The sequence below is a fragment of the Flavobacterium glycines genome, from assembly GCF_900100165.1.
Classification (GTDB): Bacteria; Bacteroidota; Bacteroidia; order Flavobacteriales; family Flavobacteriaceae; genus Flavobacterium; species Flavobacterium glycines.
Window position 1 is genome coordinate 57,672 of sequence record NZ_FNEO01000011.1, and the last position, 45,977, is coordinate 103,648.

Annotated in this window: 42 protein-coding genes (1 of these 42 only partly in view); 18 read left to right on the plus strand and 24 right to left on the minus strand. The window is 33.1% G+C overall.

All coding sequences use genetic code 11. From position 1 onward, the window contains the following. From BLR17_RS16110 to BLR17_RS16130, 5 genes are all read right to left on the minus strand, one after another. Positions 1-187 carry the 5' portion of a DUF2200 domain-containing protein gene (locus BLR17_RS16110; protein WP_066325226.1) on the minus strand. The gene continues 164 nt to the left of window position 1, outside the view, so only the first 187 of its 351 coding nucleotides appear in the window; it begins with the start codon at positions 185-187; the stop codon falls past the left edge of the window. A gap of 87 nt (positions 188-274) precedes the next feature. Beyond that, entirely contained in the window at positions 275-604 is a 330-nt protein-coding gene (locus BLR17_RS16115; protein ID WP_066325353.1) for a low molecular weight protein tyrosine phosphatase family protein, read from the minus strand. An 89-nt stretch (positions 605-693) separates the two neighbouring features. Next, on the minus strand, positions 694-1,266 hold the full coding sequence (locus BLR17_RS16120; RefSeq protein WP_066325224.1) for a hypothetical protein: 573 nt from the start codon (positions 1,264-1,266) through the stop codon (positions 694-696). Between the two features lie 170 nt (positions 1,267-1,436). Next, positions 1,437-2,270, minus strand: a complete 834-nt coding sequence (locus BLR17_RS16125) for a hypothetical protein (RefSeq protein WP_066325222.1) — start codon at positions 2,268-2,270, stop codon at positions 1,437-1,439. A 2-nt stretch (positions 2,271-2,272) separates the two neighbouring features. Then, the gene (locus tag BLR17_RS16130) at positions 2,273-2,812 is read right to left on the minus strand and encodes a hypothetical protein (RefSeq protein WP_066325219.1); all 540 of its coding nucleotides are present in this window, start codon (positions 2,810-2,812) and stop codon (positions 2,273-2,275) included. A gap of 319 nt (positions 2,813-3,131) precedes the next feature. Here BLR17_RS16130 and BLR17_RS16135 point away from each other — a divergent pair, with 319 nt between their 5' ends. Then, positions 3,132-4,394: a cysteate-C-fatty acyltransferase gene (locus tag BLR17_RS16135; RefSeq protein ID WP_066325216.1), complete on the plus strand. Its 1,263-nt coding sequence runs from the start codon at positions 3,132-3,134 to the stop codon at positions 4,392-4,394. Positions 4,395-4,543: 149 nt separating this feature from the next. On the opposite strand, the gene BLR17_RS16140 is transcribed toward BLR17_RS16135, so the two are convergent. Together BLR17_RS16140 and BLR17_RS16145 are read right to left on the minus strand one after the other, a co-directional pair. Continuing rightward, complete coding sequence (locus BLR17_RS16140; RefSeq protein WP_066325213.1) at positions 4,544-5,662, minus strand: GTP cyclohydrolase; 1,119 nt, start codon at positions 5,660-5,662, stop codon at positions 4,544-4,546. Between the two features lie 20 nt (positions 5,663-5,682). Next, positions 5,683-6,639, minus strand: coding sequence for a transporter (locus tag BLR17_RS16145; protein ID WP_066325211.1), 957 nt, complete (start codon positions 6,637-6,639; stop codon positions 5,683-5,685). A 121-nt stretch (positions 6,640-6,760) separates the two neighbouring features. On the opposite strand from BLR17_RS16145, the gene BLR17_RS16150 reads away from it, so the two are divergent. The 5 genes from BLR17_RS16150 (at position 6,761) to BLR17_RS16170 (ending at position 12,786) form a co-directional block, all read left to right on the plus strand. After that, a complete protein-coding gene (locus BLR17_RS16150; RefSeq protein ID WP_066325208.1) occupies positions 6,761-7,042 on the plus strand; it encodes a DUF4834 family protein in 282 nt (93 codons plus the stop codon). A 43-nt stretch (positions 7,043-7,085) separates the two neighbouring features. Then, on the plus strand, positions 7,086-9,539 hold the full coding sequence (locus BLR17_RS16155; RefSeq protein WP_066325206.1) for a YfhO family protein: 2,454 nt from the start codon (positions 7,086-7,088) through the stop codon (positions 9,537-9,539). Positions 9,540-9,585: 46 nt separating this feature from the next. Next, positions 9,586-10,878 carry a glycosyltransferase family 4 protein gene (locus BLR17_RS16160; RefSeq protein WP_066325204.1) on the plus strand — a complete coding sequence of 431 codons (1,293 nt, stop codon included), beginning with the start codon at positions 9,586-9,588 and terminating at the stop codon, positions 10,876-10,878. Positions 10,879-10,892: 14 nt separating this feature from the next. Further along, positions 10,893-12,359: a lipopolysaccharide biosynthesis protein gene (locus tag BLR17_RS16165; RefSeq protein WP_066325203.1), complete on the plus strand. Its 1,467-nt coding sequence runs from the start codon at positions 10,893-10,895 to the stop codon at positions 12,357-12,359. A gap of 130 nt (positions 12,360-12,489) precedes the next feature. Beyond that, on the plus strand, positions 12,490-12,786 hold the full coding sequence (locus tag BLR17_RS16170) for a hypothetical protein (protein ID WP_066325201.1): 297 nt from the start codon (positions 12,490-12,492) through the stop codon (positions 12,784-12,786). A gap of 61 nt (positions 12,787-12,847) precedes the next feature. Here the strand turns inward: BLR17_RS16170 and uvrA are convergent, their stop codons facing one another. Beyond that, complete coding sequence (gene uvrA, locus BLR17_RS16175) at positions 12,848-15,634, minus strand: excinuclease ABC subunit UvrA (protein ID WP_066325194.1); 2,787 nt, start codon at positions 15,632-15,634, stop codon at positions 12,848-12,850. 295 nt (positions 15,635-15,929) lie between these two features. Between uvrA and BLR17_RS16180 the strand changes: the two genes are divergently transcribed. Together BLR17_RS16180 and BLR17_RS16530 are read left to right on the plus strand one after the other, a co-directional pair. Next, positions 15,930-16,517 carry an RNA polymerase sigma factor gene (locus BLR17_RS16180; RefSeq protein ID WP_371859336.1) on the plus strand — a complete coding sequence of 196 codons (588 nt, stop codon included), beginning with the start codon at positions 15,930-15,932 and terminating at the stop codon, positions 16,515-16,517. Positions 16,518-16,572: 55 nt separating this feature from the next. Beyond that, complete coding sequence (locus tag BLR17_RS16530) at positions 16,573-16,716, plus strand: hypothetical protein (protein ID WP_169817141.1); 144 nt, start codon at positions 16,573-16,575, stop codon at positions 16,714-16,716. Positions 16,717-16,772: 56 nt separating this feature from the next. Here the strand turns inward: BLR17_RS16530 and BLR17_RS16185 are convergent, their stop codons facing one another. Continuing rightward, entirely contained in the window at positions 16,773-17,420 is a 648-nt protein-coding gene (locus tag BLR17_RS16185) for an endonuclease III domain-containing protein (RefSeq protein WP_066325192.1), read from the minus strand. Between the two features lie 152 nt (positions 17,421-17,572). On the opposite strand from BLR17_RS16185, the gene bcp reads away from it, so the two are divergent. Then, positions 17,573-18,025: a thioredoxin-dependent thiol peroxidase gene (gene bcp / locus BLR17_RS16190; RefSeq protein WP_066325190.1), complete on the plus strand. Its 453-nt coding sequence runs from the start codon at positions 17,573-17,575 to the stop codon at positions 18,023-18,025. Positions 18,026-18,069: 44 nt separating this feature from the next. On the opposite strand, the gene BLR17_RS16195 is transcribed toward bcp, so the two are convergent. The 3 genes from BLR17_RS16195 to BLR17_RS16205 all read right to left on the minus strand — a co-directional run bounded on the left by BLR17_RS16195 (position 18,070) and on the right by BLR17_RS16205 (position 22,302). Continuing rightward, a complete protein-coding gene (locus tag BLR17_RS16195) occupies positions 18,070-18,834 on the minus strand; it encodes a LytR/AlgR family response regulator transcription factor (RefSeq protein WP_066325188.1) in 765 nt (254 codons plus the stop codon). Between the two features lies 1 nt (position 18,835). Continuing rightward, positions 18,836-20,689 (minus strand): sensor histidine kinase, encoded by a 1,854-nt coding sequence (locus tag BLR17_RS16200; protein WP_066325183.1) that lies wholly within the window; start codon positions 20,687-20,689, stop codon positions 18,836-18,838. A 158-nt stretch (positions 20,690-20,847) separates the two neighbouring features. Continuing rightward, complete coding sequence (locus BLR17_RS16205) at positions 20,848-22,302, minus strand: TonB-dependent receptor (RefSeq protein ID WP_066325179.1); 1,455 nt, start codon at positions 22,300-22,302, stop codon at positions 20,848-20,850. Positions 22,303-22,404: 102 nt separating this feature from the next. On the opposite strand from BLR17_RS16205, the gene BLR17_RS16210 reads away from it, so the two are divergent. After that, on the plus strand, positions 22,405-23,169 hold the full coding sequence (locus BLR17_RS16210; RefSeq protein WP_066325176.1) for an MBL fold metallo-hydrolase: 765 nt from the start codon (positions 22,405-22,407) through the stop codon (positions 23,167-23,169). A 10-nt stretch (positions 23,170-23,179) separates the two neighbouring features. After that, the gene (locus BLR17_RS16215; RefSeq protein ID WP_066325172.1) at positions 23,180-23,680 is read left to right on the plus strand and encodes a hypothetical protein; all 501 of its coding nucleotides are present in this window, start codon (positions 23,180-23,182) and stop codon (positions 23,678-23,680) included. 153 nt (positions 23,681-23,833) lie between these two features. Here the strand turns inward: BLR17_RS16215 and BLR17_RS16220 are convergent, their stop codons facing one another. The 5 genes from BLR17_RS16220 to BLR17_RS16240 all read right to left on the minus strand — a co-directional run bounded on the left by BLR17_RS16220 (position 23,834) and on the right by BLR17_RS16240 (position 29,368). Further along, positions 23,834-24,787: a transketolase family protein gene (locus BLR17_RS16220; RefSeq protein ID WP_066325169.1), complete on the minus strand. Its 954-nt coding sequence runs from the start codon at positions 24,785-24,787 to the stop codon at positions 23,834-23,836. A gap of 43 nt (positions 24,788-24,830) precedes the next feature. After that, the gene (locus BLR17_RS16225; RefSeq protein ID WP_066325166.1) at positions 24,831-25,685 is read right to left on the minus strand and encodes a transketolase; all 855 of its coding nucleotides are present in this window, start codon (positions 25,683-25,685) and stop codon (positions 24,831-24,833) included. A gap of 423 nt (positions 25,686-26,108) precedes the next feature. After that, positions 26,109-26,666, minus strand: a complete 558-nt coding sequence (locus tag BLR17_RS16230) for an RBBP9/YdeN family alpha/beta hydrolase (RefSeq protein ID WP_066325163.1) — start codon at positions 26,664-26,666, stop codon at positions 26,109-26,111. A gap of 542 nt (positions 26,667-27,208) precedes the next feature. Next, complete coding sequence (locus BLR17_RS16235) at positions 27,209-27,688, minus strand: hypothetical protein (protein WP_066325162.1); 480 nt, start codon at positions 27,686-27,688, stop codon at positions 27,209-27,211. A 117-nt stretch (positions 27,689-27,805) separates the two neighbouring features. Further along, positions 27,806-29,368: a protein adenylyltransferase SelO gene (locus tag BLR17_RS16240; protein ID WP_066325160.1), complete on the minus strand. Its 1,563-nt coding sequence runs from the start codon at positions 29,366-29,368 to the stop codon at positions 27,806-27,808. Positions 29,369-29,672: 304 nt separating this feature from the next. Here BLR17_RS16240 and tgt point away from each other — a divergent pair, with 304 nt between their 5' ends. From tgt to BLR17_RS16275, 7 genes are all read left to right on the plus strand, one after another. Next, positions 29,673-30,803 (plus strand): tRNA guanosine(34) transglycosylase Tgt, encoded by a 1,131-nt coding sequence (tgt, locus tag BLR17_RS16245; RefSeq protein ID WP_066325157.1) that lies wholly within the window; start codon positions 29,673-29,675, stop codon positions 30,801-30,803. Between the two features lie 67 nt (positions 30,804-30,870). Then, positions 30,871-31,959, plus strand: a complete 1,089-nt coding sequence (locus BLR17_RS16250) for an LptF/LptG family permease (RefSeq protein ID WP_066325154.1) — start codon at positions 30,871-30,873, stop codon at positions 31,957-31,959. Then, positions 31,946-32,842, plus strand: a complete 897-nt coding sequence (locus BLR17_RS16255; protein ID WP_066325151.1) for a DMT family transporter — start codon at positions 31,946-31,948, stop codon at positions 32,840-32,842. The genes BLR17_RS16250 and BLR17_RS16255 overlap by 14 nt, the downstream gene beginning before the upstream one ends. A 75-nt stretch (positions 32,843-32,917) precedes the next feature. Then, positions 32,918-34,852: an LTA synthase family protein gene (locus BLR17_RS16260; RefSeq protein WP_066325148.1), complete on the plus strand. Its 1,935-nt coding sequence runs from the start codon at positions 32,918-32,920 to the stop codon at positions 34,850-34,852. 178 nt (positions 34,853-35,030) lie between these two features. Further along, the gene (locus tag BLR17_RS16265) at positions 35,031-35,984 is read left to right on the plus strand and encodes an acetyl-CoA carboxylase carboxyltransferase subunit alpha (RefSeq protein WP_066325145.1); all 954 of its coding nucleotides are present in this window, start codon (positions 35,031-35,033) and stop codon (positions 35,982-35,984) included. A gap of 145 nt (positions 35,985-36,129) precedes the next feature. Beyond that, entirely contained in the window at positions 36,130-37,677 is a 1,548-nt protein-coding gene (dnaB, locus tag BLR17_RS16270) for a replicative DNA helicase (protein ID WP_066325143.1), read from the plus strand. 34 nt (positions 37,678-37,711) lie between these two features. Then, complete coding sequence (locus BLR17_RS16275) at positions 37,712-38,977, plus strand: asparagine synthetase B (RefSeq protein WP_066325141.1); 1,266 nt, start codon at positions 37,712-37,714, stop codon at positions 38,975-38,977. Between the two features lie 6 nt (positions 38,978-38,983). Here the strand turns inward: BLR17_RS16275 and BLR17_RS16280 are convergent, their stop codons facing one another. From BLR17_RS16280 to thrS, 7 genes are all read right to left on the minus strand, one after another. Next, positions 38,984-39,388, minus strand: coding sequence for a hypothetical protein (locus tag BLR17_RS16280; RefSeq protein ID WP_066325140.1), 405 nt, complete (start codon positions 39,386-39,388; stop codon positions 38,984-38,986). A gap of 148 nt (positions 39,389-39,536) precedes the next feature. Continuing rightward, positions 39,537-40,208, minus strand: a complete 672-nt coding sequence (locus BLR17_RS16285; protein WP_066325137.1) for a response regulator — start codon at positions 40,206-40,208, stop codon at positions 39,537-39,539. A 10-nt stretch (positions 40,209-40,218) separates the two neighbouring features. Next, complete coding sequence (locus BLR17_RS16290) at positions 40,219-41,958, minus strand: sensor histidine kinase (protein ID WP_083189190.1); 1,740 nt, start codon at positions 41,956-41,958, stop codon at positions 40,219-40,221. A 166-nt stretch (positions 41,959-42,124) separates the two neighbouring features. Beyond that, a complete protein-coding gene (gene rplT / locus BLR17_RS16295) occupies positions 42,125-42,469 on the minus strand; it encodes a 50S ribosomal protein L20 (RefSeq protein WP_026714940.1) in 345 nt (114 codons plus the stop codon). Between the two features lie 126 nt (positions 42,470-42,595). Continuing rightward, a complete protein-coding gene (rpmI, locus tag BLR17_RS16300; protein WP_007810722.1) occupies positions 42,596-42,793 on the minus strand; it encodes a 50S ribosomal protein L35 in 198 nt (65 codons plus the stop codon). A 93-nt stretch (positions 42,794-42,886) separates the two neighbouring features. Beyond that, positions 42,887-43,441 (minus strand): translation initiation factor IF-3, encoded by a 555-nt coding sequence (infC, locus tag BLR17_RS16305; RefSeq protein WP_371859337.1) that lies wholly within the window; start codon positions 43,439-43,441, stop codon positions 42,887-42,889. Positions 43,442-43,457: 16 nt separating this feature from the next. After that, positions 43,458-45,404, minus strand: a complete 1,947-nt coding sequence (gene thrS, locus BLR17_RS16310; RefSeq protein WP_066325124.1) for a threonine--tRNA ligase — start codon at positions 45,402-45,404, stop codon at positions 43,458-43,460. Between the last annotated feature and the right edge of the window lie 573 nt (positions 45,405-45,977).

The window sequence follows — 45,977 nt, forward strand, 5'->3', positions numbered from 1 at the left end:
GCGTAAAGAAAGTTTCAAAATCAATTTTGTTGTCGAGTATTTGTTGTAAGCTTTGTTCGTTGTATCCTGTGAGCCAAAATATAATTTCATCTACTTCCTGTTTGCTGCGTGATTTTTTCTCCGCTTTAGTAATGTAATGCGGATAGACTGAAGCAAATGACATTTTGTAGACTTTGTGGTTGTTCATTTTTTAGTGTGTGAAAAGTTGTTGTTTCACAAAGATACGCAAAGGATACGCAAAGGTTCACGAAGATTTTTGAAAGGGACTTCACTACTATTTAAGTTGTAAATAGGATGAAACGGATGTTTTTATTTCTTCAATTAATTCTTTGTCCATGAATTTATAGTTATCCTGAATTTCCAAAACAATAATTTTTCTTTTTTTGGTTTCTGTTGGAAAATTTAACAGTAATTTTTCTTTATGGAGTTTCTCCATAACAAAAATAAAATCCGCCCAATTAATTAGTTTTGAGTTGATTTTTACACGTGCTGAGTTTTCAGTTCCTGCCGACTTGACAAAAAACTCAGAACTGTTTTTGTAAATAGTTTCAGCAGTTAAACTTCTCCATTTATTTCTACTACAAACAAATAATAAATTTTTCAAGTGATAATTTTTGTTTAGATTGTGGCTTACTTTTGTGGGCAAGGAATGCAATTCCATGCTATCCTTTAGATTTGTTCTTTGAATTATTCTTAATCTTCCGCCAAATGTTGAATCTCTTTATAAATATCATTAAATAGTTTCTTGTACGGTTCCAGTTTTGCTTCTACACTTAAGATGCTTTGACTGTAAAATTCATATAGTTCAGGATATTTCTCATATTTTTCAAAAATGTTATTAGCATCATCAAAAGGTTGGCTCATAATTTTTGACAAAATATTTTCGACTTTTTTAGATTCACGTGTATACATCAATAATTTATACACATTTTTGCAATAATCACCAAGCAACGAATTGTAGTCATTGGAAATATCTCCACAATATTTTAGCTCATTGTGATACCTTTCAGATTGCTTTTCTCTTTCTTTTTCGCTTACTTCAATGTTGGATAACTGATAACAGTATTCTGTAGTGATTATAGCTTTTTCTAAACGCCTCGCGTAAATGAATAATATATGAGCTAGTTTTCTCTCTTCAGAAAGACAATCTATTACTAATTTCTTTTTGTCTGTTTTATCTCTTAACAAATTGGCAATTATTTGGGAAAAAATCCCTGCGCTGCCACCTATACAAGCAGATAGTAAGCCTATTTCTGTAGTTGTCATTATGATCTTTTTTGTTAGAATGATAGTTGTGAGCGCTTGCTTATAACGTTCTGGCGCTTGGCGAGGTTGGGGAAATCGGAGAAGAGTATTTTCTGCTTTACGTAAACGTTCTTGATTACGGTAATTCCACTAAAACCCCAATCTCGTCCAAACGCCTGTTGTAGGCAGTTTTAATTTTGGAGTTTTGATATAGAGTTTGCTAACCTTCTTTCATTTCCGACAATTGTTGTATAGAAGCGTTGTTCAATACCAAAAATTAAATTTTTTAAATGTTCTTCAGTTCCAATGCTAAATGTATTGTGTTCATCAGAAAATTCTAATTCGGGGCAGTAATCCTTAATATAATTATGTATTTGTACCTTATGCTCTTCCTCAAGATTAGCTAATGTTTCAATAGCCATAGAAATTCTCTTCCTATTTGCTGTATTCACTTTAGTCTTATCAAAACCATCGTTTAAATTTATAAATTCACTATTTAAAAAGTTTTCTGTTTCTTCATCTGTCGCTTCTTTGTATAATTCTATTACTTCTGGAAAAATAGATTTTATATCGCTCAAATTTTTAAAATATAATGTGTCAGTCGACTTTCTGTAAATAGCATCAGGAATTGTTTTCAAAATCAAAATTGGTTCATTTACTTTAATCTCTGGTTCTCCGCTTAATGAAATCCATTTACTTGAAATTATATTACTATAAACAAATTTTTGAAAACAGTAATCATCATCATCTTGATAAGTGCAAAAAAACTTAACAGCATTATATTGATTGTTTCCAATTTGTTGATATTCAGCACTATTGAAATCTTGTGTTAATAGTTGAATACAATAATCTGTATTGCTGAAATTCTGTATTCCAAACCATTCGTCATCTTCTAGCTTATAATTTGTGTCATAAGCTTTGATATTTAATAGGTCATTGGGAAGTTCGTAAACTCTATCTTCTTGTGATAAAACTAAATAATAGGTATTGTTTGTCCTTTTCTTTTTTGCTATTAGATAATTCATAATTATTTGATTTTGTCAATGAAAGTGAAATTATTTATACGTTTCAATTGTGTAAATTCAATGTCATCAACTTTGTTAATTTCATTTTTAGTAATCACAAATAATTTCGCTTTATTATTTGTTGATATATTGTAAAAGTGGTAGCCAAATATTAAGAATAGGGGATTGAAATATAACGTTTGTGATAAAAATGTAAACACAAAAAGAATTGCGAATACAAAAATTAACGTTTCAGAGTTATTAACACTTAGAGCAACAAAAAAATAACCTAAATAACTTGGCAAAAATGCATTGTTAGCATTTTCTACTTCAATAATTGACCCTTTGGAAATATTTGAATTTCCTAGAAACTTTGAAATGTATAAACTAATATAAGTAAGGACAATTGGAACGAAAAAGTATATTAGATAAGAAACATAATTAGGTAAGCTATTTAGTTTTTCGTGTAAACTATTTAATGTAGTTTCTTCTTTTATCAAAAAGATTACCAATATCAATGATGTTGCATTGAATGTAAGTAATAGTCTATATATATAATTCATTGGTTTTTCTTTGATAGTCTTGTCTGGTAAAATTGCCTACAACTTGTTTCGCTTTATTTCTTTTCAAATATATTTATTTTTTCTTACAAAATTAATTTTAGAAGCCAAACGTTGTTTTCTAGCCCCGATAGCAGCGGCATCCTCTTGTGGCTCGTTTCTTTAACGAGGCACAAGAGATAGAGCGGATAGCGGGTGAAAATGTTAATTATAGCATCGGTGTGTAGTGGCTCCTGAAAATAATTTTACTTAGAAGACCTTTATAAAATTTAAATAATTATTTTTGCAAACTCTTAAAATTAAAATTATTACTGGATATATTATGGTAAAAGATTTATTCGAAAGGATTCAAAGCAACAAAGGACCATTAGGAAAATGGGCTTCACAGGCAGAAGGATATTATGTGTTTCCAAAATTGGAAGGAGAGTTAGGGCCCAGAATGAAGTTTGGTGGAAAAGATATTTTGAACTGGAGTTTGAATGATTATTTAGGTTTAGCTAATCACCCTGAAGTTCGTAAAGCCGATACTGATGCTGCAATTCAGTTTGGAGCTGCTTACCCAATGGGAGCTCGTATGATGAGTGGGCACACTACTTACCACGAGCAATTAGAAAATGAATTGGCTGCTTTTGTGATGAAAGAATCAGCTTATTTGTTGAATTTTGGATACCAGGGAATGGTTTCTATTATCGATGCTTTGGTGACTAAGAATGATATCATTGTTTATGATGTGGATTCTCATGCTTGTATTATTGACGGAGTTCGTTTGCACATGGGGAAACGTTTTACGTACAAACACAATGATTTAGAGAGCATGGAGAAAAACCTGCAACGTGCTACTAAAATGGCTAAAGAAACCGGAGGAGGAATTTTATTCATCACTGAAGGAGTTTTTGGAATGCGCGGTCAGCAAGGTAAATTGAAAGAAATTGTAGCTTTGAAAGAGAAATACAATTTCCGTCTTTTAGTGGATGATGCGCACGGTTTTGGTACACTTGGAAAAACAGGTGCAGGAGCAGGTGAGGAGCAAGGTTGTCAGGACGGAATTGATGTTTATTTCTCGACTTTTGCGAAATCAATGGCTAATATTGGAGCTTTCGTAGCTGCTGATAAAGATGTTATTGATTATTTGAAATACAACTTGCGTTCACAAATGTTTGCTAAAGCATTGCCAATGATTCAGACAATTGGTTCATTGAAACGTTTGGAATTATTACGTCAGTCTTCTGAAATTAAAGATAAACTTTGGGAAAATGTTAATGCGTTGCAAAACGGATTAAAAGAAAAAGGATTTAATATTGGGGATACTAATACTTGTATTACTCCGGTATACCTTGAAGGATCTATCCCTGAGGCGATGGTTATGGTGAACGATTTGAGAGAGAATTATGGTATTTTCTTGTCAATCGTGGTTTATCCGGTTATTCCAAAAGGAATTATTTTATTAAGAATGATTCCTACGGCTTCTCATACATTAGCTGATATCGAGGAAACATTGACTGCTTTTGAAGCAATCCGTGAGAAATTAGTTAATGGGACTTACAAAGCAATTGCTGAGAAAACAACAGTTGATATGGAAGCTTAAAAATCAGTTTCCAGTGTTCAGTTTTTAGTGTTCAGTCACTGTATAAATCATAAAACAAAAAAAATCCATTCAACGAATGGATTTTTTTATGGATTTAAATTAGCTAAATACTTAAACTGAACACTTATAACTGAACACTGAAGACTTTTCTAAAGGTCTTTTCGGAATGTTTTTCTGCGGCAGTGTACTTTTGGATCAAAATGCTTCCATATGTTATGAATAGCATGGTTGTCTGATAATTCAGGAGTTCTGAAGCAATATTCCACGCCTTTTTCTTTGAAAGTATTGTAATATTCGTTGAAAATAACTGCTGTTACGGCTTTGTTTTGGTATTCCGGATGGATTCCAATCAAATAAAAAATCATGTCCTTGCTGTTTTTTCTGGCGCTTAGCAAATGGAAAATTCCAAAAGGGAAGAGTTTTCCTTTTGCTTTTTGAAGGGCTTTTGAAAAAGAAGGCATCACAATACCAAAGGCTATAATGTTTTTGTCTTTGTCTTCGATAAATTTGATGTATTCCGGATTGATAAAACCAATGTATTTCTTTTTGAAATACGCTTTTTGTGTTTCTGAAATAGCTACAAACGAAGAAAGTTTAGCGTAACTTTCGTTGAATAAATCAAACATTTTGTCAGCATAAGGCATCACTTCTTTGGTGGAAGTAAAGTTAAGCGGTGTTAATTCGTATCTTTTTTTAATCACTTCACTGGCTTTCTGGAAAAATTCCGGTTTTACATTTGAAAAAGGGAATTTACTCTCGATATATTCTTTTTCAACTACATAACCCAGTTGTTCAAAATGTGTAGCATAATACGGATGATTGTACCAGGTAATCATGGTTCCTAATTGATCAAAACCTTCGGTAAGTACCCCAACTTTGTCCAGATTTGAAAATCCCATTGGACCTTCAACGTATTCTAAGTTGTTTTTTCGGCCTAGTTCATATACTTTTTCTAATAAAGCTTTGGTGACTTCGATGTCGTTTATAACGTCAAACCAACCAAAACGGACTTTTCTTTTTTGTTGGTCGTTTACTTCCGCCCAATTGATGATAGCGGTCACTCTACCGGCAATTTTTCCGTCTTTGTAAGCAATGTAAAAATAGGCTTCTGCATTTTCAAAAGCCGGATTTTTAGTTTTGTCAAAAGCTTCCAGTTCGTCGGCAATCAATGGTGGAACCCAGAATTCGTTGTCTTTATATAGCGTAAAAGGGAATTTAATGTATTCGGTTAGTTCTTTTTTTGTTTTGGCTTCTTGTATTGTAATCATGTTTTTATCTTTACTTTTCTTTATTCAATTGCGTCTCTTCTTTTTTGGTCTTTTCGGGCGGCTTTTCGTACTGATCTTGGTTTTGATGGACTGTCATCCAGGTCAACACGAACTTCTTTGTAATTAGTGTCGTATCGCCAGGAAAATCCAACTCCTCCGTAGAAAACAGAAGGAGTGTCTTTTAATATATTATGACTTATTGAGGCATCTATCTGCATGTTTTTGCCCAGTAAAAAAGCAGCTCCGCCACGTACAATGGCATCGCTGTAAAAACCACTTTTGTAGCCTTGATTTTCGATAAATCCAGACCATTTTTTGCTGATTCCTTTGGTTAAGGTGATAATATAACCATAGCTTGGGTAATCGGTCATGATATAATCGGCGATGATGTTTGTAACAAAAACCCAGGAACCATCTCCTAAGTGGTTTTGTGTAACTAACATCACCTTTGGCGAAATCATCGCATCAGCAGAAAAAGCATACAGATTATTTTTCATCGTGAAATTAGCGCCCGCATAAACGGATACGGCCGGGATTAATTGGTGCCAATTGAAAGCGTGATTGGCTTTCCAGCTATAAACATTTACTTTTTTTTCGTAATTTTTGTAAGGATCGTAGATGAGGTATTTAGCACCTAATACCGTTTGTTTTAAATCGGATTTTGAGTATTGGTTAAAAGCGTAAACAAAATCTTCTTTTTGATATTGGATGTTAGCAATTACTTCTAATTTTTCCATCAAAAAACCATAACGTAAATCCAGGTCTAATCCATATCCATTAGCGTCGTAACCCAATAAGCGATGATTCTCATTGATGCCATAAAGACCGGTTTCTACCTGAATTACCGATTTTCCCACAGCATAAGCCGACATCGACTCGCCGGGTCTGTTCGAATTAATTTCGTCTGTGTGCTGAGCGTAGTTGTAATTTGCTAAAAGACAAATGGCTGTAACTAATAAAATTTTGATTTTCGACATGATGTTTGGGATTTTAAAAGTATTAAGCTTTCCAAAAGTACTATATTTTATTATTTATTTAAGAATGATAATCCAATTTTGAATGTAGTATTTGTTAATTTTGCTAAAAAAATATTTGATTATGCAACTTGCGTCTTTTACAGGTTTTTTTAGAACATTATTTATCATTATATCTTTCTATTATATTTTTAGATTTTTGGCAAAATTGTTTTTGCCGGTAGTAATCAAAAAAGTAGTGGAAAAGGCAAGTGAGAACATGCAACAGCAGCAACAAGGTCAGTATTATAATAACTGGCAAAGACCAGCTGACGGAGAGACTAGTATTTATAACACTGATAATGCTAGAAAATCCCGCGAAACCAAAAAAGTGGGAGATTATGTGGATTACGAAGAAATAGATTAAATTTGCCGCAAACTAATTCGTAATTTTATAAAATCCCCGAAAATTGAAAATAATAAATAAGTTCTATCCGCACGCTATTGCCATTCTTGGTTTTGTTTTAGTTTCTCTCATTTATTTCTATCCTGTACTTCAGGGAAAACAAATTTTTCAATCGGATATTGCCCAATATACGGGGATGGCGAAGGAACAAAACGATTTTCGGGCGAGTGAACATATCGAACCTTTTTGGACCAATTCAGCTTTTGGCGGAATGCCTACATATCAGTTAGGAGCTAAATATCCATATGATTTTGTAGGAGCAGTAGACGATTTTTTACGTTTTTTACCTCGTCCTGCTGATTATTTATTTCTGTATTTCTTAGGTTTTTATGGCTTGCTTTTAGTTCTAAAAACCGATCCGTTGAAGGCCTTTTTCGGAGCTGTAGCTTTTGGTTTTTCGACTTATTTAATCATTATTTTAGGAGTTGGACACAATGCTAAGGCGCATGCTATTGCTTATATGCCATTGGTGGTGGCCGGTTTTATCTGGGTTTACAATAAGAGATACATAGCAGGTGGTTTGTTGACGATGATTGCTACGGCATTAGAAATCAATGCCAATCACTTCCAGATGACTTATTATTTGCTGATTTTGTTATTGATTCTCTCGGCTTATTATACGTTTAATTTCATAAAAGAAAAAGAATATAAGTCGTTTTTGACTTCAGTTGGCGTTTTGATTGTTGCAGGGATTTTGGCTATTGGAGCCAATGCAACTAATTTGATGGCTACAGCTGAGTATGCTAATTTTAGTACGCGTGGAAAAAGCGAATTGACTTATAAACCGGATGGAACCCGTAGTACTGATACGAGTGCTATGACTCGCGATTATATTACCGAGTATAGTTATGGTATTGCAGAGAGTTTCAATTTGATTGCGCCAAGACTTTTTGGAGGTTCTAATAGTGAGAGTTTGGGTAAAGAATCACAAATTGTTCAATTTCTACAGCAACAACAAATAGGGGAAGGGCAATATATAACAGAATCACAGGCTGTTGAATATGCTAAACAAGGGATGCCAACCTACTGGGGAGACCAGCCTATTGTGGCTGCTCCGGCCTATATTGGGATTGTGGTTTTCTTTTTGGCAATTCTGGGATTGATTGTAGATGAAAGAAAAATAAAATATGCTTTTGCTTCAGGAGCAGCTGTGGCTTTAGTACTTTCCTGGGGTAAAAATCTCCCAATTGTAACCGATTTTTTTATTGATTATGTACCTATGTACAATAAGTTTAGAGCGGTTTCATCCATCCAGGTGGTATTGGAATTATGTTTTCCTGTTTTAGCAGTTATGGGCTTGCAGTCTTTTTGTAAAGCCGATAAAGCAAAACAATGGGAAGGATTATGGCAGTCGGCGGCTATTGGTTTAGGTACTATTGTTATTTTGTTTTTAAGCAAAGGGATGTTTAGCTTTTCGGGTGCCGGTGATAGTTATATGGCTCAAAGTTATGGTCCCGGTTTTGTGGATGCAATTAAGAGTGACCGAAAAACCATGTACAGTGCCGATTTGTTGCGTTCAGGATTCTTTATTGTTTTGACAGCCGGAATTTTATGGATGGTAATCAAAGACAGAATAGCACAAAAAACAGCCATCATTTTGATTGGTTTGTTTATGGTTTCCGATTTGTTTTTTGTGGATAGAAAGTATGTTTCAGATAAAGATTTTGTAAGCAGTAGAGAAGTGGAAGTGCCTTTTCAGGAAACCCCTTCTGATGCTCAGATTTTAAGAGATACATCGCATTATCGTGTGTTTGAAATCAACGGAAATTTCTCGAGTGCAAGAGCCTCTTATTTTCATAAATCAATTGGAGGTTATCATGCTGCAAAACCACGTAGAATGCAACAATTATTTGATTACCAAATTGCCAAAAACAACTTGGAAATCTTGAATATGTTGAATGTGAAATATGTGATTCAAACCGATAAAGAAGGTAAAGAATTTCCAACTTCAAATCCTGATGCGAATGGAAATGCCTGGTTTGTTAACGAAGTCAAATTGGTAAACAATGCCAATGATGAAATGAAAGCTTTGGATCGTATTAATACCAAGAAAGTTGCTGTATTTAATATGCAACTGAACGGAGACAAATTTAAAAATGCACGTATCAAACGTAATTTAGATACTACCGGAACGATTCAGTTAAGAGTTTACAAGCCTAATTATATTAAGTATATTTCAGATAGCAAAAACGAAGGTTTGGCTGTTTTTTCTGAAATTTATTATCCGCACGGTTGGAATGCTTATGTAGACGGAGTTAAAGCCGAACATTTTCCTGTTGACTATGTTTTGAGAGGAATGATGTTGCCAAAAGGTGTTCATACTGTAGAATTTAAATTTGAACCCGAAGTAATTAAAACAGGAAGTACCATCACGCTTATTAGCGGAGTTGGAATGCTACTGTTGTTAATAGGAGGAGTTTATTATGAAAGAAAAAAAGGATCAAAGATTGTTGGTTAACGATTTTTGATTTGAATTAGTAAATTAAACTTAATTCCTTAAAGCTTTGGAACCAAAAAAAGTACTTGTAATCACTTATTACTGGCCGCCTGCAGGTGGGCCGGGGGTACAACGCTGGTTGAAATTTGTGAAATATTTACCGGATTTTGGTGTTCAGCCTATTGTGTATGTTCCTGAAAATCCAACTTATCCTATTGTTGATGAGAATTTGATCAGTGAAGTTTCGGATAAAGCGATTATTCTGAAACAAAAAATATTCGAACCTTATCAATTGGCTTCTTTTTTGTCCAAGAATAAAACCAAAAAGATGAACTCTGGGATTATCCCAAATCAAAAGAAACAATCCTTTTTAGATAAACTTTTTCTTTGGATTCGGGGCAATTTATTTATTCCGGATGCCCGTTTTTTTTGGGTAAAACCTTCGGTTGCTTATTTAGAAAAGTATATCGCTGAAAATAATATTGATACTATTGTAACTTCGGGTCCTCCTCATAGTTTGCATCTTATTGGATTGGACTTAAAAAAGAAGTTGCATCTGAAATGGTTTGCCGATTTCAGAGATCCCTGGACAACTATTGGTTATCATAAATCGTTGCGATTATCGAATTATGCTGCCCAAAAGCACAAGGATTTAGAATCGGAAGTTTTGAATACTGCCGATACTATTATAGTTACCAGTAAAACAACTAAAAAGGAGTTTGAAGCACTGACTACAAAACCTATTGCTGTTATAACAAACGGTTATGACGTGGAAAAAGTGGATAAACAACCGTTAGACACTAAATTTTCTTTGGCGCATATTGGTTCTTTTCTTTCGGCCAGAAATCCTAAAATTCTTTGGGAGTCTTTAGTAGAATTAATTGCCGAAATCCCTGAATTTAAAACGCATTTGGAAATCAAATTGATAGGAGCGGTAAGTCAGGAAGTTTTGGATAGTATTGCTGCTTTTGGCTTAAATGATTATTTGAATAATTTGGGATATGTTGCTCATGAGGAAGCGATAGCTCACCAAAGAAAATCTCAGGTTTTATTGCTTATCGAAATTGATTCAGAAGAAACCAAGAGTATCATTCCGGGTAAATTGTTCGAATACATGGTTTCTAACCGACCAATTATTGCTCTTGGACCAAAAGGTTCTGATTTTGCCGAAATAATAACAGGAACAAATACAGGAGTGTTTTTTGATTATTCTGAAAAAGAAAAACTCAAAAAGATAATTCTGGGATATTATACTCAGTTTCTTGAGGGAAAATTACAATCTCACGGAGTAGGTTTACAAAAATATTCAAGGAGAAATTTGACTGAGCAATTGGTACAACTTCTAACTTCTAACTTCTAACTTCATACTTATAAATGGGGCTTGTATTAAATCAGTCTTTAAAAAATACTATTGTAACTTATATTGGTTTTGCAATAGGAGGTATTAATACTATCTATTTTTATCCCTATTTTTTAGGAAGTACCTATTATGCTTTAACAACATATATCCTTTCTGCAGCGGCTATTATTATGCCCTTATTGGCTTTTGGGGTGCAAAATACTTTAGTGAAATTCTTTTCACAATGCAGGAATGATAAAGAAGAAGCGGAGTTTTTATCATTTGCGGTATTGTTTCCATTGGTTCTTTCGATTCCTTTACTGTTACTGTTTTTGTTTTTTTATGGCGATATATCGGATTATTTATCCCAGGTAAATCCTATCGTAAAAGACTTTTTATGGTTTATACCATTCATAGGGATTTGTATGGCTTATTTCGAAATATTTTATGCTTGGGCAAGAGTTCATATGCATTCGGTGTTTGGGAATTTCATTAAAGAAGTAGGTTTGCGATTGTTTTCATTGATTGCTTTAGTTGGAGTATATTACAAATGTATTAGTCCGCTTCAGTTTATTTATATCACAGCAATTACTTATTTTTTAGCTTGTTTGGGAACAATGTTTTATGCTTTTTATTTGAAAAAGCCTCATTTCCAACTTGCGATTCCTCATAATGTTAAAGAAATTTCAGTGTATACTTTTTATATCATTTTATCAGGAGGAGTGGCAACTTTGCTATTAGATATTGATAAACTGATGTTGAATCAATACATTAAAATTGAGAATATTGCGTATTATTCGGTTGCTACTTATATTGCTTTAGTGATTTCGGTTCCAAGTAAGGCGATGTACCAAATTACTTATCCGATTACAGCTAAATTAATGCATGAGGAAAAACATGAGGAATTAGACGATTTTTATAAAAAGACTTCCATCAATTTGCAAATAGTGGGTGGTTATGTCATGCTGTGCATTTTTGTTAATATTAATAAATTGTATGAGATGATACCGGAAGAGTACAGCGGAGGAGTAATGGTTGTTTTTTTGACAGGTTTATCGAAGTATATTGATTTGATTTTAGGGAATAATACCGCTATTATTTTTAATACCAAATATTACAGAGCGGTATTGATTTTAGGTGTTGTGGTAGTTTTGATGACCATAGGTTTGAATATGATTTTTATACCTCTTTATGGTATCTTAGGTTCGGCAATTGCTATATTATTATCTGTTACTTTATACAGTTTAGCCAAATTGATTTTTGTTCAAAGAAGATTGCATCTTTATCCTTTTACAAAGCAAACGTTGTATTCTTTTGGACTTACTTTTGTTTTATTCTTGGTTTTTTTCTTTTGGGATTTTCCTGTAAATGGCATTGTGGCTATAGGTCTTAAATCCGTTTTGGTCAGTATTGCTTATTTGTATTTGAACTATAAGTTTGCAATTTCGCTTCAGATTAATGAAGTTCTTGATGGTTTAATTCAAAAATATCTAAAGAGATAAGCTGTTTTTTCTGTTTTTATTTATAAATGTTAATCACTAAAAGTGGGTATTGAACATCCTAATTTGTGGTATTAAATTTGTGGGAGGTTTTATTTTGTTAAGTAAGGTCTTATTTTATTTTTCCCAAATTATGAAAAACAATACACTTATATTAAATGAGAATTCACAATTGTTATCTCAAGTTCTGGCTAAAAAAATTAAGAAGGGTTTTGTGGTTGAAGAGATAAATAACAAACTGCCTTTTGTGGTTTTGTCAAAAAAACCAACGAAGGTAAATCATAATTTAAATTTTTGGATCTCTTGTGCTACGTTTGGTTTGTGGTCAATTCCTTGGATTTATAAATCTTATAAATCTAAAAGAGAAAAGAAAATCATCATAGCGATTGATGAAGATGGTGCCGTTTTTGAAGAAGAATGCTATAATTAACCATTTATAAAATATTAAAAACTCCGTCTTGTTATTTAATGAGACGGAGTTTTTTTTTGTTTTATAGCTTTTCTTTAAGATATTGAGCAGTAATCGATTTTTTGTTTTTTACAATTTCTTCCGGAGTTCCTACAGCTAATAATTGTCCTCCGTTTTCACCGCCTTCCGGGCCTAAATCGATAATCCAGTCGGCACATTTAATCAGATCGAGATTGTGTTCGATAACTAATAAAGAATGTCCTTTTTCGATTAAAGCATCAAAAGAAGCCAGTAGTTTTTTAATATCATGAAAATGTAAACCTGTTGTTGGTTCGTCAAATACAAATAAGGCTTTTTCTTTTGTAGCACCTTTTACCAGGAAAGAAGCCAGTTTGATTCGTTGCGCTTCTCCTCCGGAAAGCGTAGAGGAAGATTGTCCTAATTGTACATAACCTAACCCAACATCTTGCAGCGGTTTTAGTTTTTGGGTAATTTTATTTTGCTTGTGCGTTTCAAAAAACTGTACCGCATCATCAATAGTCATTGTTAAAATATCGTTGATGTTTTTGCCTTCAAAAGCCACTTCCAGTACTTCTTTTTTGAATCTCTTTCCATTGCAGGTTTCACAAGGCAATTGTACATCGGCCATAAATACCATTTCTACATTAATTGTCCCTTCACCGCTGCAGGTTTCACAACGTCCTCCGTCAACATTAAAAGAGAAATGTTTAGCCTGATAACCTCTTAATTTGGATAGTTTTTCTTTGGCAAATAATTCTCTAATATCGTCATAAGCTTTGATATAAGTCACAGGATTAGAACGTGAACTTCTGCCTATCGGATTTTGATCGACATATTCGATGTGTTTGATATGAGAAAACGAACCGGAGATTTCGCTAAATTGTCCTGCTTTTTCTCCTGCATGCTCCAGTTTTTTTTGTAAGGCAGGGAACAGGATTTTTTTTACCAATGTACTTTTTCCACTTCCTGAAACTCCGGTTATTACTGAAAGTACATCTAATGGAAAAGTAACATCAATATTTTGAAGATTGTTTTCTCTGGCGCCTTTTATTTCGATATGATTTTTAAACGGACGGCGTTTTTTTGGAACGGCTATTTCTAAATCTCCGTTTAGATATTTTGCCGTTAGCGAAGTCGATTTTAAAATTTCATTAAAATTACCCTGAGCCACTAAATTACCTCCAAAAGTCCCCGCCTCAGGCCCAATGTCGATAATCATATCGGCAGCTTTCATAATGTCTTCGTCATGTTCGACAACTATAACAGTGTTGCCCAAATCACGTAGGGACAACAAAACTTTTATCAGACGTTCACTGTCTTTTGGATGTAAACCAATACTGGGTTCGTCTAAAATATACATAGATCCAACCAAACTGCTGCCCAGTGAAGTTGCTAAATTAATTCTTTGTGATTCTCCTCCGGAAAGTGTGGCCGAATTTCGGTTCAATGTCAGGTAATCTAAACCAACATTGCTTAGAAAAGATAGACGGTTATTGATTTCGACCAATAATCTTTTAGCAATTTGCTTTTCGTATTCGTTTAATTCTAAATTTTTAAAGAAATCCACCAAATGTTTAATTGGTAAATCCACTAAATCCGAAACCGTTTTACCATTTATTTTAATGTACGAAGCTTCAGTACGTAATCGTTTTCCTTTACAGCTTTGGCATTTGGTTTTTCCTCTGTAACGTGACAACATTACACGATTTTGAATTTTATAATTTTTCTCTTCCAGTTCTGCGAAGAAATCGTTCAAGCCCTGAAAATAAGAGTTTCCGGTCCAGATTAATTCTTTTTGTTCTTCGGTAAGTTGGAAATACGGCTTGTGAATAGGGAAATCAAATTTATAAGCACTGTTCACTAATTGATCCCGATACCAACTCATGCTTTCACCACGCCAAGGGAAAATTGCATTTTCGTAAATGGATAAACTGGTGTTCGGAATAACTAATTCGGCATCAATCCCAATGATGTTACCGTAGCCTTCACAACTTGGGCAGGCTCCGTAAGGATTGTTGAAACTGAATAAATGTACATTAGGTTCTAAAAATGTAATTCCGTCCAATTCGAAATTATTGGAATAATCCAATCGTTTATCTGTATTTAGTTCCTGTAAATAGCAAATTCCTTTTCCTTCATAAAAAGCCGTTTGTACGGCATCGGCAAGACGATTGTAGAATTCCTCTTCTTCTTTAACTACAATTCGGTCAATGATTAAAGTAATGTCTTTGTTGTCTAATGAATGTTGGTCAATTTCATCCAAACGAACAGTTTCTTTGTCAACTAATATTCTCGAAAAACCTTGTTGAAGTAAAACTTTTAGTTTGTCTTCCAGTTGTCTTCCTTCTTCCAGATGAATGGGAGCAAGAAGCAACCATTTGCTGTTAATTTCAAAATTTTTCACATCATTGATGACATCCGAAACCGTGTTTTTTTTGACTTCACGACCGGAAATTGGCGAAAAAGTTCTTCCTATTCGGGCATATAATAATTTGATATAATCGTAAATCTCTGTAGAAGTTCCTACAGTTGAGCGCGCATTGGTGGTGTTTACTTTTTGTTCAATGGCAATGGCAGGAGCAATTCCTTTGATGTATTCTACTTTTGGTTTGTCTAATCTTCCAAGGAATTGTCGTGCATAAGAAGACAAACTTTCTACATAACGGCGTTGTCCTTCGGCATACAAAGTGTCGAATGCTAAACTGGATTTCCCAGAACCGGAAAGTCCTGTGATTACAACTAATTTGTTGCGGGGAATGACAACATCAAGGTTTTTTAAATTGTGAACCTGAGCCCCTTTGATGATTATATTTTTCTTTGGATCTATTTTAGAAAAGTCAACTTTCATATAAAAAATGCAATTTGTACAAAAGTAAACATTTTATCACTGATTATGGTTGAGAAAAGAGCTTCACTAAGTCATAAATAATAGTGAAAATTCGAATGTTTGTCGTCAGTAAAAGGGACTTATTTTTTTGTGAATCATAATTTTTGCATAATTTTTGTGGTTTTTATTTGCGAAGCAAGACAAATATTTGTTAAATTTGGAAATCAATTCATACTAAAAATAAAAGCGCCTATAGTAAAAAACTACTTTTTAGAACAATAATACCCCAATTAAACTCATACTAAAAAGTATTACTATGATAGCTAATATTCAAATTTCAGACGCCTTATTGGTACAGGATTATGTGGCAGGTAATGAAGACGCCTTAGCTACTTTAATCAAAAGACACGAATCCAAAATTTATGGTTTTATATATTCAAAAGTATCCGACAGAGATGTTTCTGATGATATTTTTCAGGATACCTTTATAAAAGTAATTAAAACCTTAAAATCACAATCGTATAATGAAGAAGGGAAGTTTCTTCCTTGGGTGATGCGTATCGCACATAATTTAGTTATTGATTATTTTAGAAAGAACAAGAAAATGCCTTTTTACCGTGAAACAGAAGAGTTTTCGGTTTTTTCGGTTATGACCGATGATTCATTGACCATCGAAAATCAATTGATAGCCGATCAGGTTGAGATGGATTTACAAAAATTAATAGAAGAACTTCCTGAAGATCAAAAAGAAGTTTTAGTGATGCGTATGTATAAAGACATGAGCTTTAAAGAAATTTCGGAAGTGACAGGAGTAAGTATTAATACGTCATTAGGTAGAATGCGTTATGCATTGATGAATTTGAGAAAAGTAATTGATAAACATCAAATTATTTTAACAAACTAAACAATATTTAAATAGTTGCTGCGTTGTATTCTTACCAATCATTAAAAAGTACAGCATGGCAAAAATTTACTCTGGAAAAAATCAAGTTATTACACAGATGAAACCTAAAAAAGAAGTGATTGCTTTTCTTTTGAATTACTCAAAAGCGCTTCACATGATAAAACTAGCGGATAATAGTTTTGAAATTATTGCAAATTAATAAAGCTTGAAATAGCTGTTTTAGTAAATCTCACTAGTTGTTAAAATTAGTGAGATTTATTTTTTATAACCGTCCAGATTTGTTTTTCGACCAATGGTTTTAGTGATAATATCTTTTTCTAAGTCTAAACCACGTGCAGGAGAGTATTCGCGACCGTACCAAATAATTTGTAAATGCAAATCGTTCCACAGTTCTTCCGGAAATAAACGTTTAGCATCTTTTTCGGTTTGAACCACACTTTTTCCGTTGGATAAATTCCAGCGATACATCAATCGGTGAATATGCGTGTCAACCGGAAAAGCCGGAACGCCAAAAGCCTGTGACATTACTACACTGGCTGTTTTGTGCCCTACGGCCGGTAAGGCTTCTAAGGCTTCAAAACTCTGTGGGACTTCGCCATTATATTTCTCTATCAAAATTTCAGATAAACCGTAGATTCCTTTCGATTTCATAGGTGATAAGCCGCAAGGACGAATAATTTCCTTAATTTCTTCTACCGACATTTTTATCATATCATAAGGATTGTCGGCTTTGGCAAAAAGCAAAGGTGTAATTTGGTTTACACGTACATCCGTGCATTGTGCCGAAAGTAAAACAGCAATCAACAGTGTATAAGGATCTTTATGGTCTAACGGAATTGGTATACTAGGATAGAATTCTTTTAACGTATTTATAACAAATGTTACCCGTTCTTGTTTGGTCATTTTTATTAAGTTGCAGAGTTACTAAGAGTCTAAGGTTTAAAGATTTTTTCGAATGTAAAAATACTATTATTTAGTTTTGAAATGAATTTGAATGTCATTTTTTACAAAACTTAGTATCTTAGCAACTCACTAACTCAGCAACTAGAAAAAAAATGATAACATTAAAAAAAGGCGATAAAGCTCCCGATTTTTTTGGAGTAGACCAAGACGGAAAACCGCACCAATTAGAAGATTATAAAGGCAAAAAATTAGTCGTTTTCTTTTATCCAAAAGCCAGCACGCCAGGTTGTACAGCCGAAGCATCTGATTTAAGAGATAATTTTGAGCGTTTTCAGGCTAATAATTATGCTTTATTGGGTGTAAGTGCCGATTCGGCAAAAGCGCAAGCCAAATTTAAGGATAAATACGAATTTCCTTTTCCTTTGTTAGCCGATGAGGAGAAAGAAGTGATTAATGCCTTTGGTGTTTGGGGACCTAAGAAATTCATGGGACGCGAATACGATGGTATTCACCGCACCACCTTTGTTATTGACGAAAACGGAATCATCGATGAAGTCATTGAAAATGTCAAAACTAAAGAACACGCCGCTCAGATTTTAAAATAAACAAAAAACGCCACAAATAAAATTGTGGCGTTTTTTGTTTTTGATTAAAAAAATCCAAGATTGATTTTTATACTTTCAGAGTAACTTCTTCCCGAAGTAATATTTGTATTTTTAGTATTATTTAGCGTAATGATGTATCGGCTGTTGAAATATTTTTGGGCTTCTTTTATATATTCTTTGTTTAATATGATTCCTCTATGAATACGTAAAAAATTATCGGGTAATTTGTTTTCCAAGTTTGCAATCGTTTCGGTACTTAAAAACGTTCCTTGTTCTGAATGGATGGTTGTATAATTAGAATCGGCTTCAAAAAAAGAGATGTCTTCAAGTTTTATAAAAATGATTTTATCATTCTTTTTAACCGTAATTGAGGTCATTTTTTTAGGTTCTTTTCTATTTGAAATGTCTTTTAAAACTTTTAAAATTTCATCAGAAGAACTTTTATTATGAAAGTTTTTTAATTTCTGTACCGTTTTTTCAATACGTTCTAATTTTACAGGTTTGACGAGATAATCGATGCTGTTAGTTTCGAAAGCTTCCAAGGAATATTGATCATAAGCCGTGCAAAAAATAACCATTGGAATAGTTTCTAAACGTTCTAATAATTCAAAACCCGTACAGCCAGGCATTTCGATGTCTAAGAATATAATATCAGGATTCAAAGCTTCAATTTTTTGCTGGGCTTCTGTTGCATTTTGTGCGGCATCAACAATATTAAAAGTTTCAGGAAATTCTTTTAGTAAATTTTCTAAGCCCAGTCGGGCTGGTGCTTCATCATCAATTATAATAGTAGAATATCTTTTGTTCATATTATATAGTTTCTGGAATGGTAATGATAATCATTTTTTCGGGAGTATTAGTCCAATTTAAAGACGTTTTATCTCCATAAGTTAGTCGCAGTAAATCAAAAACCGTTTGTAAACCATGACCACTTACTAATCCTTCAGGAAAATCAGGACCGTTATCACTCACCGAAATGCTAATCTCATTTTGTACTTTCGAAATTTTTAAATCAATTTTGCCTACACCTTCATTTTTTGAAATACCATGTTTTACAGCATTTTCTACTAATGGTTGAATTAAAAATAGAGGAATTTCATGATTTTCTAATGCTGAATCGACCTGAACGGTAAATTGTAAACGCTCACCAAAACGAATTTTTTCGATGTTTAAATAGGTTTTTACCATTTCGACTTCATCATGAACCGTACTCGTTTTTTTATCTTTTCGATTGATAGAGTATTTGAATAAATCAGATAAAGAATGTGCCATTTTTTGTGTTTTTTCAGCATCAATAGGTGCTAAACTAGCTATGGAATTCAAGGAATTGTATAAAAAATGAGGATTGATTTGAGATTGTAATGATTTTAATTCTGCTTTGACTTTTAGTTCTTTTAAGTTGGTAAGTTTATTTTCATTTTCTATAATTAAGTTTCTTTCTTTAAAAATGAAATACCCTATTAATGCTCTTAGAGTTGCGATTGTCATTATAAATAAAAACATTTGTGATAAAGGATGAAAATCACGTTCATCTCTAAAACCGTTAATAATAAAATTAATAGTTAATAAACATATAAAAGGTAAAAATCCCGTTGATAAAAAGATTAATCCGGTTTTTGTATATATATTATTTGCCGCTTTTTGAATTTTTAGCTCAATGAAGCGAAATAAATAAAGAAAAGGAAATAAAATAAGCATTAAAAAAGTGGTTGATATGATAGAATCATTTCTCACTATTGGAACATTTTGATAATTATCAGGTATCGTTAAAAAATCATAAAAAGACACACAGAATACGATTAGAATATCTGTAAACAACAAGGTTACTAAAGCTAGGATACCGAATCGAAGCCAGTCTTTCTTAATTTTAATAGATATTGATTTGTTAATTTTGTTAATAAAAAAAAGCCCTAGTAAACCTATAATTAACGCTGGTAGAAAAATAACTGCTGCTGGATTTCTTACCCACCATAAATTACGATCTCTATCTGCAATTCTAGCATCTTCTATTTTTTTAATAATACTTTCTTTAAATTGAATTTCGGCTTTTGCCAATCGTTCTTCAAATCCTTTTTTATAAACCTCTTTTATAATTTCTTGATCGTTATGGTCTAAAGGGATTTGGCTATTTGATAATCCATATACTGGGTTAAAGATGCTGTTTCTTTTTTTTTCTCTTAGTGGATAGGCAAAAGAGCCTCCAACTAGCATTTTTGCTATTCTGGATTCTAAAGATTTTCTAATTTCTGCATCAGTGTCTGATTCATCAATTTTATAAATATAAAGTTCGCAACTTGTATAGCCTTGACCTCTTTCTATCGAACCAAAACGGCTTGTTGTATAACCATTACCTTCTTTTAGCGGAGTATATAAAAATTTAATTTTAAAATTTGGTTTCTCTGATTTTGAAAATTGGATAGATATCGTTTCTGTTAAATTGTCTAGTTTTTTTAAAGTTTTAGCAATAATTAAAGAATCCTCTTGAGTATAATTTCCTTCTAAATTGACATAAATATCAGCATCCCATTTTGTTATTGAATTGTATTCGTTATTATTTATTTCAACTATGTCTTCCCATGGTTTTACAGGAAGTTTTTCTTGATTTTGAGAGGAACAATTTATTCCTATTAATAGAAATAGTAAAGAGTAGATTAATTTTTTCATGACAGTAAATTTAAATATTTATGCCGCAAATGAACTATAATAGTTGTAGGATAAAAATGAATTTCTTGTAAACTGCAAAATAGAGATGCGAACTACATTTATCCAAAAACGCCACAAATAGAAACTACTTGTGGCGTTCGTTGTAAAATCAATATCTTTTATTCCGCTAAAGTCTTATTTGGGTCGTAGCCAAAAAGGTGTTTTTCTTTAATGATTTCTGCAACTCCGGCAGGCAGCATCGATTCCCAACCCGGTATTCCGTTATTAATCATTTTAAGAACTTCACGGGAGAATATTTTTAAATTTTCCGGATTGTAGTCCTCAACATCAATTACTTTTCCGTTGAATTTAAAGAATTTGTATAATTCTTTCATTCGTGGATGTACTTTTAGATTCTCAGAAGTTGTGATTTCGCCATTTTCATCTATCATTGGATACAACAATACTTTCATATCACGGAAGAATAGTTTTCCAAAAGCTTCCAGAATACCACCACTTAAATGACGATAGTATTTTTCGTCAAAAATATCAACTAAGTTGTTGACACCCATGGCAAGTCCCATTCGGGCTTTGGTGTAATTAGCAAAATATTCTACTACTTTGTAATATTCCTGGAAGTTCGAAATCATTACTGTTTGACCTAATGAACAAAGTAATTCGGCGCGGTCCATAAAATCTCTTTCATCAATTTCTCCATCCGAACGTAAGTTGGACAAGGTGATTTCAAAAATAACCAAGGTATTTTCTTTGTCCACTTTATTTTCTTCGAGAAACATACGCATCGATTTCTCGTACATATCCATATTTACCTTAGTAACCGGACGGAAACTTCCTCTGATGGCTAAGATATTTTTTTTGTATAAAACGGAGGCTGGCAGAATGTTTTTTCCTTTTGGGTTAAACATTACGGCATCGGTCATTCCGTTTTTAACTAATTGCAAACTGATTAAACGGTTGTCCACATCGGCAAATCGGGGACCGGAGAAATTGATAGTGTCAATCTCCAGTTGGTCTTTGTCGAGATGATCGTATAAATAGCGTAATAATTTTTTAGGATCGTCGTATTTGTAAAAAGCACCGTAGATTAGGTTTACTCCTAAGATTCCCAGAGTTTCCTGTTGGAGCTTGGCATCGGTTTCTTTAAAACGAATATGAAGAATGATGTCGTTGTAATCTTCGTTAGGGTCAATTTGGTAACTGATTCCTACCCAACCATGTCCTTTGAATTGTTTTGCAAAATCTATTGTGGCTACCGTATTGGCGTAGCTGAAAAACATTTTGTTGGGATGCTTGTCCCGACTCAGTCGTTTTTCAATTAAATCGACTTCGTGGGTGAGCATTTTCTTCAGCCGGTTTTCGGTAACATAGCGACCGTCTTTTTCAACACCATAAACAGCATCACTAAAGTCTTTATCGTATGCTGACATGGCTTTTGCGATAGTTCCGGAAGAACCTCCTGCTCTAAAGAAATGTCTTACTGTTTCCTGTCCTGCGCCAATCTCGGCAAATGTTCCATAAATATTTTCGTTTAAATTGATACGTAGTGCCTTGTCTTTTATTGAAGGGACCTGAGCAATGACTCTGTCTCCTTTTAGTTTTATTTCGCTACCCATTTTTTTAGTTTAAATTTATGTTTTTGCCTGATGTCACAAAGTTAATTAAATAGCTAGGGGAATAAAAGAGAAATAATCCTATTTTTGTGAAAAAAATAAGATTTGAAGGTATATTTTTTAGGCACAGGTACTTCTCAGGGAATTCCGGTTATAGGAAGTGATCATCCTGTATGCAAAAGTTCGGATAGCAAGGATAAAAGGCTTCGGGTTTCGGTATTAATTCGCTGGGATAATTATTCCTATGTTATTGATTGTGGTCCTGATTTTAGGCAACAAATGCTGACTTCAAATTGTCATAAAGTAGACGGGATTATATTTACCCATGAACATGCTGACCATACTGCGGGTTTGGATGATATCAGACCTTTTAATTTCCGACAAGGGGAAATGCCAATTTATGCGCATCAACGTGTGATAGAAAATATGAAAGCCCGTTTTGATTATGTTTTTGAAACAATTAATAAGTATCCCGGTGCTCCATCGGTAAAAACGATTGAAGTGGTGAATGATGAGTCTTTTTTTATAGGTGATAAATTGGCTATACCAGTGAATGTTATGCATGGAGACCTTCAGGTTTTTGGGTACCGCATCGATGATTTTGCCTATTTGACCGATGTAAAAACCATTGAGACTACTGAGATGGATAAACTTAAAAATCTGAAAGTTTTGGTAGTGAATGCTTTGCGGGAAGAACCTCATTTTTCGCATTTTAATTTAGAGGAAGCTTTGGATTTTATTGCTTTGGTAAAACCTGAGAAAGCTTATCTTACACATATCAGTCATGTTATGGGATTTCATGAAGAAGTGCAACAAAAGCTTCCTGAAAATGTATTCCTTGCTTACGATAATTTAGAAATCACCCTGTAATATTTTAACAATGAAAAGATCTTTTCTGCTTTATGCCTTTATTTTATTGGTATTGATAAATGTTTTTACTTATTCGTTTTTAAGTAATGAAGTGAAATTTGAACAAGACAGATATCAAAGAACCTCTAAGAGATTAAAAGATAGTTTGAATTCGCTCAATTTGAAATTAAATGAAGCCAATTATTTTTCGTTAGAGAAAAATGAGAATGCTCAAAATTATTTTGATTCGGCTATAGCCAATAAAACAATTCAGTATGAAAAATTAATTCCTGTGATTAAGGAGAAATTGATGGATTTAAATGCCAATCCAAAAGGGAATCCTTATACAGGTCAGGATCAGATAGGAGAGAATAAGTTTGTAATTAATAAAGTAAAGGTTTTAAATCACCGATGGATCATTGCTGATTACAGTGATGGTAAAATGTGGGGTGAGGTCTTGTTGAAATATTTTGTCAACGAAGACGAAAGTGTTTCTTTTGAAGTGATGCAGTCTTTGCTTTATGCTCAATAAAAATTTTAACATATAAGTCATGTAAGTTTAAGTCAAAAACTTACATGACTTATATGTTAAAAAAGACATTGTGATATTCAATAAAACAAAAATCCCGTCTCTTACGAAACGGGATTTTTTATAGATTTAGTCCCCGATAGCTATCGGGACGAATTATTTTCTTTTGATAACTCTTTCTACAGCTTCAACAATCGCTTGGTTGTTTAATTTGTATTTTTCCATCAATTGCTCAGGAGTTCCAGACTCACCAAAACTATCTTTAACTGCCACAAATTCTTGTGGAGTAGGATTGTTTAAAGCTAATACACCTGCAATGCTTTCTCCTAAACCACCAAGGTAGTTGTGCTCTTCAGCAGTAACGATACATTTAGTTTTAGCTACAGATTTTAAAATAGCTTCTTCGTCTAATGGTTTAATCGTGTGGATATTGATTACTTCAGCAGAAATTCCTTTTTCTTCTAATTTCTCAGCAGCAATTAAAGCTTCCCAAACTAAGTGACCTGTAGCAACGATAGTTACATCAGTACCTTCGTTTAACATGATAGCTTTTCCAATTACGAAAGGCTCGTCAGCAGGAGTAAAGTTAGGAACTACCGGACGTCCAAAACGTAAATAAGCAGGACCGTGGTGATCAGCAAGAGCAATTGTAGCCGCCTTAGTTTGGTTGTGGTCACAAGTATTGATAACTGTCATTCCCGGTAACATTTTCATCAAACCGATGTCTTCAAGAATTTGGTGTGTTGCACCGTCTTCTCCTAAAGTTAATCCGGCGTGAGAAGCACAGATTTTTACGTTTTTATCAGAGTAAGCAACTGATTGACGAATTTGGTCATAAACTCTTCCTGTAGAGAAGTTAGCGAAAGTTCCTGTGAAAGGAATTTTTCCACCAATAGTTAAACCTGCAGCAATTCCAATCATGTTTGCCTCAGCAATTCCGATTTGGAAAAAACGCTCCGGGTGGTTTTTCTTGAAATCATCAAATTTTAATGATCCAATTAAATCCGCACAAAGTGCCACTACGTTTTCATTCTTTTGACCTAATTCAGTCATTCCCACTCCAAAACCTGAACGGGTATCTTTACTTCCTGTATTTATATATTTTTTCATTTTCTTTTTTAGATTTTTGGTAGTATTCTAAAGGAACACTTTATTAATAATCTGAATTGCCTCCAGTATTATAATTTTGAGATAAAGCATTTTCAAGTTGAGCATCGTTAGGTGCTTTACCGTGCCAAGCATGACTGTACATCATATAATCTACACCATTACCCATTTCGGTATGTAACAATACACAAACCGGTTTCCCTTTTCCTGTTCTTGCTTTTGCTTCAGCCATTCCTCCAATGATGGCTTCAACATCATTTCCTTTAGTAATTTCAACTACTTCCCAATCAAAAGCTTCAAATTTAGCACGAAGACATCCCATATTTAAAACGTCTTTTGTAGTACCGTCAATTTGTTTCCCGTTAAGGTCAACAGTTGCAATTAAATTGTCTACTCCTTTAGCAGAAGCATACATGATTGCTTCCCAGTTTTGACCTTCCTGCAATTCACCATCTCCGTGAAGTGTATATACAATATGATTGTCGTTATTTAATTTTTTTGCCTGAGCAGCTCCAAGAGCAACAGATAATCCTTGACCTAAAGATCCGGAAGCCATACGTACACCAGGTAAACCTTCGTGTGTAGTTGGGTGTCCTTGTAAACGTGAATTTAATTTTCTAAAAGTTGCTAATTCAGCTACAGGGAAATAACCACTTCTAGCCAAAACGCTGTAGAAAACCGGAGAGATGTGTCCGTTTGATAAGAAAAATAAATCTTCTCCAATTCCGTCCATATCAAATCCTTCTTTGCGGTCCATGATGTTTTGATACAAGGCTACCAAAAATTCGGTACAACCTAGAGAACCTCCTGGGTGACCTGAATTAACAGCGTGTACCATTCGAAGGATGTCTCTTCTTACTTGGATAATTAAATCGTTTAATTGTTGAGTGTTAGGTTTCATTTTGATCGTAAAAGTTAAACTGCTGCAAATGTAATTTTTATTTTCCCGTAAGACAAATGATTTTTGGAATTGTTTGAAAGCAATTAGAATAAGGTTTATAGCTGAAAATGAACTTTTGATTCTATTTTGTACAAAGAGATATAGATTTTATAAATGTATTTTTTACACTAATTTTTTTTAATCAAGACTTATGAAGTCATTGCTATTAGTGATTTGATCAAATTTGCTGGCTGAATTAGCATCTTTTAATTTTTCTAATAGTTTTAATTATTTGAAATCATTTTCAAAATTATTTTAGGAATATTTTTAGAGGTCAAAATAAAAGTATTATAACAATTTTACTGCTAGCTGTTATAAAATGATTTTACTAGTTATTTGTTAGAAAACGTTATAGTAGCAAAAAAACTCAAATGAGGCTTTTAATTAATTTTTGTTTTCGTTAATTGATTGTAGTAATCTTTCTAATATTTCCTGTCCTTCTTCCCAAAGTCCTAATTGAGAAGCAAAGTTGAGGTGTCCCTTTGGACCTACATTATAAAAGTGACTTCCCCATTTTTGAGACAAAAATTCAGCTCTTTCAACCGAAATGTAGGGATCGTTTGAACTGGTAATTACAATAGATGGATAGTTTAATTTTGATAATGGAATAGGAGCAAAGTTCCAGATTTCTTCCGGGGTATGTTCAGCCGATTCCACATCGGCCGGAGCAACTAATAAAGCACCAATAATTTTTTCGGTATCATTTTGTTGTGACCAATGTGCTACTAATGAAACCGCCAGACTATGTGCTACAATAACGATAGGTGTTTCGATGCTTTTGATTGTAGTATCTAAGTTTTTTAACCAATCTTGTAATTGTGGTTGGTTCCAGTTATCCTGAACTACTTTTTTGGTATTTGGAAAATACTGTAACCAATTGTCCTGCCAATGTCCGGTTGTTGAATCGCCTAATCCTGGAACTATTAATAAGGTGTGTTTCATAGTTTTTGTAATTCTATAAGGATGATACAAATCTATAAAATTAGATTTACTATATAAAATTAGTATAATAAAAAATCAGATGAATGAAAATGTTTTCTTTTTTTAATAAATTCTGAGATGTTCAGGTATTCTTGTGTTTATTTTTTTTAGCAAAAAGGGAGCTAATATTATGCCTAATAAATTGCATATAAAAGAAAAATCCAAAAATAAGATGTAAGTGTCTTTTATTATTAAGCTAAGTATAATCGAGATGGAAATAAACACTATAGTATTAGTATAACAGAAGAATTTAACGGTAAATTCTTTTTCTCTGAAATAATAAATTATTAATAAAGGCGGATAATAATAGAAAGCGTGGAAGGTTTTTAGTAAGAGTATTGGTCGGATGTTAATATTTTGTGTAAACATCTCTGTTGCGAAATATAGTGCACACGATATTAATGTTTCGGTGAACCAGATTATTGCTAATATTCTTAGGGTTTCAGATATTTTCATTGTTATTTAATATGTTCTTTGATTTTAAGTGTTTAAAAAATCTTCGCTTAAAATTGTTTAGCCGGTGGTGGTGGATTCTTTAAATTAGTGTCTGATGGCTTATGTGTATAATCGAAATTGAATTTTTTTTCTTTGCCTTTCTCATAATAAACTATTTTACAAAATCTTACTTTACCTTCTCGTAATTGTTTATATGTTCTAATAATCGAATCTATTGTTGTACTTTTTTCATATCCGTTGATGTAATATTGTTTTGTTGTAATATAATAATCATTATCGATTTTCTTTACTTGTAGATCTCCTGAAGCAAAGATTGTATCTGTGTCTGATTGAAATTCGAATTTTTGTCCCTTGACGAGTGTTGAAAAAACAGTGTCATTTTTTGGGTTAATATACAATTTGTAAGTGTACATTATTCCATCTGAATTGACCTTTTTAAAAGCGTTTGTGTAATTATAATCACCGATTTTTTCTGTGTGATTACAGCTGAAATTGATTAAAAGTGCAAAAAATAGTATTTTTTTCATACTTCTAGTTATTTATGTTTAAAACAAATCTAATAAAAATATATTTTGTTTTTTCTTACAAAATAAAAAAGTACAGCTTCCCTGTACTTTTAAGATTTGATATATTATAATTCAAAATTAAGAACTACATGACAACATAGAACATCCTACTTTATTTCTGGCCCAGTCGGGGCGTTTAGCAAACCATTTTTCCTGATTTTCCTGTTCAGAATAAGGATTTTTTAATAGATTGAAAAGTTCGTCTATTATGCTGTAGTCGCCTTTATCGGCAGCATCAATGGCCAGTTGTGCCATGTAATTACGTAGCACATATTTCGGATTGATGCGATTCATTTTTTCAGCACGTTCAGTATCCGTTTCTTTTTCTAATAGCAATCTTTGGCTATAACTTTCGAACCATTTTTCCCAGCTTTCAATTAATTCAAGTGATTGTTCGTTTGTGTTGTAGAAAGCATCTTGTATGGTTTTGAATCCGGATTCCATATTTTCTTTTGTAAAACGACTTAGATTTCGGTAGAAAATAGTCATGTCGGTTTCGGTCAAGTGCAGATTGTTTTCTAATTCCTGAATGAGTTTTTGATCGTTTTCATTTTCGGTGAAAAGTCCAATTTTAGAACGCATCATGTTTAGGTATTTTTTTTCGAACGAAGTACCAAAATCGGATAGAATAGCTTCTAATCCTTCTGTTTCTCCAATTAATGGATATAATGCATTGGCGAGTTGGTATAAATTCCAAAGTACAATATTAGGTTGGTTTCCGTAGCGATAGCGTTTGTGTTGGGAGTCGGTCGTATTAGGTGTCCAACCGTAATCATAGCCTTCGAGCCAGCCGTAAGGACCGTAATCGATGGTTAATCCCAGGATTGACATATTATCGGTATTCATTACTCCGTGTACAAAACCTACTCGTTGCCAATGAATAACCATCTCAAGGTTGTTTTCGGCTACTTTTTTGAAAAACTGTAAATAAGTTTCTTTTGAAGGTGTTCCTAATTCGGCATAAAAATGTTTAATAGTATAGTCAACTAAGGTTTTGAGTGTTGGAACATCATTGCGGACTGCCAGAATTTGATAGTTTCCAAAACGCAAAAAGCTGGGTGCGATTCTGCTAACGATGGCTCCTTTTTCGTAAGCAGGATTACCATTGTAAAGCATGTCTCTTAAAACGGGATCGCCTGATAAAGCAAGTGACAAAGCACGTGTAGTAGGAACGCCTAAGTGAAACATCGCTTCGCTGCATAAATATTCGCGGATGGAAGAGCGTAAAACAGCCAGTCCGTCGGCGGTTCTGGAATAAGGTGTTTTTCCGGAGCCTTTGAGTTGGATAGCCCAACGCTTGTTGTTATGAACGATTTCGGTTAAATTTATCGCGCGGCCATCGCCCAGTTGGCCTGCCCAGTTACCAAATTGGTGTCCGCCATAACACATGGCATAAGGCTGGGTATTGGTCAAAATTTCGTTTCCGGTAAACACATTTTTGAATTCTTCTGTTTGCGAATCGTCTTTGGATAATCCTAGGTTTTCGAGCATTTCCGGCGAAACATGGAGGATTTGAGGATTGACTGTTTTTGTAGGTGTTACAAATGAAAAACAAGCATTTTCAACCTGTCTGACGTAGTTTTCTGTAATTGGGTCGGCGGGTAATTCTTTGTTGAAAGTATCTTGGATGTTGAGTTTCATTGTATTTGTAATTATTGATAATACAAAGTTACAAATATTAATACCACTATTTTAAACCATATAAGTCATATAAGTTTTCAAGTTTGTCTTAGCTGGTATTCTTGTAGTTTTTTAAAATAAGTTCATAAAAGTATTAATAACGGAACAAAATATTTTTAATGCTTAATTGCTTTTAATTTTAATGGTGAAAAACAATGTTTTTTAAAGCGTTAGTTTGCTGTTAAAAAGGTGTAGCTTTTTTCTAAATTAAACTATCTTTGCGCTCCCGAATAGTCGGGAGAACAATTGGGAGAAAAACCTTAGTATGAAGTTTGATTTATTACAAAAAGACCCACTTTCTAAAGCAAGAGCAGGAAGTATAACTACAGATCACGGTGTAATTGAAACGCCAATTTTTATGCCGGTAGGTACCGTTGCCTCAGTAAAAGGGGTGCATCAAAGAGAGTTAAGAGAAGAAATTAATCCTGATATTATTCTTGGAAATACCTATCATTTGTATTTGCGTCCGCAAACTAAAATTTTAGAAGCAGCGGGTGGTTTGCATAAATTCATGAATTGGGATCGTAATATTTTGACTGATTCGGGAGGTTATCAGGTATATTCACTTTCGAATAGTAGAAAAATTAAGGAAGAAGGAGTAAAGTTTAAATCACATATTGATGGATCGTACCATACTTTTACTCCGGAAAATGTAATGGAAATTCAGCGTACCATTGGGGCTGATATCATCATGGCTTTTGACGAATGTACACCTTATCCCTGCGATTACAATTATGCTAAGCGTTCGATGCACATGACGCACCGTTGGTTAGATCGTTGTATTAATCATTTGGATAAAGTGCCTGTAAAATATGGATATGATCAGGCTTTTTTCCCCATTGTTCAGGGAAGTACTTATAAAGATTTGCGACGTCAGTCGGCTGAATATATTGCTAATTCCGGTCAGGTAGGAAATGCCATTGGAGGACTTTCTGTTGGAGAACCAGCGGAAGAAATGTATGCGATGACTGAAGTAGTTACTGAAATTTTGCCGGAAGACAAGCCAAGATATTTGATGGGAGTAGGAACTCCAATTAATATTTTGGAAAATATTGCTTTAGGAATTGATATGTTTGACTGTGTGATGCCAACCCGTAATGCCAGAAACGGAATGTTGTTTACGGCTAACGGTACCATCAATATCAAGAATAAAAAATGGGAGGCCGATTTTTCGCCAATTGACGAAATGGGAATCACCTTTGTGGATACAGAATATTCTAAAGCTTATTTGCGCCATCTTTTTGCTGCCAATGAGTATTTAGGAAAGCAAATCGCTACGATTCATAATTTAGGTTTTTATATGTGGCTGGTTCGTGAGGCCAGAAAGCATATTTTAGCAGGCGATTTCAGGTCATGGAAAGAAATGATGGTGAAAAACATGAGTCAAAGACTTTAAAATATGTTGATTTGTTTAATCGTTTATTCGGTTAAACGATTAAACAAAAAATCAATTAAACTTTACTATGTTAACAATACTAGATAAATACATCTTAAAAAGATATTTAGCCACTTTTGCGGCTATGTTGCTGATGTTTATTCCAATTGGGATTATCATTGATGTTTCGGAGAAAATCAATTTCATGATTGAGAATAAGGTTCCTTTTCTGGCAGTTGTTATTTATTATTATCATTTTACGGTTTATTTTGCCAATGCCTTATTTCCGATATTTCTCTTTTTATCAATTATTTGGTTTACTTCCAAATTAGCTAATAATACCGAAATCATTGCCATATTGAGTTCGGGAATTTCATTTACCCGTTTTTTAAGACCTTATTTTATTGGGGCAACTATCATTTCGATTTTTGTTTTGTTGATGGGATTTTATGTGGTTCCTGTATCGAGTGAAGGTTTTAATAATTTCAGATATACGTATTTAAGACGTGATGGTAAGGAGCGTATGAGAGGCGATAATACCGATGTTTACAGACAGCTTAATGATAAAGAGTTTTTGTATGTAAGCAATTTTAATCCGGCGTCTAAAATGGCTTTTAATTTTGCTCTGGAGAAATTTGACAAAGAGAAAATGGTTTCCAAAATTACCGCAAGCAGAATTAGGTGGAATGAAAAAGACAGTACTTATACTTTGTATGATTATACCAAGAGGACGGTAGGTAAACAAGGGGATAAACTCGAAGCCTTGCCTGAAAAAAATGTAAAATTCAAATTTGAACTCGAAGATTTAACCCCGGTAGTTTATATTGCAGAGACTTTGCGTCTGGATAAATTAATTGATTTTATTGACAAGGAAAAAAAACGAGGATCTTCGAATATCAATGTGTACTTGGTAGTATTGTATAAAAAGTTTAGTGTGCCGGTTTCGGCATTTATCCTGACCATTATAGCTGTTGCCGTTTCTTCAATGAAGCGCAGAGGAGGTATGGGAATGAATCTTAGTATCGGAATTGCTGTTGCTTTTGGTTTCGTTTTTTTCGATAAAATATTTGGAGTATTAGCCGAAAAATCAACTTTTTCACCTTTTGTAGCGGTTTGGTTTTCTAATTTTGTTTTTGGAATTCTGGCTGTTTATTTATTGCGCAATGCCAAACGATAGACTTAAAAGTTATCTCAATCTTCATTTAATTGTTTTTATTTGGGGATTTACAGCCATACTAGGCGCTTTAATAAGTATTCCGGCCGACGAGATTGTGTGGTACAGAATGCTTATGGCAGCTTTGTTTTTAGCTTCGTATATTTTCTTTTCCGGGAGATCTTTTATAATTCCCTGGACTTCTTTATTACAACTGACTTTTGTGGGATTGCTTATTGCATTGCATTGGATTTTTTTCTTTCATGCGATCCATGTTTCTAATGTGTCGATTACTTTAGCGGTATTTTCATTGGGAGCTTTTTTAGCATCTTTATTAGAACCTTTATTTTACGGGAGAAAAGTACTTTGGTACGAAGTCTTTTTTGGTTTGGTAATTATTGCAGCATTGTCATTTATCATGCAGGTTGAGGTGTCTTATTTTAAAGGGATGCTGTTTGCTTTTGTTTCTATTGTTTTAGGAGTTTTATTCACTTTGTCAAATGGAAAACTGATTCAAAAACACGATTCGGCTGTGATTACGTTTTATGAGTTTTTGGCCGGTTTACTGTTTATTAGTTGCTATTTTATTTTTCAAAACAAATTCACATTAGATTTCTTTCAGGTTTCAGTCAATAATTGGCTGTTGTTATTTGTTTTGTCTTCAATTTGCACGGCTTATGCATTTACAGCTTCGGTAAAAGTTATGAAACAATTAAGTCCGTACACTGTGATGCTGACTACAAATTTAGAGCCGGTTTACGGGATTGTTTTGGCTTATTTTATTATTGGTGAAAAAGAAAAAATGAGTGCTTCTTTTTATGGAGGGGCTGTTTTGATAATCGCAGTAGTAATTTTAAACGGGATTTTAAAACACAAACACAGCTTGAAAATGAAAATTAAAAACTAGTGCAGTGGCATTTAGGCTAAATTTTACTCAAGAATATCAAAAAGTAACATTCCCTCTTAATAATTTTGAATTATAATGAAGAAAATCATTTTTATAAAACCAATACTTAATTTCTTTTTTATTGGTTTGTTAATTACTACCATTAGTCGTCTGGCATTGTTTTTTGTTTTTAAAGAACGTGTGATGCAAACACCGGATTATTGGATGCTTTTTCCAATAGGTTTGCGAATGGATGTTATTTTGTTAAGCTATATTTCATTTTTACCAGTCTTACTGTTGTCTGTCTTGCCGGATAATTATTTGCAAAAAATAAAGAAATTTTTCAGTTTCTATTTTCTGGTGTTTTTGTTTTTGTTGTTCTTTATGGAGTTGGCTAGTTATGATTTTATCAAGGAATATGACACAAGACCTAATAAGTTGTTTATTGATTATTTGATTTACCCAAAAGAAGTGGTGGGAACTTTAATAAAGAGTTACATGACTTCTATGGTGCTTTTTTTTATAGCAATAGGAATTGCTTTGTGTTTTTCAATTAAAAAAGCGCCGTTTTGGTTTTATCCTAAATTTGTTGCTTATCGTACAAAGCTGATTTTGTTTCCTTTGGTAGCGTTTTTGTTGTTTTTTGGGGCACGTTCCAGTTTGGTTTCTAAAAGACCTATTAATGCAAGTAATGCGATTTTTTCTACCGATCAATTGACTAATTCTTTAGGTTTGAATTCGCTGTACACGGTTAGTTTTGCTTTGTATTCACTTAAAAATGAAGGAGACGCAGCTAAGATGTACGGAAAAATGGATGCTCAGGAGGCTATTAAACGTGTCAAAAAATATATGGAAGTGCCAGAGGCTAATTTTACCGATTCAGAATTGCCTTTAATGCATTTGCAAAAAACATCCAATTCACTTGCTAAGTCTTATAATGTTGTGGTGTTTTTACAGGAAAGTTTGGGAGCAGAATATGTGGGAAGTTTATGTGGTTTGCCTTTAACTCCGGAATTGGATAAGCTAACTAAAGAAGGTTTGTTGTTCACCAATATGTATTGCACAGGAACAAGAAGTGTGAGAGGGATAGAGGCTGTTGTTACCGGTTTTCTTCCGTCTCCGTCAGAAAGTGTGGTAAAATTGAGTAATTCACAAACTGGTTTTTACACACTTGCCGAAAATTTAAGGGAGAAAGGCTATCAAACCAGTTTTATTTATGGAGGTATGGCTAATTTTGATAATATGGCTGCCTTTTTTAATGGAAATGGTTTTAGTAAAATTATAGACGAAAAAGATTATGATAAGAGTAAAGCGGCTTTTAAAGGAACCTGGGGGTATTCGGATGAAGATTTAGCAGTAAAGGCTAATTCCTATTTTAAATCAATGGGGAATAAACCCTTCTTTTCTTTAATGTTTTCGACATCCAATCATGAACCTTTTGAGTTTCCTGACGGCAGAATTCAATTGTATGACAAAAAGAAAAATACAGTACATAATGCCATGAAATATGCCGATTTTTCTATTGGGAAGTTTTTTGAACTGGCTAAAAAAGAAGCTTATTTTAAGAATACTATTTTCTTAGTCATTGCCGATCATAACACAAGAACTTATGGAAAGAATTTAGTACCTATTAATAAGTTTCATATTCCTGCTTTGCTGATAGGTCCCAATGTTCCTAAAGGAGAAAAATATACTAAATTATGCAGCCAAATTGATGTTGCTCCTACCTTGTTGAATTTTATAGGAATGGATATTATGAATCCAATGCCCGGACGAAATTTAATGCAATTGTCTTCTAATGTACCGGGTAGAGCTATTATGCAATTTCATGATAATAATGCCTTTCGTATAGAAAATCAAGTGGTTGTTTTACAGCCAAATAAAGAGCCTTTGCAATTTGAAATGAAAAATGATACAGTGTTAATACCTGTAAAGTTAAATCCTGAAATGGCTAAAGATGCTTTGGCTCATATAACAACGGCATCTTATCTTTACAAAGAGAGAAAGTATAGAATGAAAGGGCAAAAATAGAATTGAATAATTAGGTGTTGATTTTTAATAAGTTGATATTGTTTGTATTCTGTTTATTAAGAATGTTATAATAGAAAGTATCTTTATCAATTGAGAGTAAAATAAAAAAATAAGAAGGTGTAAATGATTTAAAGTTTTATATTTGCACTTCTAAATAAAATAATAACGCACAAATCCTATGGAATATTTAGATTTTGAGCTTCCAATAAAAGAACTTGAAGAGCAATTAGAAAAATGTCAAATTATTGGACAGGAATCAGATGTTGATGTAACGGCTACATGTGATCAAATCAATGAAAAATTGGTTGAGACCAAAAAGAATATTTATGGAAATCTTACCGCATGGCAGCGAGTACAGCTTTCAAGACATCCAAGCCGTCCATATACTTTAGACCATATTAGAGGGCTTTGCGGAGATACTTTTTTAGAACTTCATGGAGACAGAGGTTTCAAGGATGATAAAGCCATGGTAGGTGGTTTAGGGAAAATTGGAGGTCAGTCATTTATGATTATTGGTCAACAAAAAGGATACAATACTAAAACACGTCAATATAGAAACTTTGGGATGGCAAATCCTGAAGGATATCGTAAAGCTTTGCGATTGATGAAAATGGCTGAGAAATTTGGAATTCCGGTTGTTACTTTAATCGATACTCCGGGAGCTTATCCTGGTTTAGAAGCTGAAGAACGCGGACAAGGTGAAGCAATTGCCAGAAATATTTACGAAATGGTTTTACTAAAAGTGCCAATTATCTCTATTATTGTAGGGGAAGGAGCTTCAGGAGGAGCTTTGGGAATTGGAGTAGGAGACCGTGTTTATATGTTAGAAAATACTTGGTATTCGGTTATTTCTCCAGAGTCTTGTTCTTCTATTTTATGGAAAAGCTGGGAATACAAAGAGAAAGCAGCTGAAGCATTGAAATTGACTTCTTCTGATATGAAAAAACAGGAATTAGTTGATGATGTTATTCCTGAGCCTCTGGGAGGAGCACATTATGACAGAGAAACTACTTTTAAAACAGTTGAAGAATATATTTTGAAAGGATACAATGAATTGAAAGATTTATCAACAGCTGATTTAATTGCTCAGAGAATGGATAAATATACTAAAATGGGTGAGTTCAAAGAATAGCATTTCATTTTAAGAATATAGAATCCGTCTCGTTTATAAACGAGACGGATTTTTTTTGGGTTATAAACAAAAAAGTTACAGTTGTAAACATATTCTAGTGATAACTAAAATGTGTTTTTTTTAAAATTTGTTTTACTTTCGTAGTATGGAAAATTTCAAGAATGTTAAACCGGTTAAGGTCGATAAGTCTACAATTATAAACCTGGAAAAAGGGAAACTTCCTCCGCAAGCTGTTGATTTAGAAGAGGCTGTGTTGGGAGCTATGATGATTGATAAAAAAGGGGTAGATGATGTTATTGATATTCTACAACCTGATGCATTTTATAAAGAAGCGCACAGACATATTTTTGAGGCGATTGTTCAGTTGTTTACCGAAACACAACCGATAGATTTGTTGACAGTTTCTGCGCAGTTAAGAAAGAACGGAAAATTAGAGTTGGCAGGAGGTGATTTTTATTTAATTCAGCTAACCCAAAAAATATCGTCTTCGGCTCATATCGAGTTTCACTCCAGAATTATTCTTCAGAAATTTATCCAACGTAGTTTGATTCGTATTTCAACTGAAATTATTGAAGATTCTTATGATGAAACTACTGATGTTTTTGATTTGTTAGATAAAGCTGAATCCAAACTTTATGAAGTTACTCAGGGGAATATTAAACGAAGTTCAGAAACAGCTCAAAGTTTAGTATTACAAGCCAAAAAGAAAATTGAAGAAATTAGTAAGAAAGAAGGACTAAGTGGTGTTGAAACCGGTTTTACTAATTTGGATAAATTGACTTCCGGCTGGCAACCAAGTGATTTAATTATTATTGCCGCCCGTCCTGCGATGGGAAAAACAGCTTTTGTATTGTCAATGGCAAGAAATATGGCAATTGATTACGGACATGGAGTAGCGGTTTTTTCGCTTGAGATGGCATCAGTACAACTTATTACCCGTTTAATTTCATCTGAAACAGGTTTGTCTTCTGAGAAATTACGTACTGGTAAATTAGAACCACACGAATGGACGATGTTAAGTACTAAAGTTAAAGACTTAGAAAAAGCACCTTTATTTATTGATGATACACCTTCTCTTTCTATTTTTGATTTAAGAGCAAAAGCAAGACGTTTGCATTCACAACATGGCATAAAGATTATTATTATTGATTATTTGCAGTTAATGACTGCTGGAGGAAATGCTAAAGGAGGAGGGAACCGTGAACAGGAAATTTCAACTATTTCCCGAAACTTAAAAGCCTTGGCTAAAGAATTGAATGTTCCTGTTATTGCACTTTCTCAGTTATCACGTGCCGTTGAAACCCGTGGTTCCAGTAAACGACCTTTGCTTTCTGACTTACGTGAATCGGGAGCAATTGAGCAAGATGCTGATATTGTATCCTTTTTGTATCGTCCGGAATATTATAAAATTGAAGAGTGGGATGATGATGAAGCAGCTCCAACTACTGGTCAAGCCGAAATTATGATTGCTAAACACCGTAATGGAGGAATCGAAAATGTTCGTTTGAAATTCTTAGGTCATTTAGGTAAGTTTGATAATTTGGATGATTACAGTAGTGGATTTGATGATGATTTACCTTCTTCAATGAATAATCAGGACGATCATGGTTTTATTACTAAAAATTTACCATCAGCTCATGAAGCTTTTGGAAGTAATTTGAATGATGACGACGATGATGATATGCCTTTTTAATTTAAAAAGGCTATATTTGAAATAAAACATTCCAATGGTTTTAAAAAAAATAGCTGTTTTTGTTGTTGTTGTTTTATTTTCTTATTCGGTTAAGGCTTCTTTTATTTTGTTGCCAATGGATGAGTCTTCGCAACAAAATCATTTAAAAGCCTACGGAATTACTTACTGGTGTTTGGATAAAAAATATAAAGCGAGCTGGTTGTTGAATTACCGCGGAGGCTCTTTTTTATTGCCGGATGCTACTGAAATTCGCAAAGAATGTCAGATTAGAGGTGTAAGTTTTGAGATTCTTTCTGATGCTGAAGAGCAGTCTATTTTGAACGAAATAGCAAGTCCGTCTCAAAATATGGAAAATGTAATTTTAGAGAAAGCTCCTAAAATTGCGGTGTATACTCCTAAAGGGAAACAGCCTTGGGATGATGCAGTTACTTTGGTTTTAACTTATGCCGAAATCCCTTTTACTGCCATTTATGACGAAGAAGTTTTAAGTGACCAATTGGTTCTTTACGATTGGTTGCATTTACATCACGAAGATTTTACAGGACAGTATGGCAAGTTTTATGGTTCCTATCGAAATGTACCTTGGTACATCGAACAAAAAAAAGAAGCTGAAAACCTTGCAACCAAATTAGGTTTTTCTAAAGTTTCACAGGAAAAAGGAGCGGTAGCCAAAAAAATCAGAGATTTTGTTATTGGTGGCGGATTCATGTTTGCTATGTGTTCGGCAACGGATAGTTTTGATATTGCTTTGGCTGCTGATGGAGTTGATATTTGCGAATCGATGTTTGACGGAGATCCAAGTGAATCTAATTATCAATCTAAACTCAATTATAATAATTCATTCGCATTCAAGAATTTTGTTTTGGAACGAAGACCTGAGCGATATGAGTTTTCGGATATTGATATGACTGAGAAAAGATTTGTTCCTATAGAAAAAGATTATTTTACTTTAATGGAATTTTCGGCTAAGTGGGATCCAATTCCAAGTATGTTGTGTCAAAATCATACACAGCTTATTAAAGGTTTTATGGGACAAACTACAGCTTTTGATGCTGATTTAATTAAATCCGGTGTGCTGAATTTGGGAATATGTGAACTAAATGGAGAAGTGCGATATATTCATGGTCAAAAAGGAAAAGGAATGTTTAGTTTCTACGGAGGTCATGATCCGGAAGATTATCAGCATAAAGTAGGAGATGCTCCCACAGTTTTAGATCTGCATCCTAATTCACCAGGTTATCGCCTGATTTTGAATAATGTATTATTTCCGGCTGCCAGAAAGAAAAAACAAAAGACTTAAAGAAGATTATTCATCGTCGAATTTTAATCTATATTGAAATCCATTTATGTCGGTTGCAATTATTTTGTCAGAATTGACAGATTCACTTACGATTTCAATTTCTTTAACATCGTTATCTTTCTTTATAACACCAATTCCTATTTCTGATTCAAGATTAATAACCCCTTTGACATTTTTACCGCTATCATCTTTGCCTGTAATACGATGATTGTATTTTTTATTGCTTGTCTCTGAATAGTAATAAAATTGTTCCTTTGTTGTTGAATCAATCTTTTTATAAGAATGTTTTTTAAAATTATCTACCGAAGAAATTCTTTCTTTTTCAAGATTAATTCTTTCTTTTTTACATGAGGTTAGGGTGATTGATAACCCAATAAATACAAGTTTAAAACAACTATTTATGGTTTTCATAGTTTATTTCTTTATTTGACCTAATTGATTCTTTGAAAGAATTAATTCAAATTTAGAGATAATAAAGATGATTTTTTTACGGGAAACCGTAAAGAAGTGTTTTTTTACGAAACCATATAATGCGCTGAATAGTAGTTTTTAAGTTGAGTTATATTAAGCCTAAATCTTTTGTAATAGCTATAAGATGTACGTTATTGTTAGCTTTGAAGTAGGTTTTGAGTTTGTTGATTCGCTTTTCTATACTGCTATTGCTGTTTGGTTGAATTTGCAAATTTTTAAATTTGATTGCAATTTCATTTATTATATAACCATTAGATAACAATTTCAATAATTCAATATCATAAGATTCTATTTCTATGAGCGAATTTTTGTTTACTGAGTTTGTTGATGTTTCCGGTAATAATATTTTTGTTTTGTTGTTGTATGTTTCTTGGACGGCTTTTTTTAAATCTTTAATGCTATTTCTTCCTTTAATAACATAGGCATTGATTTCTAAAATTTCAAAAAGAGAATGTATTTTGAAAGACTTGTCTTCAATAGAAAATACGATTGTTTTTATTTCTGGTTGGATATTTTTTACTGTTCTAATAAGTTCTTCGCCATTTTTAAGTTTGTTTTCTCGATGATCTTCTTTAAAAGATAAATCACTTATTAATAATTCGAAAGGGTCTTTTTCTATTTGGGCTTTTTTGATTTTGATAAGTGCTTCATCGCAATATTTTGCATATTGAATATTTTTAATGGATAGTTTTTCTAAGGTATGTCTAACCGTTTCTATTATAGAATCTAAATCTTCAACTATTAATACTTTTTTAAACATAGGTCGTAAATTATACAGGAATATTTATGTTGATTTTAACACCTTTATTTTGATTGCTGTCAAAAGTTATTGTTCCGTTGATAGCTGCAATTCTGCTTTCTATGTTTTGAAGACCACCTTTCCTATTTGTTAATTCAAAATTGATCCCTATGCCATTGTCATAATAATTTAACAGCAGATTGTTTTCTTGTTTTTTGAAAGAAATCAGTACTAAGCTGCTTTTACTGTGCTTTTTCATGTTTACCATTAGTTCTTGTATAACTCGATACAATGTTATTTTTTTTAGTTTACCTATGTTTTTCCAGTCTATTTCTTCTAAACCATTAATCAGGATATTAGCTCTTTTGCTATTAAAACTGGAAATCATTTCTTTTAAGTTATTCTTGTAGAGAGATCCTGTTTCAATGAGGTTGTTTTCTCTTGAAATATTTCTTGTTGTTGCATATATACTGTCTAAGTTTTCTAATAATTTTTCTGAAATATGAGGAGATGATAGATCCTGTGTTTCTGCAAAATTCATAGTTTGATAAATTTCGTTGGCTAATTCATCGTGTAGTTTTTTTGCAATTCTAATTTCAGTATTATATGCCGTTTGAATCTTTTCCTTCTTACTTTTTTCAACCAGGTAATAATAAATAAATGTTGTAACAAGAATTAGTATGATGATGATAAAAGTGATAAAAATATTTTTATTTCTTTCTAATTCCTGTTGTAATTGTTTTTCTTCTTTTAGTTTAAGATTTTCTTCTTTTTCTTTTTTTGAGTCGTATTTTAATTTTGCAAAATAATTTTTTGCTTTTTGTCTTACTTCAGTAATGCTATCATTTAGATGTACGTAGTTAAGGGAATATTTTTTTAATTGATCTCCTTTGCTGTGTTTGATGAATAAGCCAAGTGCTATTAGTCTATCGTCCGGATTATTGTATTCGGTAGCTTTTTGATAAAGTAAGTTGATATAATTTAATGCTTTTTTGGGATTGCTATCAATATAGTACTCGTATAAATTATAATAATTAGCTGTTAAGTCATAATCGTTATCAGCCGTTGAATCTAAATTTGAATTTAATTCTAATGATTTTTTTAAATAATTAAGAGCATACGGCTTCCCTAGTTTCATATAACAGTAGCCAATGTCATTTAATATTCCAGAGGTGTAGTACTTATTTTTTTTAGTTTCTTTATTATTTAAAAGCGGAATTAGTATTTGAAGTGCTTTTTTATACTCTTTTTTTTCTTTATAAATATGACCAATGTTTAGTTTGTTCATTGCATCATATCGATTGTTTATTGAGTATTTTGAGGCTATTAAATAATAATAAAGAGCATTATCATATTCTTTTAGATAGGCATAATTACCAGCTAACATAGAATTAAATTTGTAACGATACCTGTCGCTTTCTAATTTATCCAATTTATTTAAAGTTTCTACTATACTATATTCTGCACCTGCATAATCCCCTTGAAGTTGTTGACAAGCTACTAATATAAACATATTAGTAGTATACTTTTTTAGCTCTTTTTCAGGAGTAATATCTAAACGAATTTTATTAGCGTAATAGAATGCACTATCGTATTTTGAATCATCATAATATCTATTCGCAAGTTTGAAGTATTTATCAACTTGTTGCTTTTTGAAAAAAGACTGATTTGTAATAGTAGTCTCTTTTTTCTTTTCACATGAATGGATGAGGAAAGTAAGAAATAGAAATGTTGAAATTACTATTTTGGGAAATAATTTTTGAAAATTCATCTTAGGGAAAATAATAGAACTAAAATACTATTTTTCCTAATAACAGTTTGTGACTTAAATGAAAATTTTATTCTTTATTTAAGAATGGAACAAAAAAACCTCATTTGCATAACAAATGAGGTTTTCTATAATAAGTAAGTAGTCTTAAATTGAGTTGATAAAACGTTTATTTTACTTTGTTAAGTACAGCTTTGAAAGCTTCTGGGTGGTTCATAGCTAAATCAGCAAGAACTTTTCTGTTCAATTCGATTCCGTTAGCTTTTACTTTACCCATAAATTGTGAATAAGACATTCCTTCTAATCTAGCTCCAGCGTTAATACGTTGAATCCATAATGAACGGAAATTTCTTTTGTTTTGCTTTCTGTCACGGTAAGCATAAAGCATTGCTTTTTCTACCGCGTTTTTAGCAACTGTCCAAACGTTTTTACGACGACCAAAGAAACCTTTGGCTTGTTTCATTATTTTTTTTCTTCTTGCTCTTTTAGCAACTGAATTTACCGATCTTGGCATAATTTTTACTTTTATTTTTGTAGCAGGCGACCCGAATTTAATCAAGAGTGCTTATTGGCCATACTCCAAGGTTATTAAATTGTTTTAACCTAAAGAATTTTTAAATTGACAATTTATAATTGTCGATTAGATAATTCTTAATTGTTGTTTGATACTTTTCATATCTGTTGAGTGAACTAGCGCTGAGTGAGTCAAGGCTAATTTACGTTTTTTAGATTTTTTAGTCAAGATGTGACTTTTAAAAGCATGCTTTCTTTTAATTTTTCCAGAGCCAGTAACTTTAAAACGTTTCTTAGCGCTAGATTTTGTTTTCATTTTAGGCATTTTTCCTAGTTTTTTAATTTATTCTTACTTACTTATTTTTTTTCTAAGTTTTAAAATATAAAGTTTGTTGTGCTTAATATTTTTAAACTTTGGCTATTTTTTTTTCTTTGGAGCAATGAACATAATCATTCTCTTCCCTTCCAAAACTGGCATAGCTTCTACTTTACCAAATTCTTCTAAATCTGTAGCCAATCTTAATAATAAGATTTGACCTTGATCTTTGTAAATAATAGATCGCCCTTTGAAGAATACAAATGCTTTTAATTTAGCACCTTCTTTTAAGAATTTTTCAGCGTTCTTTCTTTTAAATTCATAATCATGTTCATCTGTTTGAGGACCAAAACGAATTTCTTTAACGACAACTTGTGAAGATTTCGCTTTTAGAATTTTTTCACGTTTCTTTTGCTCATAAACAAACTTTTTGTAATCTATGATTTTACAAACCGGTGGATCAGCATTTGGTGAAATTTCGACTAAATCCAATTCAAGTTGATCAGCTAAACGTAAAGCGTCTGCGGTTTTGAAAACTCCAGGCTCTACATTTTCACCTACTAGTCGTACTTCAGGTACACGAATAAGATTGTTTATTCTGTGTGCATCTTTTTTTTCTACTCGAGGTTGAAAACCTCTATTGCTTCTTATTGCTATGGCTTTAAAATTTAAGTTAAACTGTAAATACTTTTAATGTCTTTTTTATTTCTTCGTTTACAATTGTGACAAATTCATCGATTGTAACGCTAATATTTCCTTTTCCTTCCTGACCTTGACGACGGATTGAGATAGTGCCATTTTTTTCTTCTTCCTCACCAACAATCAGCATAAATGGGATTTTTTGTAATTCGGCATCCCTGATTTTTTTACCGATTGTCTCGCTTCGGTTATCAATTAGCCCGCGAATTTCGTGATTTTCTAGCAATTCTAAAACTTTTTTAGCATAATTTTCGTATTTCTCACTCAATGACAAGATAATAGCTTGTTCTGGCATTAGCCAAAGAGGGAAATTTCCTGCTGTGTGTTCAAGTAAAATAGCTATAAAACGTTCCATAGAGCCAAATGGTGCTCTGTGAATCATCACAGGACGATGTAATTCATTGTCAGATCCTTTGTAGGTCAAATCAAAACGTTCCGGTAAGTTGTAATCTACCTGGATAGTTCCAAGTTGCCATTGTCTTCCAAGGGCATCTTTTACCATGAAATCTAATTTTGGTCCGTAAAAAGCAGCTTCGCCATATTCAACAACGGTGTTTAGTCCTTTGTCACGGGCAGCATTAATGATTGCATTTTCTGCTTTTTCCCAGTTTTCATCTGTTCCGATATATTTTTCTCTATTCTCCTGATCTCTTAATGAAATTTGAGCAGTAAAGTTTTCGAAACCTAATGAACCAAAAACATATAATACAAGATCGATTACTTTTTTGAATTCCTCGTCTAATTGTTCCGGAGTACAGAAAATGTGTGCGTCGTCCTGAGTAAAACCTCTTACACGAGTCAATCCGTGTAATTCACCAGATTGCTCATATCTATATACGGTACCAAATTCAGCATAACGTTTTGGTAAATCTTTGTATGACCAAGGTCTTACATTGTATATTTCACAGTGGTGAGGGCAGTTCATTGGTTTTAACAAAAACTCTTCTCCTTCAGCTGGAGTGTTTATTGGTTGGAAACTGTCTGCTCCGTATTTAGCATAATGACCGGAAGTTACATATAGTTCTTTCTGACCAATATGTGGAGTGGCTACTTGTTCGTAACCTGCTTTTTTCTGTGCTTTTTTCAGGAATTGCTCCAGTCTATCTCTTAAGGCAGCTCCTTTAGGTAACCATAAAGGCAATCCTTGACCAACTTTTTGAGAGAAAGCAAATAATTCTAATTCTTTTCCAAGCTTTCTGTGGTCGCGACGTTTTGCTTCTTCTAATAAAGCTAAATATTCAGTAAGATCTTTTTGTTTAGGGAATGAAGTTCCGTAAACACGAGTCAATTGTTTGTTTTTTTCGTCACCACGCCAGTAAGCACCTGCAACACTCATTACTTTCATTGCTTTGATAAGTCCGGTGTTAGGAATGTGTCCACCACGACATAAGTCGGTAAAAGTATCGTGATCGCAAAATGTGATTGTTCCGTCTTCAAGATTCGAAATCAATTCAGTTTTGTATACGTTATCCTTATATAGTTCTAATGCTTCTGCTTTAGAAACAGGACGTAATTTAAATTCGTGTTTTCCTCTTGAGATTTCAAGTACACGATCTTCAATTTTCTTGAAATCAGCTTCAGTGATTTTTTGATCTTCAAAATCCACGTCATAATAGAAACCATTTGCAATCGCTGGTCCAAGCGTTAGTTTTATTCCAGGGTACATTTCTTCCAGAACTTGTGCCATGACGTGTGAAGTCGAATGCCAGAAGGCTTTTTTTCCATCAGCATCATTCCAGGTGTATAATGTAAGACTGCCGTCCGTGGTCAAAGGAGTTACTGTTTCTACTGTTGTACCATTGAAAGATGCCGAAATTACATTTCGTGCAAATCCTTCGCTAATGCTTTTAGCAACATCCATCGGAGTTACGCCTGGCGCAAACTCTCTAACTGACCCATCGGGCAAAGTAATCTTAATCATTGTTAGTTTAATTTTGAGAATGCAAATATATAGTATTCGAAAAATACATACAATATATATTATAGTATGTTTCCGGTAATTCGGTTTTGGAAAATAGCCGATACATATATTAAGAGTATTTTTTTTGGAGCTATTTCCTGCTATCCGCTGCAATCTTTCATGACTAAAGGTCGTCAGGAAAGGATTTTCGCTTCTATCAGGGCTAGGGGATTTGGGTAAAAAACAGTATTTGAGCTTTAAATTAGAGAAAGCTCCTTAGCGAGCCTCTGTGTTTTCTTAGAGAATCTTTGTGAAAAAACCATAAAACAGGGTATTCATCCATCTAAAATCCTACAAAGGCTAAAAAACTCAAAAAATAAGTTTCACGTTTTCAGTTGATTAAAAAATAATTAAAAAATAGTTTAGAAAAGCTATTGTTAAAACGAATAAAGGTTCTACTTTTGCACCCGCAACAACGCAGACGTTCTTTAAAATACTGACAAACTAACAAATCAAATTAGAAATTAATTTCTAAAAAAAAGGTTTAAAAAAGTTTGTGAGATTTAAAAACAGATGTTACATTTGCACCCCGCA

What these genes read in the sequence shown, in the direction of transcription:
- BLR17_RS16120 (WP_066325224.1), bottom strand. Translation starts at nt 1,266, where the DNA reads ATGACAACTACAGAAATAGGCTTACTATCTGCTTGTATAGGTGGCAGC.
- BLR17_RS16125 (WP_066325222.1), bottom strand. Translation starts at nt 2,270, where the DNA reads ATGAATTATCTAATAGCAAAAAAGAAAAGGACAAACAATACCTATTAT.
- BLR17_RS16130 (WP_066325219.1), bottom strand. Translation starts at nt 2,812, where the DNA reads ATGAATTATATATATAGACTATTACTTACATTCAATGCAACATCATTG.
- BLR17_RS16135 (WP_066325216.1), top strand. Translation starts at nt 3,132, where the DNA reads ATGGTAAAAGATTTATTCGAAAGGATTCAAAGCAACAAAGGACCATTA.
- BLR17_RS16140 (WP_066325213.1), bottom strand. Translation starts at nt 5,662, where the DNA reads ATGATTACAATACAAGAAGCCAAAACAAAAAAAGAACTAACCGAATAC.
- BLR17_RS16145 (WP_066325211.1), bottom strand. Translation starts at nt 6,639, where the DNA reads ATGTCGAAAATCAAAATTTTATTAGTTACAGCCATTTGTCTTTTAGCA.
- BLR17_RS16150 (WP_066325208.1), top strand. Translation starts at nt 6,761, where the DNA reads ATGCAACTTGCGTCTTTTACAGGTTTTTTTAGAACATTATTTATCATT.
- BLR17_RS16165 (WP_066325203.1), top strand. Translation starts at nt 10,893, where the DNA reads ATGGGGCTTGTATTAAATCAGTCTTTAAAAAATACTATTGTAACTTAT.
- BLR17_RS16170 (WP_066325201.1), top strand. Translation starts at nt 12,490, where the DNA reads ATGAAAAACAATACACTTATATTAAATGAGAATTCACAATTGTTATCT.
- uvrA (WP_066325194.1), bottom strand. Translation starts at nt 15,634, where the DNA reads ATGAAAGTTGACTTTTCTAAAATAGATCCAAAGAAAAATATAATCATC.
- BLR17_RS16180 (WP_371859336.1), top strand. Translation starts at nt 15,930, where the DNA reads ATGATAGCTAATATTCAAATTTCAGACGCCTTATTGGTACAGGATTAT.
- BLR17_RS16530 (WP_169817141.1), top strand. Translation starts at nt 16,573, where the DNA reads ATGGCAAAAATTTACTCTGGAAAAAATCAAGTTATTACACAGATGAAA.
- BLR17_RS16185 (WP_066325192.1), bottom strand. Translation starts at nt 17,420, where the DNA reads ATGACCAAACAAGAACGGGTAACATTTGTTATAAATACGTTAAAAGAA.
- bcp (WP_066325190.1), top strand. Translation starts at nt 17,573, where the DNA reads ATGATAACATTAAAAAAAGGCGATAAAGCTCCCGATTTTTTTGGAGTA.
- BLR17_RS16195 (WP_066325188.1), bottom strand. Translation starts at nt 18,834, where the DNA reads ATGAACAAAAGATATTCTACTATTATAATTGATGATGAAGCACCAGCC.
- BLR17_RS16200 (WP_066325183.1), bottom strand. Translation starts at nt 20,689, where the DNA reads ATGAAAAAATTAATCTACTCTTTACTATTTCTATTAATAGGAATAAAT.
- BLR17_RS16205 (WP_066325179.1), bottom strand. Translation starts at nt 22,302, where the DNA reads ATGGGTAGCGAAATAAAACTAAAAGGAGACAGAGTCATTGCTCAGGTC.
- BLR17_RS16215 (WP_066325172.1), top strand. Translation starts at nt 23,180, where the DNA reads ATGAAAAGATCTTTTCTGCTTTATGCCTTTATTTTATTGGTATTGATA.
- BLR17_RS16220 (WP_066325169.1), bottom strand. Translation starts at nt 24,787, where the DNA reads ATGAAAAAATATATAAATACAGGAAGTAAAGATACCCGTTCAGGTTTT.
- BLR17_RS16225 (WP_066325166.1), bottom strand. Translation starts at nt 25,685, where the DNA reads ATGAAACCTAACACTCAACAATTAAACGATTTAATTATCCAAGTAAGA.
- BLR17_RS16230 (WP_066325163.1), bottom strand. Translation starts at nt 26,666, where the DNA reads ATGAAACACACCTTATTAATAGTTCCAGGATTAGGCGATTCAACAACC.
- BLR17_RS16235 (WP_066325162.1), bottom strand. Translation starts at nt 27,688, where the DNA reads ATGAAAAAAATACTATTTTTTGCACTTTTAATCAATTTCAGCTGTAAT.
- BLR17_RS16240 (WP_066325160.1), bottom strand. Translation starts at nt 29,368, where the DNA reads ATGAAACTCAACATCCAAGATACTTTCAACAAAGAATTACCCGCCGAC.
- tgt (WP_066325157.1), top strand. Translation starts at nt 29,673, where the DNA reads ATGAAGTTTGATTTATTACAAAAAGACCCACTTTCTAAAGCAAGAGCA.
- BLR17_RS16250 (WP_066325154.1), top strand. Translation starts at nt 30,871, where the DNA reads ATGTTAACAATACTAGATAAATACATCTTAAAAAGATATTTAGCCACT.
- BLR17_RS16255 (WP_066325151.1), top strand. Translation starts at nt 31,946, where the DNA reads ATGCCAAACGATAGACTTAAAAGTTATCTCAATCTTCATTTAATTGTT.
- BLR17_RS16260 (WP_066325148.1), top strand. Translation starts at nt 32,918, where the DNA reads ATGAAGAAAATCATTTTTATAAAACCAATACTTAATTTCTTTTTTATT.
- BLR17_RS16265 (WP_066325145.1), top strand. Translation starts at nt 35,031, where the DNA reads ATGGAATATTTAGATTTTGAGCTTCCAATAAAAGAACTTGAAGAGCAA.
- dnaB (WP_066325143.1), top strand. Translation starts at nt 36,130, where the DNA reads ATGGAAAATTTCAAGAATGTTAAACCGGTTAAGGTCGATAAGTCTACA.
- BLR17_RS16275 (WP_066325141.1), top strand. Translation starts at nt 37,712, where the DNA reads ATGGTTTTAAAAAAAATAGCTGTTTTTGTTGTTGTTGTTTTATTTTCT.
- BLR17_RS16280 (WP_066325140.1), bottom strand. Translation starts at nt 39,388, where the DNA reads ATGAAAACCATAAATAGTTGTTTTAAACTTGTATTTATTGGGTTATCA.
- BLR17_RS16285 (WP_066325137.1), bottom strand. Translation starts at nt 40,208, where the DNA reads ATGTTTAAAAAAGTATTAATAGTTGAAGATTTAGATTCTATAATAGAA.
- BLR17_RS16290 (WP_083189190.1), bottom strand. Translation starts at nt 41,958, where the DNA reads ATGAATTTTCAAAAATTATTTCCCAAAATAGTAATTTCAACATTTCTA.
- rplT (WP_026714940.1), bottom strand. Translation starts at nt 42,469, where the DNA reads ATGCCAAGATCGGTAAATTCAGTTGCTAAAAGAGCAAGAAGAAAAAAA.
- rpmI (WP_007810722.1), bottom strand. Translation starts at nt 42,793, where the DNA reads ATGCCTAAAATGAAAACAAAATCTAGCGCTAAGAAACGTTTTAAAGTT.
- thrS (WP_066325124.1), bottom strand. Translation starts at nt 45,404, where the DNA reads ATGATTAAGATTACTTTGCCCGATGGGTCAGTTAGAGAGTTTGCGCCA.